Source organism: Streptomyces sp. NPDC005533, assembly GCF_042871845.1.
Classification (GTDB): domain Bacteria; phylum Actinomycetota; class Actinomycetes; order Streptomycetales; family Streptomycetaceae; genus Streptomyces.
Genome location: NZ_JBIAJH010000031.1, coordinates 1 through 55390 on the forward strand (window position 1 = coordinate 1; position 55390 = coordinate 55390).

Annotated in this window: 55 protein-coding genes (1 of these 55 cut by a window edge); 36 read left to right on the plus strand and 19 right to left on the minus strand. The window is 73.0% G+C overall.

Annotated features, from left to right (window positions below):
- Nucleotides 1-140: 140 nt before the first annotated feature.
- On the minus strand, nucleotides 141-1415 hold the full coding sequence (locus ACFYP3_RS26705) for a pyroglutamyl peptidase (protein ID WP_388837401.1): 1275 nt from the start codon (nucleotides 1413-1415) through the stop codon (nucleotides 141-143).
- A gap of 219 nt (nucleotides 1416-1634) precedes the next feature.
- Between ACFYP3_RS26705 and ACFYP3_RS26710 the strand changes: the two genes are divergently transcribed.
- Nucleotides 1635-2717: a P1 family peptidase gene (locus ACFYP3_RS26710; protein WP_388837404.1), complete on the plus strand. Its 1083-nt coding sequence runs from the start codon at nucleotides 1635-1637 to the stop codon at nucleotides 2715-2717.
- 173 nt (nucleotides 2718-2890) lie between these two features.
- Here the strand turns inward: ACFYP3_RS26710 and ACFYP3_RS26715 are convergent, their stop codons facing one another.
- Together ACFYP3_RS26715 and ACFYP3_RS26720 are read right to left on the minus strand one after the other, a co-directional pair.
- Nucleotides 2891-3619 (minus strand): hypothetical protein, encoded by a 729-nt coding sequence (locus ACFYP3_RS26715; protein WP_388837407.1) that lies wholly within the window; start codon nucleotides 3617-3619, stop codon nucleotides 2891-2893.
- Nucleotides 3620-3689: 70 nt separating this feature from the next.
- Nucleotides 3690-4394, minus strand: a complete 705-nt coding sequence (locus tag ACFYP3_RS26720; protein ID WP_388837410.1) for a hypothetical protein — start codon at nucleotides 4392-4394, stop codon at nucleotides 3690-3692.
- 218 nt (nucleotides 4395-4612) lie between these two features.
- On the opposite strand from ACFYP3_RS26720, the gene ACFYP3_RS26725 reads away from it, so the two are divergent.
- Nucleotides 4613-5044 (plus strand): DUF5958 family protein, encoded by a 432-nt coding sequence (locus ACFYP3_RS26725; protein ID WP_388837413.1) that lies wholly within the window; start codon nucleotides 4613-4615, stop codon nucleotides 5042-5044.
- A 118-nt stretch (nucleotides 5045-5162) separates the two neighbouring features.
- Complete coding sequence (locus ACFYP3_RS26730; protein ID WP_388837416.1) at nucleotides 5163-5924, plus strand: hypothetical protein; 762 nt, start codon at nucleotides 5163-5165, stop codon at nucleotides 5922-5924.
- Between the two features lie 37 nt (nucleotides 5925-5961).
- On the opposite strand, the gene ACFYP3_RS26735 is transcribed toward ACFYP3_RS26730, so the two are convergent.
- From ACFYP3_RS26735 to ACFYP3_RS26750, 4 genes are all read right to left on the minus strand, one after another.
- Nucleotides 5962-6606: a response regulator gene (locus ACFYP3_RS26735; RefSeq protein ID WP_388837419.1), complete on the minus strand. Its 645-nt coding sequence runs from the start codon at nucleotides 6604-6606 to the stop codon at nucleotides 5962-5964.
- Nucleotides 6558-7880, minus strand: coding sequence for a sensor domain-containing protein (locus ACFYP3_RS26740; RefSeq protein WP_388837422.1), 1323 nt, complete (start codon nucleotides 7878-7880; stop codon nucleotides 6558-6560). Before ACFYP3_RS26740 ends, ACFYP3_RS26735 begins: the two co-directional genes overlap by 49 nt.
- Before the next feature lies 1 nt (nucleotide 7881).
- Nucleotides 7882-8754, minus strand: coding sequence for a CPBP family intramembrane glutamic endopeptidase (locus ACFYP3_RS26745; protein ID WP_388837425.1), 873 nt, complete (start codon nucleotides 8752-8754; stop codon nucleotides 7882-7884).
- 380 nt (nucleotides 8755-9134) lie between these two features.
- Entirely contained in the window at nucleotides 9135-9884 is a 750-nt protein-coding gene (locus tag ACFYP3_RS26750) for an SDR family NAD(P)-dependent oxidoreductase (protein WP_388837428.1), read from the minus strand.
- A gap of 61 nt (nucleotides 9885-9945) precedes the next feature.
- On the opposite strand from ACFYP3_RS26750, the gene ACFYP3_RS26755 reads away from it, so the two are divergent.
- On the plus strand, nucleotides 9946-10884 hold the full coding sequence (locus ACFYP3_RS26755; protein ID WP_388837431.1) for an NAD-dependent epimerase/dehydratase family protein: 939 nt from the start codon (nucleotides 9946-9948) through the stop codon (nucleotides 10882-10884).
- Between the two features lie 75 nt (nucleotides 10885-10959).
- Here the strand turns inward: ACFYP3_RS26755 and ACFYP3_RS26760 are convergent, their stop codons facing one another.
- A complete protein-coding gene (locus ACFYP3_RS26760; protein ID WP_388837434.1) occupies nucleotides 10960-11946 on the minus strand; it encodes a ScbA/BarX family gamma-butyrolactone biosynthesis protein in 987 nt (328 codons plus the stop codon).
- A gap of 489 nt (nucleotides 11947-12435) precedes the next feature.
- On the opposite strand from ACFYP3_RS26760, the gene ACFYP3_RS26765 reads away from it, so the two are divergent.
- The 8 genes from ACFYP3_RS26765 to ACFYP3_RS26800 all read left to right on the plus strand — a co-directional run bounded on the left by ACFYP3_RS26765 (nucleotide 12436) and on the right by ACFYP3_RS26800 (nucleotide 20124).
- Nucleotides 12436-13695, plus strand: coding sequence for a cytochrome P450 (locus ACFYP3_RS26765; protein ID WP_388837437.1), 1260 nt, complete (start codon nucleotides 12436-12438; stop codon nucleotides 13693-13695).
- A 194-nt stretch (nucleotides 13696-13889) separates the two neighbouring features.
- Nucleotides 13890-14564, plus strand: a complete 675-nt coding sequence (locus ACFYP3_RS26770; RefSeq protein ID WP_388837440.1) for a ScbR family autoregulator-binding transcription factor — start codon at nucleotides 13890-13892, stop codon at nucleotides 14562-14564.
- Nucleotides 14565-14843: 279 nt separating this feature from the next.
- A complete protein-coding gene (locus tag ACFYP3_RS26775; protein WP_388837443.1) occupies nucleotides 14844-15515 on the plus strand; it encodes a TetR family transcriptional regulator in 672 nt (223 codons plus the stop codon).
- A gap of 259 nt (nucleotides 15516-15774) precedes the next feature.
- Nucleotides 15775-16650, plus strand: a complete 876-nt coding sequence (locus tag ACFYP3_RS26780; protein ID WP_388837446.1) for a BTAD domain-containing putative transcriptional regulator — start codon at nucleotides 15775-15777, stop codon at nucleotides 16648-16650.
- 49 nt (nucleotides 16651-16699) lie between these two features.
- Nucleotides 16700-17446, plus strand: a complete 747-nt coding sequence (locus ACFYP3_RS26785; protein ID WP_388837449.1) for a ScbR family autoregulator-binding transcription factor — start codon at nucleotides 16700-16702, stop codon at nucleotides 17444-17446.
- A complete protein-coding gene (locus ACFYP3_RS26790) occupies nucleotides 17436-17615 on the plus strand; it encodes a hypothetical protein (RefSeq protein WP_388837452.1) in 180 nt (59 codons plus the stop codon). Before ACFYP3_RS26785 ends, ACFYP3_RS26790 begins: the two co-directional genes overlap by 11 nt.
- Before the next feature lie 327 nt (nucleotides 17616-17942).
- Nucleotides 17943-18779 carry a BTAD domain-containing putative transcriptional regulator gene (locus tag ACFYP3_RS26795; protein ID WP_388837455.1) on the plus strand — a complete coding sequence of 279 codons (837 nt, stop codon included), beginning with the start codon at nucleotides 17943-17945 and terminating at the stop codon, nucleotides 18777-18779.
- A 214-nt stretch (nucleotides 18780-18993) separates the two neighbouring features.
- Entirely contained in the window at nucleotides 18994-20124 is a 1131-nt protein-coding gene (locus tag ACFYP3_RS26800; protein ID WP_388837458.1) for an FAD-dependent oxidoreductase, read from the plus strand.
- Nucleotides 20125-20173: 49 nt separating this feature from the next.
- Here the strand turns inward: ACFYP3_RS26800 and ACFYP3_RS26805 are convergent, their stop codons facing one another.
- Nucleotides 20174-20494 (minus strand): hypothetical protein, encoded by a 321-nt coding sequence (locus ACFYP3_RS26805; RefSeq protein WP_388837461.1) that lies wholly within the window; start codon nucleotides 20492-20494, stop codon nucleotides 20174-20176.
- Between the two features lie 647 nt (nucleotides 20495-21141).
- Here ACFYP3_RS26805 and ACFYP3_RS26810 point away from each other — a divergent pair.
- The 4 genes from ACFYP3_RS26810 to ACFYP3_RS26825 all read left to right on the plus strand — a co-directional run bounded on the left by ACFYP3_RS26810 (nucleotide 21142) and on the right by ACFYP3_RS26825 (nucleotide 26613).
- On the plus strand, nucleotides 21142-22395 hold the full coding sequence (locus tag ACFYP3_RS26810) for a helix-turn-helix domain-containing protein (protein ID WP_388837464.1): 1254 nt from the start codon (nucleotides 21142-21144) through the stop codon (nucleotides 22393-22395).
- Nucleotides 22396-22472: 77 nt separating this feature from the next.
- Entirely contained in the window at nucleotides 22473-23435 is a 963-nt protein-coding gene (locus ACFYP3_RS26815) for an SRPBCC family protein (protein WP_388837467.1), read from the plus strand.
- A gap of 58 nt (nucleotides 23436-23493) precedes the next feature.
- Nucleotides 23494-24405, plus strand: a complete 912-nt coding sequence (locus ACFYP3_RS26820) for a 4'-phosphopantetheinyl transferase family protein (RefSeq protein ID WP_388837605.1) — start codon at nucleotides 23494-23496, stop codon at nucleotides 24403-24405.
- Between the two features lie 141 nt (nucleotides 24406-24546).
- On the plus strand, nucleotides 24547-26613 hold the full coding sequence (locus ACFYP3_RS26825; RefSeq protein WP_388837470.1) for a condensation domain-containing protein: 2067 nt from the start codon (nucleotides 24547-24549) through the stop codon (nucleotides 26611-26613).
- Nucleotides 26614-26622: 9 nt separating this feature from the next.
- Here ACFYP3_RS26825 and ACFYP3_RS26830 read toward each other — a convergent pair whose 3' ends face one another.
- Together ACFYP3_RS26830 and ACFYP3_RS26835 are read right to left on the minus strand one after the other, a co-directional pair.
- Nucleotides 26623-27444: a BTAD domain-containing putative transcriptional regulator gene (locus ACFYP3_RS26830; protein WP_388837473.1), complete on the minus strand. Its 822-nt coding sequence runs from the start codon at nucleotides 27442-27444 to the stop codon at nucleotides 26623-26625.
- 129 nt (nucleotides 27445-27573) lie between these two features.
- Complete coding sequence (locus ACFYP3_RS26835) at nucleotides 27574-27747, minus strand: hypothetical protein (RefSeq protein WP_388837475.1); 174 nt, start codon at nucleotides 27745-27747, stop codon at nucleotides 27574-27576.
- 373 nt (nucleotides 27748-28120) lie between these two features.
- Here ACFYP3_RS26835 and ACFYP3_RS26840 point away from each other — a divergent pair, with 373 nt between their 5' ends.
- The 4 genes from ACFYP3_RS26840 (at nucleotide 28121) to ACFYP3_RS26855 (ending at nucleotide 32190) form a co-directional block, all read left to right on the plus strand.
- Nucleotides 28121-29341, plus strand: a complete 1221-nt coding sequence (locus tag ACFYP3_RS26840) for an aminotransferase class V-fold PLP-dependent enzyme (protein ID WP_388837478.1) — start codon at nucleotides 28121-28123, stop codon at nucleotides 29339-29341.
- A 184-nt stretch (nucleotides 29342-29525) separates the two neighbouring features.
- The gene (locus tag ACFYP3_RS26845; RefSeq protein ID WP_388837480.1) at nucleotides 29526-31100 is read left to right on the plus strand and encodes an acyl-CoA carboxylase subunit beta; all 1575 of its coding nucleotides are present in this window, start codon (nucleotides 29526-29528) and stop codon (nucleotides 31098-31100) included.
- Nucleotides 31097-31318 carry an acyl-CoA carboxylase subunit epsilon gene (locus ACFYP3_RS26850; protein ID WP_388837482.1) on the plus strand — a complete coding sequence of 74 codons (222 nt, stop codon included), beginning with the start codon at nucleotides 31097-31099 and terminating at the stop codon, nucleotides 31316-31318. Before ACFYP3_RS26845 ends, ACFYP3_RS26850 begins: the two co-directional genes overlap by 4 nt.
- A 71-nt stretch (nucleotides 31319-31389) precedes the next feature.
- Entirely contained in the window at nucleotides 31390-32190 is an 801-nt protein-coding gene (locus ACFYP3_RS26855) for an SDR family NAD(P)-dependent oxidoreductase (RefSeq protein ID WP_388837485.1), read from the plus strand.
- Between the two features lie 134 nt (nucleotides 32191-32324).
- On the opposite strand, the gene ACFYP3_RS26860 is transcribed toward ACFYP3_RS26855, so the two are convergent.
- Nucleotides 32325-33326, minus strand: coding sequence for an AMP-binding protein (locus ACFYP3_RS26860; RefSeq protein WP_388837488.1), 1002 nt, complete (start codon nucleotides 33324-33326; stop codon nucleotides 32325-32327).
- Nucleotides 33327-33660: 334 nt separating this feature from the next.
- Here ACFYP3_RS26860 and ACFYP3_RS26865 point away from each other — a divergent pair, with 334 nt between their 5' ends.
- From ACFYP3_RS26865 to ACFYP3_RS26880, 4 genes are all read left to right on the plus strand, one after another.
- Nucleotides 33661-34479 carry an NAD(P)H-binding protein gene (locus ACFYP3_RS26865; protein WP_388837490.1) on the plus strand — a complete coding sequence of 273 codons (819 nt, stop codon included), beginning with the start codon at nucleotides 33661-33663 and terminating at the stop codon, nucleotides 34477-34479.
- A gap of 197 nt (nucleotides 34480-34676) precedes the next feature.
- Nucleotides 34677-35312: a hemerythrin domain-containing protein gene (locus ACFYP3_RS26870; protein WP_388837492.1), complete on the plus strand. Its 636-nt coding sequence runs from the start codon at nucleotides 34677-34679 to the stop codon at nucleotides 35310-35312.
- The gene (locus ACFYP3_RS26875) at nucleotides 35309-35800 is read left to right on the plus strand and encodes a DUF1772 domain-containing protein (RefSeq protein WP_388837494.1); all 492 of its coding nucleotides are present in this window, start codon (nucleotides 35309-35311) and stop codon (nucleotides 35798-35800) included. Before ACFYP3_RS26870 ends, ACFYP3_RS26875 begins: the two co-directional genes overlap by 4 nt.
- Before the next feature lie 208 nt (nucleotides 35801-36008).
- On the plus strand, nucleotides 36009-37007 hold the full coding sequence (locus ACFYP3_RS26880) for an AraC family transcriptional regulator (RefSeq protein ID WP_388837497.1): 999 nt from the start codon (nucleotides 36009-36011) through the stop codon (nucleotides 37005-37007).
- Nucleotides 37008-37110: 103 nt separating this feature from the next.
- Here the strand turns inward: ACFYP3_RS26880 and ACFYP3_RS26885 are convergent, their stop codons facing one another.
- The 6 genes from ACFYP3_RS26885 to ACFYP3_RS26910 form a co-directional block, all read right to left on the minus strand.
- Entirely contained in the window at nucleotides 37111-37803 is a 693-nt protein-coding gene (locus tag ACFYP3_RS26885; RefSeq protein ID WP_388837500.1) for a 4'-phosphopantetheinyl transferase, read from the minus strand.
- Nucleotides 37800-38636 carry an alpha/beta fold hydrolase gene (locus ACFYP3_RS26890; protein ID WP_388837503.1) on the minus strand — a complete coding sequence of 279 codons (837 nt, stop codon included), beginning with the start codon at nucleotides 38634-38636 and terminating at the stop codon, nucleotides 37800-37802. The genes ACFYP3_RS26885 and ACFYP3_RS26890 overlap by 4 nt, the downstream gene beginning before the upstream one ends.
- Nucleotides 38633-39106, minus strand: a complete 474-nt coding sequence (locus tag ACFYP3_RS26895; protein WP_388837506.1) for an SRPBCC family protein — start codon at nucleotides 39104-39106, stop codon at nucleotides 38633-38635. The genes ACFYP3_RS26890 and ACFYP3_RS26895 overlap by 4 nt, the downstream gene beginning before the upstream one ends.
- 94 nt (nucleotides 39107-39200) lie before the next feature.
- Nucleotides 39201-40727: an FAD-binding protein gene (locus tag ACFYP3_RS26900; RefSeq protein WP_388837509.1), complete on the minus strand. Its 1527-nt coding sequence runs from the start codon at nucleotides 40725-40727 to the stop codon at nucleotides 39201-39203.
- Nucleotides 40728-40739: 12 nt separating this feature from the next.
- Nucleotides 40740-42302, minus strand: coding sequence for a flavin-containing monooxygenase (locus ACFYP3_RS26905; RefSeq protein WP_388837512.1), 1563 nt, complete (start codon nucleotides 42300-42302; stop codon nucleotides 40740-40742).
- A gap of 10 nt (nucleotides 42303-42312) precedes the next feature.
- Nucleotides 42313-43209 (minus strand): class I SAM-dependent methyltransferase, encoded by an 897-nt coding sequence (locus ACFYP3_RS26910; protein ID WP_388837515.1) that lies wholly within the window; start codon nucleotides 43207-43209, stop codon nucleotides 42313-42315.
- Nucleotides 43210-43415: 206 nt separating this feature from the next.
- On the opposite strand from ACFYP3_RS26910, the gene ACFYP3_RS26915 reads away from it, so the two are divergent.
- The 3 genes from ACFYP3_RS26915 to ACFYP3_RS26925 are packed head-to-tail and all read left to right on the plus strand — an operon-like array spanning nucleotide 43416 to nucleotide 45417.
- Entirely contained in the window at nucleotides 43416-43670 is a 255-nt protein-coding gene (locus ACFYP3_RS26915; protein WP_030390264.1) for a hypothetical protein, read from the plus strand.
- An 11-nt stretch (nucleotides 43671-43681) separates the two neighbouring features.
- Nucleotides 43682-44668: a ketoacyl-ACP synthase III gene (locus tag ACFYP3_RS26920; RefSeq protein WP_365478207.1), complete on the plus strand. Its 987-nt coding sequence runs from the start codon at nucleotides 43682-43684 to the stop codon at nucleotides 44666-44668.
- A complete protein-coding gene (locus ACFYP3_RS26925) occupies nucleotides 44665-45417 on the plus strand; it encodes an SDR family NAD(P)-dependent oxidoreductase (RefSeq protein WP_388837519.1) in 753 nt (250 codons plus the stop codon). The genes ACFYP3_RS26920 and ACFYP3_RS26925 overlap by 4 nt, the downstream gene beginning before the upstream one ends.
- Nucleotides 45418-45641: 224 nt before the next feature.
- On the opposite strand, the gene ACFYP3_RS26930 is transcribed toward ACFYP3_RS26925, so the two are convergent.
- Nucleotides 45642-46559 carry a BTAD domain-containing putative transcriptional regulator gene (locus ACFYP3_RS26930; protein ID WP_388837522.1) on the minus strand — a complete coding sequence of 306 codons (918 nt, stop codon included), beginning with the start codon at nucleotides 46557-46559 and terminating at the stop codon, nucleotides 45642-45644.
- A gap of 295 nt (nucleotides 46560-46854) precedes the next feature.
- Between ACFYP3_RS26930 and ACFYP3_RS26935 the strand changes: the two genes are divergently transcribed.
- The 9 genes from ACFYP3_RS26935 to ACFYP3_RS26975 form a co-directional block, all read left to right on the plus strand.
- Nucleotides 46855-48066: an aminotransferase class I/II-fold pyridoxal phosphate-dependent enzyme gene (locus ACFYP3_RS26935; RefSeq protein ID WP_351301108.1), complete on the plus strand. Its 1212-nt coding sequence runs from the start codon at nucleotides 46855-46857 to the stop codon at nucleotides 48064-48066.
- Nucleotides 48067-48107: 41 nt separating this feature from the next.
- Nucleotides 48108-49361: a beta-ketoacyl-[acyl-carrier-protein] synthase family protein gene (locus tag ACFYP3_RS26940; protein WP_388837525.1), complete on the plus strand. Its 1254-nt coding sequence runs from the start codon at nucleotides 48108-48110 to the stop codon at nucleotides 49359-49361.
- Nucleotides 49358-50215, plus strand: coding sequence for a MaoC/PaaZ C-terminal domain-containing protein (locus tag ACFYP3_RS26945; RefSeq protein WP_388837528.1), 858 nt, complete (start codon nucleotides 49358-49360; stop codon nucleotides 50213-50215). Before ACFYP3_RS26940 ends, ACFYP3_RS26945 begins: the two co-directional genes overlap by 4 nt.
- Nucleotides 50212-51819, plus strand: coding sequence for an AMP-binding protein (locus tag ACFYP3_RS26950; RefSeq protein WP_388837531.1), 1608 nt, complete (start codon nucleotides 50212-50214; stop codon nucleotides 51817-51819). The genes ACFYP3_RS26945 and ACFYP3_RS26950 overlap by 4 nt, the downstream gene beginning before the upstream one ends.
- Entirely contained in the window at nucleotides 51816-52073 is a 258-nt protein-coding gene (locus tag ACFYP3_RS26955; RefSeq protein ID WP_388837534.1) for a phosphopantetheine-binding protein, read from the plus strand. Before ACFYP3_RS26950 ends, ACFYP3_RS26955 begins: the two co-directional genes overlap by 4 nt.
- Nucleotides 52074-52117: 44 nt before the next feature.
- Nucleotides 52118-53161 (plus strand): hypothetical protein, encoded by a 1044-nt coding sequence (locus tag ACFYP3_RS26960; protein ID WP_388837537.1) that lies wholly within the window; start codon nucleotides 52118-52120, stop codon nucleotides 53159-53161.
- A complete protein-coding gene (trpA, locus tag ACFYP3_RS26965) occupies nucleotides 53154-54047 on the plus strand; it encodes a tryptophan synthase subunit alpha (protein WP_388837540.1) in 894 nt (297 codons plus the stop codon). Before ACFYP3_RS26960 ends, trpA begins: the two co-directional genes overlap by 8 nt.
- Before the next feature lie 75 nt (nucleotides 54048-54122).
- On the plus strand, nucleotides 54123-54497 hold the full coding sequence (locus ACFYP3_RS26970; RefSeq protein ID WP_030721055.1) for an ectoine synthase: 375 nt from the start codon (nucleotides 54123-54125) through the stop codon (nucleotides 54495-54497).
- Between the two features lie 57 nt (nucleotides 54498-54554).
- Nucleotides 54555-55390, plus strand: partial view of an acyl-CoA dehydrogenase family protein gene (locus tag ACFYP3_RS26975; protein WP_388837543.1) — the 5' portion only. It continues 310 nt past the right edge of the window; 836 of the gene's 1146 nt are visible here — the first part of the coding sequence; its start codon is at nucleotides 54555-54557; its stop codon lies beyond the right edge, outside the window.

Here is a 55390-nt window from a genome sequence, read left to right on the forward strand (position 1 = left end):
TGGGCCAAAGCCTGAGCCGTCGTGCGGCGGCGTAACCAGCCCTCCAGCACCGCCCGCTGGGCATCGGTGACCGACAACGGCGGAATCTTCGGGCCCGGACGACTCATGCCCGACTAACAGTGAATCTCTGACTCAGGTCACTAGCGTGGTGCGGCGGCGTGTTCGAGGATCGCGCGGATCTCGGCGGTGATCGCGCTCTCGTTGCGTTCGAACTCGGGGCCGGTCAGCTGTCGGGGGTTGGCCGGCAGGCCGGTGAGCACGGGGGTGTGGAGGTGGCCGCCGGGCAGGTGGGGGGCGAGTTCGGTGCGGAGCCGGTTGGAGCGGTAGGCGACCTCGTTGGACAGGTAGCCGCCTCCGCCGCCCGCGACGGCGCGCGAGCCGGGTGTGGGGCCGTCGGTCCGGTCCACGGGGGCCGTGGCGCCCTCCGGGATCTCGGTCACGTCGGGGTTGAGGAGGACGGGGTAGGGGCTCTGCACGGCGGCGGTCACGGCGTCGGCGGGGAGCGTGGTGCGGATGAACTCCGGGCCCGGGCCGAGGCCGGGGGCGGTCACGGGGCGTTCGCGGGTGCCGCCGGAGAGCGCGCCCGCATTGTCGGGGTAGGGGTCGGCGGACCGGGCCCGCCCGGCCCAGTCCTCCAGGGTGAAGATGCCGGGGTAGCCCTGGCTGACGGTGGTGATGATGTCGGCGGAGGCGGGGCCTGCGGCCAGGCGCGGGGCGAAGGCCCGCTCCACCAGGCCGGCGTCGAAGTCGGCGTAGCGCACGGGCAGGACGACGGCGCGGATCTCGGCGGGGCTGCCGTCGGCGAGTGTCACGCGGCGGCCGTTGAGCTGGAGGGCGGCCGATCCGGAGGGGTTGGCTCGGCGTATCTCCGCGTCGAGTCCGAAGGGGTCGAAGCCGCTGATGAAGACGCGGCGTACGCCGGGCGCGGTCTGGAAGGCGTTGTCGGTGAGGCCGCGGGAGGCGTCCTCGAAGCGGGCGCGGAGCGCCGTTCGGTCGACGGTGAACTTCGGCTGCCAGCGGGCGAGTTCGGCGGTCATGGCGAGCCGTGCCCAGTACAGGGGCCGGTCGTCCGCGGGGGCGAGGTCGCCGCCGGGCCGCTGTCCCTGGGCCCGGCGTACGGAGGCCTGCCACAGGGCCTCGCCCCAGGACCGCAGGAGGCGTTCGGCTTCGGCGGGGCTGCGCGTCGTGCACAGGGCGGCGGGCAGGCGCCGTACGAAGTCGGCGAGTCCGGCGCCTTCGACCAGGGCGGTGGTGCGGGTGTCGGCGAGGCGTGCCTGTTCGGCGTCGAGCGGTACGGGCGCCGGGGGGCGGCAGGCGGTGGCGCCGTCGGCCGCGTGGGCGGGTGCGGCGACCGCCACGGGCAGGACGGTGACGAGGAGGGCGGCGGCCGATGCCGCACGACGTAAGAACATCATGCGATGTGACATTACATAGCGGTGGTCGCGCCCACCAGGCGCACCGGGCGCAGCTGCGGGGACTGGCTCAACTCCGCCCTCCAGGAGTCCGGTTCGGCGCCCGGGGCGGGTGGTGGGGGCGGGTGGCGGCGGTGCGTGGTGGCAGTGGGATGAGAGGGTGACGGCGTGGACGGGCGGCGGCACGCAGGGCGGCCGTAGCGGTGCGATCGGGGGCGGAACGTGGATCGGGTCGATGCGATAACGGACGTGGCCGGGGTGCGCGTGGGGCATGCCGCGCTGACGGGTGTGGGGGCCCTGTCGGGAACGACGGTGGTCCTGGTTCCACCGGGTGGGGCGGTCGCCGCGGTGGACGTGCGCGGCGGGGGTCCGGGGACGCACGAGACGGACGCGCTGGATCCGCGGGCGCTGGTCGAGCGGGTGGACGCGGTCGTGCTGACCGGTGGCAGTGCGTACGGGCTCGCCGCGGTGCACGGCGTCATGGAATGGCTGGAGGAGCGGGGCCGGGGCGTGCCGGTGGGGCCTGGGGCGGGGCAGGTGGTACCCGTGGTGCCGGCGGCCGCGCTGCTGGACCTGGGGCGGGGCGGGGACTTCCGGCTGCGCCCCGGGCCGGCGTTGGGGCGGCGGGCGGTGGAGGCGGCCTCGGCCGCGGCGGTGGGTGCGACGGTGGCGCAGGGGTCGGTCGGGGCGGGGACGGGTGCGGTGGCGGGCGGTCTGCGCGGCGGGGTCGGGTCGGCCAGTGTGTCGCTGGAGGGCGGGGCGGTGGTGGGCGCCCTGGTGGTGGTGAACGCGGCCGGGTCGGTCGTCGATCCCGGGTCGGGCGCGTTGTACGGGGAGTTCTATGCGGGCCGGCGCGACGTGTGGCCGCGGCCGGAGGTGCACGCGCGGGCGTGGCGGGCCTTGGAGGAGGCCCGTGCCACGACGCGGTCGCGGCGCGGCGATCCCGGGGAGGGCGGGTCGGGGGCGGTGATGAACACCACCCTCGCCGTGGTGGCGACCAACGCCGACCTCACGCGGGCCCAGGTGCAGAAGATGGCCGGCACGGCTCATGACGGGCTGGCCCGGGCGATCCGTCCGGTGCACTTGATGAACGACGGGGACACCGTCTTCGGGCTGGCGTTGGGCGGGCACCCGTTGGCGGGGATGGCGGAATTCAACGAGGTGCTGGGTGCGGCGGCGGACGCCGTGTGCCGGGCGGTGGTCCACGCGGTGCGGGCCGCGGAGGGTTTCGACGGTCCGGGCGGCCTGTTCCCCTCCTGGCGGGACCTCTACGGTCCGCAGCCGAGGGTCCGGGACGGTGGATGACGGGGTGACGGTCGCTGCGGGGTGTGCCGGGCGGGTCCCGTACGCGGGTGCGCGCGGTCACGGGCGTACGGGACGCGGTGGTGTGCGGCCGGGGAGCACCGGGCGGCCGGGCCCGCCGGCGGCCGGGACGGCCTCCCGCGGTGCCTGAAGCCCGGTACGTCGTCCGGGCGGGGTCAGGGCCGTAGGCCCGCGCGCCTGAGTGCGATCCCGGACAGGGCCGCGACGGCTTGCTGGTCGCCGCGGCGCCAGGCGTCCGCGAGGCCGCCCGGCGGGGCGGGGATGGCCAGGAGGTCGCCGGGCGGGCCGGTGAGGGCGCGCAGGGCGAGCAGGTCGGCGCCGCCGGGTGCGTCGGCCAGGCGCCGGATGGAGGCGCTGTGACGGATCCAGCGCAGGCGCAGGGGGAGCCACAGCAGGAGGACGAACGCCACGGGGACGACGATGAGGACGACTGCGGCCAGGGTCGCCAACTGGTTGACGCTGTCCTGGAGCGACTGTCCGGCGTCGGCGATGCCGGTGCCGGCGTCGGCCGCGGACCGGAAGGGTTTCTTCAGGAGGTCGCCGACCAAGGGCACGTCCGAGGCCGTGTCGCCGGCGTCGCCGAGGGCGGTGGCGAGGCTCTTGCCGGAGCTCTCCACCTTCCGTCCCGGCTCGGCGAGCAGCATGATCGCGTCGTGGACGGCCAGGGCGAACCACACCGCGGCGGCGATCAGGACCATGGCGACCAGGTCCGCGAGGATCTGGCGGTTGCGCCGCGCTGGGGTCTGGGCGTAGAGAAGCATCGGCTGCTCCCGTTCCGGTCGTGGCGTCGAGGAGCCGACCCCGGCCAGGTGTGCGGTGCCGGCGGTCGGGTCCGGCCGGTTGCTCGACCGTACGTCGCAATCGGCCTCTCCACCGGTGTTCACGGGGACAGGTCCGCGAACCGTTGCCGGGTTGGCGCATCGCCGACGCCACCGCCGGGCGGCGGCGCGTCCCCTATCCGGCGGGCGTGTAGTGGTCGGCGTAGGACCGGAGGCGGGCGGGGAGCGGGCCGGCGGCGCCGGTGGAGTTCATCCGCATCCACAGCTCGTTCTCCACGACGAAGCGGTACGCGAACTCCTCGAAGCCGTCGGCGCACCGCACCAGCGAGGCGGCCACCGCGGCCCGGACCTCCTCGGCCGGTTCCCCGTCCGCCCACCAGCCGGCGGACTCCAGTTCCAGGTGCGAGAACACCACGAACGCCTCGCCGCAGGGGCGCAGGTACAGGTACCAGATGACGCAGTCCTGCTGGTCCCGCAGGAACCGTATGAGGCGGGCGCCTTCCTCCACCGGGCTGCGCAGGGGGCCGGAGAGGTGGCTCCAGCACGCCGTCACCGAGACCTCGTCGAAGGCGCGGTGGAGGTGCTCGCCGGCGTAGAAGGCGGCGAAGTCCTCGGGGAGGGTCAGGCCGGCCTCGGCCAGGTCGCGTGCCAGGGCCGCGAGGTGCTCCTCGTGTTCCGATCGCGGGCCGTCCGCCCCGCCGAGCCAGTGGAACCGGCCGTCGATGTGTGCGGCGTCCAGCGGGGGCAGGCTCTCCAGGGGGTACACGTCGTAGGTGGAGGCGCAGGGCCGCAAACGACCCAGGTCGGTGGCGCACCAGCCGGTGGGGAACGCGGTGGCGGCCGCGGTGTCGACTGCGGGCCGGGAAACGGAAGCGGACATGGAAAACCCCTCGGGCGGTGGCTGGTTCGGTGCTGTGCACGCATCTTCACGCCCGCCACTGACATCGGCGGTGAGCCCGGCAGGAGGCGGCGGCGAACTGCTCGCCGGGACCGCTGCCCTGGCGTGCGGGCGTCGGGGTTACTTCAGCAGGCGGCCCAGACCCCCGGCCCGTGCCCTCCTCCCCCACCGTCCCGGAGGCGGCGTGGCAGGATCGGCAGATGACCGCAACGAGCAGTGTGGGCGGCGCCGACCTGCGGCGCGAGGCCGACCGGGTCGTCAACGAAGTAGCGCAGGAGCTGCGCACGTTGGACGAGGGCGCCGCCTGGTTCTGCCGCCTCTCCCCCGCGGACCGGCGGGAGGTGTTGCGGCTGGTCGGCGGGTACGCGATGCAGGCGCACGTCACGGCCGCGGACAGCCGCGCCGGGGTGGCGCGGTCCGGGGTGAGGCCCACGGCCAATCCTGCGGTGATGATCTGCATGGACCCGCCCCGCAGCGGGTTCTGCGGCCTGCCGGCCGACGAGCACGTGACGGCGTTCCGGGTGCTCGTCGCCGTGTTCGGCGTCGCCGACACGCGCCGCAGGCGGACGTGCTGCAAGGGCGCCTGCGGACACGCCTGGCACCACCTTTCCGCGGCAGCCGGAGAGCCGTAGCGGCGGCTGTGGTCGCTGGGGCTGCCGGTGGAACCGTCGTGTCGCGTCCGCCGTCCGTATGGATCAGGGCGCGTTCCCGGCCGCGGCCGCGGGCGCGTGGCACGAGGGGGATGACGGCGTGGCGTTGGACATGGCGCAGGCGAGCGGCCGGGAGCGGGCCCGGAGCGAGTGGTGGGCGGGGGCCGGCTGGGCGCTGCTGGGGGTGGTGCTGTTGGCGCTCTGCGTCGCGGTGGGCAGCCTGATCCCGGGGCAGATCGCCTACGAGGAGTCGTTCCTGGGGGCGAGGCCGTGTACGGAGGCGCAGGCGAAACGGCTGACGGACCCCTGTCTGCGCACGACCCGGGCCACCGTGCTGTCGGCTGGGCCCGCCAAGAGCGGTCCGAAGAAGGCGACCGTCTTCCAGGTGCGGCTGCGGGGGCCCGTTCCGGTCCCCGCCGATCAGCCGTTCCGCCTCGATCCCGATGGCGAACTGTCGCGGCGCATCAGGCCCGGTGTGGAGGTGGAGGTCGTCACCTGGCGGGACGTCCAGGTCTCCGTCCGCCATGACGGGGTGAGCGAGACGCTGCCGGGGCTGCCGGACGAGGCCACCATGTACGTGGGGATCACGCTGGTCGGCGTGTGGCTGACGGGGGTGGCCTTCATCGCCGCGTTCGGCAGTGTCCGGCGGGCCCGCCGCCATGCCGGCGGCCGTCCCGTCGCGCCGCGGGTCGGTTTCGGCATGGCGAAGATCGTGTGCGTGGTGGTGGTTCCGCTCGCCGTGTCGTTCTTCTGCCTCACCATGTGGGACGCCTGGGTGGCAGCGGGCATGACGGTGGCCGTCTGGGCGCTCATCGCGTTCCCCGCCACGTTCGCGGCTCTGCGCTGGGACCGCGACAGCTGAGCCGGCAGGCCTGGCCGTCACGCTGTGGCGGCGCCGCTCAGCGTTTCAGGTAGGCCAGGACGGCCAGGACGCGGCGGTTGTCGTCCGCGGAGGGTTCGATGCGGAGCTTGGTGAAGATGGCGGCGGTGTGTTTGGCGACCGCGCTCTCGCTGATGAACAGGGTCTGCGCGATGGCGGTGTTGGAGCGGCCCTCGGCCATCAGGGCCAGTACGTCCAGTTCGCGCGGGGTGAGTTGCGCGGTGGTGCCGCGGGCGTCGCTGCGGGCCAGGAGGCGGGCGATGACCTGGGGGTCCATGACCGTGCCGCCGGTGGCGACGGTGCGTACCGCGTCGATGAACTGGGTGGTGTGGGTGATCCGGTCCTTGAGGAGGTAGCCGATCGCGCCGTGGCCTCCGGCGAGGAGTTCGTGTGCGTAGAGCTGGTCGACGTACTGGGACAGGACGAGGACCGGCAGGGCGGGCCGGGATCGGCGTGCTTCCAGGGCGGCTTGGAGGCCTTCGTCGGTGAAGGTGGGTGGCAGGCGGATGTCGACGACGGCCACGTCCGGTTCTTCGGCGAGGAGGGTGTGGAGCAGGGCGGGGCCGTTGTCGACCGCGGCGACCACGTCGAAGCCGTGTTCGCGCAGGGTGCGTGTCAGCCCGTCCCGGAGGAGGAAGAGGTCTTCGGCGAGGACGACGCGCACGGTATCTCCAAGGTCGCGGTGGTCGGGCCGCCCCGCGGGCTGTGCAGGACGAGGGTTCCGTCGAAGGGGTCCAGTCGGCGCCGTACGCCCCGCAGTCCGCTGCCGTCGGGGTCGGCGCCGCCGCGGCCGTCGTCGGTGACGGTGGCGTGCAGGACGCCGTCGGTGTGGTGCAGGCGGATGCGGACCGCCGGGGCGCCGGAGTGCTTGGCGGCGTTGGCGAGGAGTTCGGCGACGGCGAAGTAGCCCGCGGACTCCACGGGGGCGGGGAGCCGGCCGGGCAGGGTCGCCTCGACGTGCACGTCGAGGTGGCTGTCGAGGGCCAGGGAGCGCAGCGCGTCGCCGAGGCCGCGGTCGGCGAGGACGGGGGGCAGGACGCCGTGGACGAGTTCGCGGAGGTCCTGGAGTGCCCGCTCGGAGATGGCCCGTACGTCGCGCAGGAGGGCGCGGGCGGCTGTGGGGTCGCTGTCGAGGAGCCGGGTGGCTTCGTCCAGGGTCATGCCCAGGGCGACGAGGCGGGCCTGTGCCCCGTCGTGCAGGTCCCGTTCGATGCGCCGTAGTTCGGCGGCCTGGACGTCGAGGACGTCGGCGCGGGAGCCGGCGAGGTGTTCGATGCGGCGGGCGAGTTCGGTGGTGTGCGGGGCGGCCAGCAGGCGCGCGCTCCAGCGTGCGTGCAGCCGCAGGGTGGCCGGGGCCAGCCGGAGCCCGGCGACGGTGGATCCGAGGCCGAGCAGGAGAGCGGCGAGCATCGCCGGGGTGGAGTCGACCAGGATGAAGGCGTACCAGTTGCCGTCGCCCAACAGCCGCCACACGAAGGGCTGTACGGCCGCGCCGAAGAGGCCGTACTCGACGAGGGCCAGCGGCACCGCGACGAGCAGGGCGCCCGTCCACGGCTCCGCCCAGGCCCAGCGCAGGTCGTGCCAGAACCCGTCGTCGCCGAGGAGCGCGCGGGCCTGTCGGTGGCGGTCGGCGGTGCCGGCGGGTGCGGTCGGGCGGGGCGGGAGCGGCCGCGGGGGGCTGATCACGGTGCCCGTCCAGCGGGCGGCCCGGGCGCGGTGGCGGTCGGACATGCGGCGCAGGAGCGCCGCGGCGGGCGGGAGCAGGAGGAAGCCGATGCCGACGGGCAGGAGCAGCAGCGCGCCGACCACGAGGGTGCCGGCCCCGCATACGGCGAGCGCGGCGAGTGAGAGCAGCTGGCAGCGGCCGAGGGCGGTGAGCGCGCCCCGGATGCCGGGGCGGGTGTCTGCCTGCGCCATGTCCGCCTGTCGTCCCGTCATGTCAGCGCGTTCCGTGCGCTGTTGTGGTGGTGATCTTATCGGGCGCGGTCGCCGGGCGGCGGGCGGCGGCGAGCCACGGGAGGGCTGCGGCCAGGCAGGCGGCGCCGAGGGCCACCATCGGTGCGGCCGCCGGGGACGTCTCGTCCGTCACGAACAGCATGCCGAGGTTGACCAGGGTGTGGAAGCCGCCCGCGAGGAGCAGCCGGTTGTGCCGTACGCGTTCCAGGGCCAGGCCCAGGATGACGGACATCGCGATGGTGGCCGTCAGGAATCCGGCCGCGTAGGCCGGCTCCTGTGCGAGGACGGGGACGTGCCACAGGCCCCAGAGGGCGCCGACCAGGACGGAGGCGGTGACCGGGCCGAAGCGGGTGCGCAGCAGCGGCTGGAGGTGGCAGCGCCATCCGATCTCCTCGGCGCAGGCACCGAGGAGCTGGGCGGCCACGAGCAGGGCCAGGGGGTGTTCCAGGGCCCGGGGAGCGGTGACGGGGAGCGTGCCGGAGGTGAGCAGGAGGCCGGCTGCGGCGAGGGCGATGATCAGGCCGGGGGTGAGCAGGAGGGCCGAAACGAGCGGGAGGGCGGGGCGGCTGCCGCGGGCGGGCAGGGTTCCCGCGAGGAGGTCTTTGGTCCGGGCGGGCCACAGCAGTGCCACGGCCGCCACGGCGAGGGCGGGGCCGAGCTGGGTCAGTTGCACCACCTCGGGCGGTATCCCGGTCGCGGGCTGGAGGGCTGCGCAGGCTCCCGCCGCGAGGAAGGCGACGACGAGGAACACTCCTGCCTGCGCCGCCCATCCGCTGCGCCACACGCGCCGCTGCCCCTGGTTCTGGTTCTGGTTGTGCTGGTTCTGGTACTGGTGCTGGTGCTGGTGGTCCGGCATGCTGCCCGGCCTCCCCCGTCGGTCGCCGGGGCGCGGCTCTCACGCCCCACCTGCGACTTTGCCGCTGGGGAGTGCGGTCCGTCCTTGTACGTGGCTGCCGAGGGGGGTGTACCCAGGTACACCACTCCCCCGCGCTCCCCGTGCCGCCGAGCGGCGTGAACGGCGCCCGGCCGGCCGGCTCGACGGCCGTCGTCTCCTGGGGTGTGACCAGGCGGGCGTCGAGGACCTGGGCCATCGCCTGCGCCACGCGGCGGGCGGTGCCGTGGGACACGGACGTGCAGACGAGCAGAGTCTTCAGCGGTGTTCCCTTCGTCGCTCGGCCCCGTGGAGCGGGGACCGATGAGGGCCGCCGAAGGTGACGGGGTCCGCGCCGCGACGGGTCAGCGCGTCGTCCAGCCGCCGTCCACCGAGAGGGTCGTGCCGAGGACGAAGGAAGCGCGGTCGCTGCAGAGCCAGGCGGCCGCCTCGGCGATTTCCGTCGGGTCCGCGATGCGCGGCAGGGGGGCCGATCGCAGGAGGACCTCTTCCATCGCCGGGTTCTGCTGGAGCCAGTGGTCGATCATCTCGCTGCGGGTGGAGCCCGGGGCGATGGCGTTGATGCGGATGCCGTGGGTGGCGTACTCGCAGGCGGCGGCCTTGGTGAAGCCGAGGACGGCGTGTTTGGAGGCGATGTAGGTCGCCGTGACGGGGGTGGCGACGAGGCCGGCGGTGCTGCTGTTGTTCACGATGGAGCCGCCGCCGCCCGCCAGCATGGCGCGGATCTCGTGGCGCATGCAGTTCCAGACGCCGCGGACGTTGGTGTCCATCACGGTGTCGTAGGCGTCTTCGTCCAGCAGGTGCATGGGCTGCGGGGTCGCGCCGACGCCCGCGTTGTTGAAGGCGGCGTCGAGGCGGCCGTAGGCGGCGACGGCCGCGTCGACGGCGCGGGCCACGTCCTCGCTGCGGGAGACGTCGGCGACCACGTACTGGGCCTGGTGGCCGGCGGCGCGCAATTCCCGGGTGAGGGCGGCGAGTTGGGGTTCGCGGCGGGCCACCAGGGTCACCGAGGCGCCTTCGCGGCAGAAGACGCGTGCGGCGGCCGCGCCGATGCCCGCGCTCGCGCCCGTGATCAGCGCCGATCTGCCCGCCATCAGAGAATTGCTGGTCTCCCCCGTCACGGCGCGACCGTAACACGATGAGATGGGGGGTGTGATGAGAAGAAGCGTTGTGCTGGTGACCGGAGCGGCCGGGTTCGTCGGGTCCGCGGTGGTGGAGCGGCTCGTGAAGGAGGGTGTGGGGGTACGGGCGTTGGCGCACCGTTCTGATGTGCCGTCAGGGGTGGAGGGGGTGCGGGGGGACCTCGTGCGGTCCGGGTCGCTGCGCGGGCTGTGCGAGGGGGTGGACTGCGTGCTGCATCTCGCCGCACGGATCGGGGGCACGGCCGAGGAGTGCCGGGCCGTCAACGTGGCCGGTACGCGGGCGCTGTTGGCGGAGGCGGAGCGGGCCGGGGTGCGGCGGATCGTGCAGCTGGGGACGGCGGCGGTGTACCGGGAGGGGGCGCACCGGGGTGCGGTGGAGGGGGAGCTCGCCGAGGAGCCGGGGTCGGTGACCAGTGCGACCCGGCTCGCCGGTGAGCGGATGGTGCTGGCGGCGGGCGGGGCGGTGGTGCGGCCCCATCTGGTGTACGGGAGGGGGGACCGTTGGGTGGTGCCGTCGCTGGTGCGGTTGCTCGCGCGGTTGCCGCACTGGGTGGAGGGCGGGCGGGCCCGGATGTCCCTGGTGTCGGTGGACGCGCTGGCCGGTGCGATCGCCGAGTTGGCCGTACGGGAGGGGGGTGTCGCCGGGGTGCTGCACGCGGGTCATCCCGAGCCGGTGACGGCGCGGGAGCTCGTGGGGACGGTGGCGCGGGAGCTGGGGTTGCCGCTGCCGAGGGGGGAGGTGGACCTGTCCGGGGCGCTGGAGCTGGTCGGGGGCCCGGACGGTCCGGATGCGGTGGTGCGGCGGCAGGTGTCGCTGCTGGCGGTGGACCACTGGTACGACAGCGGGCGGCTGTGGGGGCAGTTGGCGGCCTCCCCCGGGGCGCGGTTCCGTGAGGCGTTCGGTCGCTACGCCGACTGGTACCGCGGTGAGGGCTTGGGGTCGCCGCGCTGAGGCGGAGGGTTGCGGCGCGGGGTGTCACCGCGAGGGGTCTGGGTCCGGCCGGTGGGGGGCCGGGGGCTGCGGCGGTCAGCGCAGGGGGAACATCGCGTGGCTCTCTTCGTGGCGGCCGGTGACCGTCGAGGTGAAGACGGTGCGGTCGTCCTGGTGGCCGGTGATCTCGACGCGGCCGGGTGCGACGACGGTGGCGTCCACCCAGCAGGGGGTGTCCAGTTCCGCGTACTGGTGGAACTCGGTGGACAGGCCGGTGGGGGTGAACGTACCGGGGAGGTGGAGTCCGCAGGCGGCCTGGCGGGCGGCTTCGACCAGGACCATGCCGGGGTGGTGGTCGTTGGCGTGCTCGAAGAGGATCGGGTGGTCGAGGTCGGGGTTCAGCAGCCAGCGGCCGGGCCGGTCGGCGGGCGCGAGGACCACGTCGAAGGGCACGAGCCGGCCGGCGGAGGCGGCGGGTACGGGGGTGCGGCGGGCGAGGGGGCGGGTTAAGCCGGCGTGCCCGCGCTCGCCGCGCAGGCGGCGGTAGGTGGTGGGGGCGACGCAGGTGAAGCGGGCGGTGCCGGAGGCGGCGAGTTCGCCGGCGCGGTGGATGTCGACCTGGAGGAAGCCGGAGAAGCGGCTGCCCTTCCAGGTGAAGTCCGTGCACCGGGCGGTCATGTCGAGTTCGCTGGGGCCGCGGCCTATGCGCAGTCGTTCGGGACGGGAGGTGAAGTCCAGGCTCCAGAGGAGGACGTTGTGGCCGAGGGGGACTCCGTAGACGGCGTGGCAGAGGTAGAGGCCCGCCTGTCTGATGGTCTCGCCGGCCTGTACGGGGTCGTGGCCGCGGCCGTCGGCGCTGGTGAAGAAGGTGTGGGCGCGGGGCCACTGTCCGGTGAGGGAGAAGGTGTCCTCGCCGATGCGGTCGCAGCCGGTGAGGAAGACCTCGGCGAGTGAGCTGCGGTGGACGTACTCCCTGGGCACCGTGGTGGTCAGTACCGGGGCCTCGTTGCAGCGCGTCCAGGGTTCTCCCGCTCCCCTGAGCGGGAGGACGGGCGCGTGGTTCCGGGTCGTCAGCATGGTCATGGGACCTCTCCCGCAGAGCCGTTTGACGGATGGGACGGGTTGCGTACGCGAAACGCAAGATACGTACTCTCCGGTTTGGTTTGCAAGGTGCGGAGGGAGAGTGGATGTCGCTCGTGCGCCATCGTCGGGGGTGGCCGATCAAGACAGCGCGGGGCTGCCGTGACGTCGACCAGCGAATATCAGGATGGCGGCCGCCGCTCGCGATATGAGGGATCACGGCCCAAGTGGGAGAAGGCCTTCCGGTCATATGCGCCGGTCCGGCAGGCCATCGTCACATGTTGTTCAACGGGCGACTTTCCGGCCGCCCTTGAGTGATCGCCACGTGGCGGAACCCGTTCGGCAAACCATTGGCAGGCAGGGTGGGGCAATGTCAGAATCAGGGCCGCCGCCGGTCACTAAAGAACCGGATGGATGGTTTCTGAACGCAGGGTGTCGGCAGTCCGCTGCCCCCTGTGACCATTGTTCGCCGCCATCCTGGAGAGCCGTCAGATGAACCGTCAGTGCCCGATAGCGATCGACCTCTCCGGAGCGGACGTGCACGCCGAGGCGGCGCGCATCCGGGAGCAGGCGCCGGCGACGCAGGTGCTGCTGCCCGGCGGGGTGAGGGGCTGGGCCGTCAACCGGCATGCCGACATCCGCAGGCTGCTGGTGGATCCGCGGGTGTCGAAGGACGCCTACCGGCACTGGCCGGCGTGGATCAGCGGAGAGGTCGGCGCCGAGTGGCCGCTGTCGATCTGGGTCTCCGTGCAGAACATGATCACCGCCTACGGGGAGGAGCACACGCGGCTGCGCAAGCCTGTCGCCGCCGCGTTCACCTCGCGGCGCGTGGCCGCCCTGCGGCCGAGGATCGAGGAGGTGGTGGACGGGCTGCTGGACGGTCTGGCCGCGCTGCCGCCGGACCGGACGGTCGATCTGCGGGCGGGGTTCGCGCACGAGCTGCCGACCCGGATGGTCTTCGAGCTGTTCGGGATCCCGGAGCGGTCCTGGGCCCCCCTGCACAAGATCATCAAGGGTTTCTTCGACACGACGATCACGGTCGAGGACGCGCAGCGCAACGCCGCGGACATGGACGTGACCATGGCCGACGTGGTCGCGTACCGGCGGGCGCACCCGGGGGACGACCTCACCAGCGTGCTGATCGCCGCCCGGGACTCGGACGGGGCGCAGGAGGGGGCGCGGCTCAGCGAGAAGGAGCTGGTCGACAACCTGATCCTGCTCTTCACGGCCGGGTACGAGACCACCGTCAACCTCATCTGCACCGCCCTGCACGAACTGCTGCGCCACCCGGAGCAGTTGAAGTCCGTGCGCGAGGGTCTCGCCTCCTGGGAGGACGTGGTCGAGGAGGCGCTGCGCATCGAACCGCCGGCCTCGTACGGGCTGTTGCGGTTCGCGGTGGAGGACATCGACATGGGCGAGGGGGTGGTGATCCCACAGGGGGACCCGATCCTGGTGTCCTTCGGGGCGGTCGGGCGGGATCCGCAGCTGCACGGGGCGGGGTCGGAGCGGTTCGACGTCACGCGCGAGAGCCGCGGTCAGCACCTGTCCTTCGGTTTCGGCACGCACTACTGCCTGGGCGCGACCCTGGCGCGGGCCGAGTGCGCGATCGCCGTGGAGCGCTTCTTCGCGAGGTTCCCGGAGGCGGAGCCGGCGCCGGCGCCGGGCGGGGAGCTGCCGCGGGTGGCGTCGTTCATCTCCAACGGACTGCGGGAGCTGCCGGTGGTGTTGGGGGCCGAAAAGCGGGGTGTGTGAGGCGCGTGGGAGGGAAGTGAGGGAAGGGGGTGTGGGGTTTTGGTGGAGAGGTGACGGATTGTGATGCCCGGCTGGGCAGAGGCGCTTGACTAAAATACGGACCTTCTGGTTGGTTTTGAGGAGGTGACGGATGATGGGGTGACGGGTCCCGTCAGGGGATCCGTCAGGCACGACCCTGGGACAACGGAGGCACCGTGGCACGGCAAGAGCGTGCGGTACGTACGCGTCGCGCGATCTTGGAAGCGGCGGCGGCGGTCTTCGACGAGCGCGGCTACGACGCGGCCACCATCGCGGACATCCTCGCGCGGGCGGGTGTGACCAAGGGCGCCCTCTACTTCCACTTCTCCTCCAAGCAGGAGCTGGCCCAGGGCGTGCTCGAGGAGCAGTTCGCCGAGGGCGGGGTGCCCCACCGGGAGAGCAAGCTCCAGGAACTCGCCGACGTCGCGATGGTGTTGGCGTACCGGATGAAGCACGAGCCGATGCTCAGCGCGGGGGCGCGGCTCTCGCTGGGCCCGGGCATGCGCGACATCTTCGGCGGAGGGTCCGTCCCGGGCTGGATCGAGTTCACGCGCGCCCTGCTCAGCGAGGCGAAGGAGCAGGGCGAACTCCTCCCCCACGTCGATCCCGCCGAGACGGCCTGGATCCTCTCCGCCTGCTGGACGGGCGCCCAGATCTTCTCGCAGACCCTCAACGACCGCACGGACCTCGAACAGCGGGTGGCCGCCGTCTACCAGCACATCTACCCGAGCATCTCCACGCCCGCGGTGCTCGCGCGGCTGGACCTGGGCCCCGACCGCGGGCGGCGGGTCACCGCGGAGATGGGGATCGGGACCGACCCGGCACACGAACCCGAGCCGGCGCTGTCCTGAGACCCGCCCGCCGCGAGGACCGCGGGGGGCGGCGGGACGGGACCGCGCACGGCGATGACGCGCGGGGTGACGGCGTGCAGGGTGATGCGTGCAGGGTCAAGGCGTGCGGGGCCGGGGTATACGACAGGAGGAGTGCGGCCGCGGGGCTGGTTGGCGTACGCCTCTTACGCACATCCGCTCCATCGGGAATCGAGCCGCGCTCCGGTGCGACCGCAGACGGTGGCCGACAAGATCTTGTACCCCCTTGGGCAAACCGCATTGACGGTTTGTGGAGACTCCATGGCCAAGCAGGAGCGTGCGGCCCGCACGCGAGAGACGCTGATCCGTGCTGCCGCGGAGGTGTTCGCCGAGCAGGGTTTCGTCACCGCGTCGATCGCGGCGATCAGCCGGCGGGCCGGCGTGAGCGCCGGCGGGCTGCACTTCCACTTCGAGAACAAGACCGTGCTCGCCCAGGCCGTCGAGGACCGGGCGGCGCAGACGCTGCGGCGGGCCACCACCGAGCGGTGGGGCGGCGTCGCGGCCTCGTCCGCGATGGTGGACGGCAACGCCCTGCAGGTGCTGGTGGATTCCTCCCACGCCCTGTTGGCGCTGCTCGCGGCGGACGTGGTGGTGCGGGCCGCCTTCCTGCTGTGCGCGGACGTCTCCCGCAGGAGCGCGATCGACCTGCGCCGTCAGTGGCGCCTGTGGGTGGAGGCCGTCACGCGGGCCGCGGCCCGGCAGGGCGTGCTGGCCGACGGGCTCTCCCCGCAGGACGCGGCGGGCGTGGTGGTGGCCGCCACCGTGGGGCTGGAGGCCCTGGGTGCCCGTGACCGGGACTGGCTCGCGCCCCACGCCCTGACCCGGTTCTGGGCGGTGACGCTCCCCCGGCTCGCGGCCGACGGGACCCTGGGCGGGCTCGTGGCGGAGGGCTCGGCCGATGACGCCGGCCCCGGGCGCCGTTTCACCCCGTAACGGGGCTTCGTAGCAGACTGTTTGGTCTGTTTGGAGCGGCGTGAGAGGCGATTCCCGGGGTCTCGCCGGGGGCGATCAAGAGGGGCGCCGACCGCTCCGACACCCACGGGATCAGATGAAACCCCAGCTCAGGGAAGGTTTTTGAGGGTTGATCAGGTCTCGCTGGTCGGTAAAACAGCGCAACCGGTTTGATATTGACAAACCGTCGGTCCTGTTTTCTACTTGCTGTGCGACTCATCCAAGGACAGGGGAGTACGGCGTGGACATCGATGTACTGGGCGCGTTGGCTGTGCGGGAGAACGGGATCTCCATCACGCCGACCGCCCCCAAGCCCCGGCAGGTCCTGGCGCTCCTGGCCCTCCATGCCGATCAGGTGGTGCCCGTATCGGCGCTGATCGAGGAGTTGTGGGCGGGCGAACCGCCGCGCAGCGCGCGCACGACGCTCCAGACGTACGTTCTGCAGTTACGTGCCCTCATCGCGACCGCTCTGGAGCGGGGCGCGGCCGACGGCGCGCGGGCGGGTGCGGATCCCGGGGATCCCCGTGATCCCGGCGATCCCGTGCGGACCGCGAAGGACATACTCGTCACCCTGCCGGGTGGCTATCTGCTGAGCAGCGGCGGCGGCGTCCTGGACGTGCGCGAGTTCGACCGGCTCGCCGGGACCGGCTACCGCGCCATGGACGCGGGCGACTTCCCCGCCGCCGCGCGCCTGCTGCGCGAGGCGCTGGCCCTGTGGAGCGGGCCCGCCTTCGCCGACGTGCAGGGCGGGGTCCAGCTGGACATGGAGGCCAGACGGCTGGAGGAGACGCGGCTGTGCGCCCTCGACCAGCGGATCGAGGCGGACCTGCGGCTGGGCCGGCACCGGGAGTTGCTGGCCGAACTGACCGTGCTGGCCAGCCGGTACCGCACGCACGAGAACCTGCACGGGCAGTTCATGCTCGCCCTGCACCGCTCGGGCCGGCGCGGCGAGGCGCTGGACGTCTACCAGCGGCTGCGCGGGACGCTGGTGCGCGAGCTGGGGCTGGAGCCGTCCGTGGCGCTGCGGCGGCTGCAGCGCTCGATCCTGATGGCGGGCCCCGAGGGCCTCGCCGAGCCGGGCGTGGAGCCCGGGGGCGAGCGGCTCGTTCGGGTCTGAGGTGCGCGGGGCCCTGCCGGTCGGCGGCGGGGCGAGAGGGGACGGCTCGGTGCAGGAGAGGTCGGAGCGAACCCGTAGGCGGCTGGTCCACGCCGCGGCCGAGATGTTCCACCGCAACGGTTACGCCAGCGCGACGCTGGGCGAGATCGCGGGCGCGGCCGGGGTGACGAAGGGGGCGTTGTACTTTCACTTCGCCTCCAAGGACGAGCTGGGGGAAGCCGTGCAGCAGCGGGGGTACACCCTGCTGCACGAGGAGGTACGGTCCCTGCGCGAGTCGGGGGCCCCGCCGTTGCAGGCACTGATCGACATCACGCACTGGCTGGCCGGGGCGCTGTACGAGGATCCGGCGATCCCCGCGAGCTTCCGGATCACCAAGGAGTGCGGGGCCGGGCCCCGGGGGCCCGTCGGGGCGCAGTCGGTGGTGGTGGACTTCCACGCGGCGTGGATCGCGGTGGTCTGTACGTTGCTCCGGCTGGCGAGGGACGCGGGTGAACTGCCGGCGGCGGAGCGCGAGTGGGAGGGCGCCGAGGCGCTGGTGGCGGCCGTGGCGTGCGGAATCGAGGTCATGTCCGGAGCCGGAACGCCGTACGGGGAGCTGCGGCGCAAGGTGGCGGCCCTGTGGGCCCGGCTGCTTCCGAGCCTCGTGGCGGCCGAGGACGTAGGGAAGTACCGGACGCGCCCGCCGGTCGGCGCGGCGGGCGGGCCGGGATCCGGCGGGGCCGCGGAGTTCCTCGGAGCGGGGCACAAGGAAGCGGGCGGCGGCGGAGCAGGCGGTGGAGCGGTCCGTGAGCGGTGAGACGGTGCTACCGCTGTGGGCGGCGCCGCTGGGAGGGACGGCCCGTGCCGGTGGTGGTGCGGCTGCCGTCGAGAGGAACGAGGGCGGGGTGACGCCGCCCGCGGGTGCCGTGCGGGCGCACGGGGTGCTGCCGGGCGACGCGGACCGGGCCGAGACGGCGGGCGCCTAACTCCCGCAGGCGGGCGCCGTGATCGCGTCGGGCGCGGTGGGCGCGGAACGGGCCCGGGCAGCGCGTACGGAGGCCGGACGGGTATCTGACGTCCGGCGTTCGCGTTGGTCGTCCGGCATGGCAGGCGCCCGGGTGGAGCGGTCCTTGCCCGGGCGGGGTCCGTGGGGTGTTTCGCCTGGGTGCGGGCCTGTTCCACGGCTGCGGGACGGGGGCGTGGAGAGGGGCTCGAAGGGGGCTCGAGAATCCGGTGGCGTCGCTCAAGTACCGCTACCGTGCCCGGAGTCGAAGGCCGAAAAACGAGGGAGTCGACGACTTGCGGAGGAGACCGTGAAGATTAAGGTGCTGGGTCCGTTGAGTGCCGAGGTCAACGGGGGTTCGATCGTTCCGACCGCACGCAAGCCGCGGCAGATCCTGACGCTCCTCGCCCTCTACCCGGGCCGGGTGGTGCCGGTGCCCACGCTCATGGAGGAGCTCTGGGGCGCCGACCTGCCGCAGAGCGCTCTCACCACCTTGCAGACGTACATACTCCAGCTGCGCCGGCAGCTGGGTACCGCCATGGGGCCGGGCGGCTCGGGTCCGGGCGGCGCCGGTGGCGCAAAAGAGGTCCTTGTCACGCGGCACGGCGGGTACCTGCTGCAGATCCCGCCGGACGCGGTGGACGTGCACGAGTACGAGAGCCTCGTGACCCGGGGCCACGCCGACTTCGAGCGGGGCGACGACGAGAGCGCGGCAGCGATGCTGCGCGCGGCGCTCACGCTGTGGCAGGGGCCCGCGCTGGTCGACGTACGGGTGGGCCCGATCCTGGAGATCGAGGTGATGCGGCTGGAGGAGAGCCGGCTGGTCACCGTGGAGCGGCGGATCGACGTGGACCTGCGGCTGGGCCGGCACACGGAGCTGCTGGCCGAGCTCACCGAGCTGATCGCCCGGCATCCGCAGCACGAGGGACTGCACTCCCAGGCGATGGTGGCGCTGTACCGCTCGGGGCGGCAGGCGACGGCCCTGGACGTGTACCGGCGGCTGCGCGGCCGGCTGATCGAGGACCTGGGAGTGGAGCCGTCGCCGCAGCTCCAGCGGCTGCACCAGGCGATGTTGACGGTCGATCCGGCGCTGGACGTGCAGGCGGGGCCGAAGCGGGGCTCGACCTTCGACCTGTACGCGGTCTGAGCCCCCGGGGGCCCGGCCGGCCGCCGCACGGCACCGCACGGCACCGCGTGGCGTGGCATGGCATCGGTGGACGGGGACGGTGTCGGTGTCGGTCGTCTGTCGGGGGGTGTCGGTGGCCGTCGGTGCGCTGTCGGTGGCCTGTTGGCGGGCCCTGACACCTTTCCGGAGACGGCCGGCCGGATCCACCGGGCGGCCCGGTCCCGAAGGAGTCACCATGCACACACCCGTCACGGTCATCGGCGCGGGACTCGGCGGACTCGCGCTGGCGCGCGTCCTGCACGTCCACGGAATCCCGGTCACGGTCTACGAGGCGGAGTCCTCCCCGCAGGCGCGGGCGCAGGGCGGGATGCTCGACATCCACGACTACAACGGGCAGCTCGCCCTCGAGGCGGCCGGGCTGATGGACGAGTTCCGCGCCATCGTCCTGGAGGGCCGCCAGGCGATGCGGGTCCTGGATCAGGACGGGAGCGTCCTGCTGGACAAGGCCGACGACGGCACGGGGGGCCGCCCCGAGGTGCAGCGCAGTGAACTGCGCCGGATCCTGCTCGACTCGCTCCCGGCCGGCACCGTCCGGTGGGGGCACAAGGTCGTGGGCACCCGGTCCCTGGGCCGGGGCCGCCACGAGGTGATGTTCGCCGACGGCCACACCCTCGTCACCGGCCTGCTGGTCGGCGCGGACGGCGCGTGGTCACGGGTGCGGCCGCTGCTCTCCCCCGCCACGCCCGCGTATACGGGCACGTCGTTCGTCGAGACGTACCTGTTCGACGCCGACACCCGCCATCGCGCCGCCGCGGAGGCGGTCGGCGGCGGGATGCTGATCGTGCCCGCGCCGGGCAGGGAGATCTTCGCCCACCGGGAGAGCGGCGACACCCTGCACACCTACGTGGCGCTGGCCAGGCCGCTGGACTGGTTCGCCGCCATCGACTTCACCGATCCCGCCGCGGCCACCGCGCGGATCGCGCGGGAGTTCGACGGCTGGGCGCCGGAGGTCACCGCGCTGATCACCGACGGGGACACCGCGCCGGTCCTGCGTCCCCACTACGCCCTGCCGCAGGGGCACCGCTGGGACCGGGTGCCGGGGGTGACGCTGCTCGGCGACGCCGCGCACCTCGCGGGTCCGAACGGCGAGGGCGCCAACCTGGCCCTGCTCGACGGAGCCGAACTCGGCAAGGCACTCGCCGCGCACCCCGACGACACGGAGGCCGCGCTCACCGCGTACGAGCAGGCCATGTTCGTGCGCAGTGCCGAGCCGGCGACGTTCGAGGGCGTCGAGCTCTCGGAGATCTTCTCGGCTGACCACGCCTCCCACGGCCTGATCGACATGCTCACCGAGAAGGGGCGCTGACTGCGGCCTCGGCCGGTGGCCGTACGGCCGCGGCGAGGAGGTCTGGTGGTCACAGGCCGAGGATGAGTCCCGCCGCGGCGGCGGAGCCGAGGTGGGCGGTGGTGAGCGAGAGCCATTCGATGGTTCCCATGCGCCAGCGATTGCGTGCCAGCACCCGCCACTCCAGGACGATGCCGGCGACGGCGGCGGCGAGCAGGGGGACCCACAGCAGGGCCCACCAGGACCAGACGCCGCCGAAGCGGAGCACGGCGCACGCCGCGCCGGTGAGCGGCACCATCAGCGACCAGGACGGCGTCGGGCGGGTGTCGTCGGAGTGCCGGGCGGCTGAGGGATCGTTCACGTCGTCGTTCACGTCGTTCTCGTCGTGCACGGCTGACGGCCTTTCGTGCTCGGTGGGACAACTCCCGGAGCGCTTCGCGGTGTCCGTGGCTGTGCCGGGAACGTAGCCCAGGTCGATGACGTCCCTCAAACGGTCTGCGCCCGGGGTGGGATCACGAGCGGATGCTTTCCGCCGTGTCGGGGGCCGTCGGCACCTCATGGAATCGGTTCAAAGGTTCCGCAATCGCCCGCGGCTCACCGGGTTCCGGCCGAACCGACGGGGCGGCTTCCGGCGTGTCGCGGCGTTCGCGGACGGCCCGGGGGTGGGCGGGGTGCGGTGGTTGGGCCAGCCGATGTCGTCGTCCGGGTGGGTCTTCTCGGCCGGGTCGGCGGGCCGGGGGGCGGGGGACGCGCGCCCGGTGTGTGCTGCGGGCGTCCCCGACGCGCGGGGTGCGCGCACCGATGGCCTCATGAGCGACTCCAAGGCGCCGAATGCGGGAAGGGCGGGGTGCCGGCCGGTGCCGGGGCCGGGTTCTGGAGAGTGTGCCTCGGTCGGTTCGAGGAACGCTTGAGGAGCGCATGACGTGCGCATGAGAGCCGTCGCGAACCCCTGGCAAAGGTTTGCCCGCGTGTTGCCGGGCGTCCTACGCTCGATGGCGGTTCCCGACAGATTTCTTGCCCGCGACCTCAGGGATGCTCATGCTGCGACAGCCCGCGTTCGGACACCGCCTGAGAAAGCTCCGGATGGCCCAGGGCCTGTCCCAGACGGCGCTGGCCGGCGAGGGCATGTCCACCGGCTACCTCTCCCGGCTGGAGTCGGGCGCCCGGCAGCCGACCGAGCGGGCCGTGGGGTACCTGGCCGGCCGCCTCGGCCTGGAACCGGCCGACTTCGAGGAGCCGGCGACCGGCTCGCTGGCGCATGCGCTCACCCTGGCGGCGTCCACCGGCTCCCCCGACGCCATCGAGGCCCTCCGCCAGGCCCTGGCCGCCGAGGGGCACGAGCCGCCGGTGCTGCGCTGGCAGGCGCTGTGGCTCCTCGCCGGGGCGGCCCGCGTCCAGGGCGACCACGCGCTGGAGCTGGACCGGCTCACCCGGCTGGTCGCGCTCGGCGAGGAAGTGGGGGTGTGCGAGCTGCGCGTGCGGGGCCTGACCCGCCTCGCGCGGTGTCTGCGGTCCGTCGGTGAGATCAACCCGGCCCTGGATGCCGCCGTCGAGGCCCACCGGATCGCGCTGGGTGAGGAGTTGGGGGTGGAGGACCGGGCCACCGCCCTGCTGGCGCTGGTGTCCGTACAGGCCGAGGCCGGCCGGGTCGGCGACGCCCGCGTGCACGCCGACGAGCTGACCGTCCTCGTGCAGGGGCGCTCCGACGCGCTGTGGGCGGAGGCCATGTGGACGGCCGCGGCCGTGCGGATGCGCCAGGGCGACTACCCGGGCGCGCAGGCCTGCCTGGACGATGCGCTGGAGCGGTTCGGCAGCCAGGAGGACCTGGTCCTGTGGATCCGGCTGCGGCTGGCCACGGCCCGGCTGCACCTGCAGAAGCTGCCGGCCGATCCGGAGCAGGCGCGTCGGCGGGCCGCCGAGGCGGAGGCCGCCCTGGCCTTCGTGGGCACGCCGGCGCTGCGGCAGGACCTGACCGCGCTCAAGGCGGACCTCGCGTTCGCCACCGGCCAGTACGACGACGCGCGCGCCCTGCTCGGCCAACTGGCCGCCGACCAGCCGAGGATGACCTATCGAGGCCGGGTACGGCTGGAGATCCTGCGCCATCAGCTGCTGATCCTCGGCGGCGACCCCTCGGGGATCCAGGGCCTGCGCGAGCTGGCACAGCAGGCGCAGGAGGACGCCAACATCGACCTGGCCGCCGAGATCTGGCGGGTGCTGGCCGACGCACTGACCCCAGCCGGTCAGGGTGTGGGGGCCGGGCGGTTCAGCGGGGCCTCGCCCGTCGGCGGTTGAGGAAGGCTCAAGTCCCCTGGTGCAGCCTGTGGTGCAGTCCGGAATGCATCGCGGGAACGATCAGGGGGGTGGGTCTCATGCCGTCGCAGCGCGTGCACGCGAGCGAGCGGACGGCTTGGGTGGCCGCTCCGGCCGGCGTGGTCTACGGACTGCTGGCCGATGCCGTGCGCTGGCCGCTGCTGCTGCCCTGGCACGTCCACGTCGAGCGGATGGACTTCGACGGGGTCCGGGAGCGGCTGCGGGTCTGGGACGTGCGCGAGGACCGGGTGCGCTCCTTGCACGTACGCCGGGTGCTGGACCCGCACGCCAGGACCGTCGGGTTCGAGGAGGAGGACACCGCCCGGCCGGGTGTGCCCACCTTGGGTGTGTGGACGGTCGAGGCGTGCGGCGAGACCGAATCACTGCTGACGCTACGTCAAGAGCGGACGTTGGAGGGGCTGCCGGCCGCCGAGAGCGAGCGCAGCCGGCGGGAGTGGCAGGCGGAGCCGGCCGAGCGGATCGCCCACGTCAAGGCGGTCGCCGAGCGGTGGGAGCGCCTGGACCAGCTGCTGTTCTCCTTCGAGGACGACGTGCGCGTCGACGGTCCCGCCGAGCTGGTCTACGACTTCCTCTACCGGATCGGGGACTGGCCCGAGCGCCTCCCGCACGTGGACTCGGTCGAGGTGATCGAGGACGTACCGGGTGTGCAGTTGGCGACGGTGGACACCTGCGCCGCCCCCGATGGGCGGACGCTCACCACCCGGTCGGTGCGGCTGTGCTTCCCCTCGGCCGCGCGGATCGTCGACAAGGAGCTGACGACGTCCCCGCTGATCGCCGCGCACAGCGGCGAGTGGTCCCTGGTCCCGGACGGGGGCGGCGTACGGGTCGTCCGTGCCCGGCAGGTGATGCTGCGGGAGGAGGCGGTCGAGGAGGTGCTGGGGGCGGGGACCGATCTCGTGGAGGCCCGCCGGTACGTACGGACGTGGCTGGGGCGGGCGGGTACGCAGACGCTGCGCCTGGCCGGGTGGCATGCGCAGAGCGCCGTGCGCCGGCTGCGATGAGCCGGCGGCCGCTGTGCGGCCACGCGTGGGCGATGAGCCCGGGAAGGAGGTCGTGAGCATGGTTGCCGACCGGTGGCGCCCGGAGCCGCTCGACGCGCCCCTGCACCTTGCCGGTCCCCAGGGGCCGTGGGACGAGGTGGGTGACCGGCTCGAGGACACCGGCCGGGCGGTCATCTGCACGACGTGGGGCCAGTGGCTGGCCGCCGTGCTCCTCGACCCCGCGCTGCGGCCGCTGCTCGGGCCCGACTGGCCGCGCTACCGGCAGACGGCGGCCGCGGCCGGCAGGATGCGCTTCGCCGTCTCGCGGTTCGTGGTGAGGCACTCCGCCGCGGCCGCGCTGGACGTTCCCGTGGACAGCCTGGAACTGGGCTACCAGCCGGACGGGCAGCCCCTGGTGCGGGGGGCGGGCGAGGACCTGGAGGTGAGTCTGGCGCACACCGGTGAGCTGATCGTGGTCGGTGTCAGCCGTAGCGGTCCGATCGGTGTGGACGCGCAGCCCGTGGAGCGTGACGTCGCCGCCGAGGTGCCGGCCGGGCGGTGGTGCACCGTGGCGGAACGCGCGGCACTGGCCGCGCTGCCCGAGGGTGAGCGGCGGGCCCGGCTGCTGTGGCTGTGGACCCTGAAACAGGCCCGTGCCAGGGCGCTCGGGCACGGGCCGGGCCGCGGCTTCGCCGCCTTCGGGTTCGACCGCGACGAGGGGGGCCGGGCCGTCGCGGTGGGCGCGCCGGACGAGGAGGGGGACGCGGCCGGGCCGTGGACGTTCACCACCCATCGCGTCCTGGAGCGTTATCTGGTCGGCGCCGCGCACCGGCGGCTGCCCGGCTGGGCGGCGGCCGGGAAGGCGCAGGTCGACACCGGTTCGCGAAGCGCTGCAGCACCACTTGAGGAAAGGGGAAGCGGGCGCGGGGACCACTTACCCTTTCTGCGACCGGTGACCTCCGGGTGGGGCGAGGGAAGGCGGACGCCGTGAACGCAGGGGAACTTTCCGCGGCGCCCTTCGCGTCGGTCCTTCGCGTCGGTCCTTCCGTGTCGTGTCCGTGTCGGTGACTGACGGGAGCGCGGCGGGCGTCGGGGCCACCCGCATCCGCCCCGGCCGCGTGCGGGCCGGCCGGTGAGCGGGGGCGACGCCGCGGACGGGCCGGGGCCGGTCCTCGCGGTGGTGCACGAGGCGGGCCGCGGTGCGGCCGGCTCCGCGCTCGTCCTCGGCGTGCGCGGGCTCCGCCACGACGCGGACGCCGAGATGTTCGCCGCCCGCATCGCCGAGCGCCACCGCCGCTTCCGGGTCACCCTGGAGGGCCACGGTCCGGGCCGGCACACCCTGCGCCTGCTCCCGGACGCCGGCACGCCCGGCCCCACCTCGCCGAGCGGCACGTCGCCGGGCGGTGAGCTGCTGAGCGGTGAGCTGCTGGCCGACCTGCTGGGCCCGTACCCGGGGGCCGCTGAGCCCCTGGCGCTGGCCGGGGACCGGCGCGAACTGCTCGTGGCGGCGCTCACCGGTGCCGACGGGCCGGACCGGTACCTGGAGCAGGTCCACTGGAACTGGTCGGGGCCGCTCGACAGGGCCCGCTTCGACGCGGCCTGGCAGTCGGTCTGCGGGCGCGAGTCGATCCTGCGGGCCGCCTTCGACTGGACGGCGGTGCCCCGGCTGCTGCTGCATCCGCACGCCGAGGTCGAGATCGTCCACCGCGCCCGCAGGGACACCACCTGGCGGGAACTCCTCGACGCGGACCGGGCAAGGGGGTTCGCCCTCAACCGTCCGCCGCTGCTGCGCCTGACCCTGCTGGAGGGGGCTCCGGGGGCGCCCACCCGGGTGCTGCTGACCTGCCACCGCGCCCTGCTCGACGAGCGGGGCGTCCACCTCCTGCTGCGCGCGTTCTACCGCGCCTACCTGGCCGCGGGCGCCCTGCCCGGCGGTGAGCGCCGCCCCGACCTGCGCGACCACGCGCGCTGGCTGGCCCGGCAGGGCGCCGAGGGCGCCCGGGAACTGTGGACGGTCGCGGCGCCCCCGCGCGGCGCCGCGACCGCGCCGGGCCGCCCCGGCCCGGACACCGGTCAAAGCGGCGAGGGACGGGTGCGCCGGCGGCTGGAGGAGCCGTACGGGCCGCGGCTGCGTGCGTGGGCCGCGGCGCGGGGGGTCGGCGAGAGCGGCGCCCTGCACATGGTGTGGGCGCTGGTGCTGTACCGGGCGGCGGCGGCCGGGGGTCCCCTGCCGGTGAGTTTCGGCGTCCGGGTCTGCGGCGGCGACATCGCGCTGCCCGGAGCGGGAGGCATCCCCGGGCTGCTCGGCGGTGCGCTGCCGATGACGGTGCGGGTGGATCCGGCGGCCCCGCTGGCCGACCTGTTGCGGCAGGTGCACGACGCCCGGCTGGACCTGGGCGCCTACCCGTGGGTGTCGGCCGACCTGGTCCGCGAGTGGAGCGGGCGGGGGCCGGGCGAACCCCTGACCGACAGCGTCCTGGTCTTCGACGCTCCGGCCGATCCGGGGGCCGACGTGCGGCGTGAGCTGGAGGCACAGGGCGTCGGCGTGGACGCGCCGCGGACGGTCGGCGCCGGCGCCGGCGTGCCCGTCACGGTGGTCGCCCGGCACGAGGGCGGCGGGGCGCTGGTCCTCGACGCCGTCCACGACCGGGCGCGTCTGGCCGACGCGGACGCCGCCGCTCTGCTGGGGCAGTGCGTCGGCCTGCTGCGGGCCCTGCCCGATCTGCCGGATCCCGATCCCACGGTCGGCGCGGTGCTGGGCCTGCTGGCGGACACCGAAGCCCCTTCGATGGCCGCCGCCCGGCCGCCCGCGGTGCGGCGTGGCGCGCTGCGCACGCTGCGCGGCGGGGCGGCTTCGGCGGAGGTGATCTGCCTGCTGGCGGTCCCGGGGGTGGTGGAAGGCTGCTACGAGTTGTTCGCCCGCGACCACCGGGGCCCGCAGACGATCGTGGTGCTGGAGCTGGACGGTCCGCCCGGCCCGGTGGTGCCCGCCGCCCTGGCCGGGCTGCCGGCGCACGGCAGGCGGCTGGTGCTGGGCGGGTGCGGGCCCGGCGCGGCGGCGGCGTACGCGCTGGCGCGGGTTCTCGCGGACGGGTTCGGATCGCCGGTGAGGGTCGTCATGACGGGCCTCGGCGGTCCCCGCGGCAGCGCGCAGGCGCTCGCCCGGGGGCTCGCGCAGGTGGCCGTGCGGCGCGACTGAACGGTCCCGCTAGGCGGCGTAGAGGTCGAAGGTCGAGGTGCGGCGCGGGCCGGCGAGGACGTCGAGCTGCGGGTCGACGGCGAGCATGGCCTGGTGCAGTCGCTGGAGTTGCGGCGACGGTTCCACGCCCAGGTCCTCGATCAGGCGGGCGCGCAGCCGGCGGTAGACGTCCAGGGCGGTGGCCTGCCGGCCCGAGCGGTACAGGGCCACCATGACCTGGGAGTGGAGTCCCTCGTGCTGGGGGTGGCGTGCGGTCAGCTCGGTCAGCTCGGCGATGAGTTCGGCGTGCCGGCCCAGTCTCAGGTCGGCGTCGATGCGCCGCTCCACGGTGACCAGGCGGCTCTCCTCCAGGCGCATCACCTCGATGTCGAGGATCGGCCCGACGCGTACGTCGACCAGGGCGGGGCCGCGCCACAGGTCCAGGGCGGCCCGGTAGCGGGCGGCGCAGACCCGGCTGTCGTCGGATTCGAAGGCCGACTGGCCCTCGCGGACGAGGCGTTCGTAGTCGTGCACGTCGACGCCGTCCTCGGGTATCTGCAGGAGGTAGCCGCCGTGGCGGGTGACGAGTACGTCCTTGGCGCCGCCGGGGGCGTCGGGGCCCATGGCGGTGCCCAGGCGTCTGCGCAGTTGGAGGATGTACGTCTGCAGGGTGGTCAGCGCGCTCTGCGGCGGCGCGGTTCCCCAGATCTCCTCCATGAGGGTGGGAACCGGTATGACGCGCCCCGGATAGAGCGCGAGGAGCGCCAGGAGCTGTCTTGGTTTGCCCGCGGTCGGCACGATGGATCCCCCGTTGACCTCTGCGCTCAGCGGACCCAGAACCTGAATTCTCACGGTCTCCTCCGTACTTCCTTGGCTCTTTTCCTCCGGTGGCCAAGGAGCTGCCCCCGTTCGAGGCACGCTAGCCGGGGTGGATGTGCTCCATCTCTTTCCTGTAGTGGCTTTCGAGCCGCCGCCGAGCGGTTACGGCCAGTCGATCAGGGCGGTGGCGGGGCCGGTGGTGGCCGGCGTGCCGGCGGAGGTCGGGGGAACCGGCCAGTCGATGGCGCCGCCGTCGGCGTGGGCGGCCGCGCCCGCGGTGAGGACGGCGGTGGCGACGAGGGCGGCGGTGGCGACGACGCGGGCGATGTTCTTCATGGTGGCTCCTCCGTGGCAACGTTTCGCATCTTTTTGGCAAGTCCTCTGCCAAGAAGATTGGCAACGTCTGCTCGGGATTTGCTCGTCAATCGCTGGAGAAATGCTGGAGGGGCGGGCGGATAACGCCGGCCGGCCGTTCTTCGGGCGCCCGTGGCGGCTTCGTGAACTGCTGTGACCTGCGCGGAAGTTGATGGGGCGCGGGCGGGGCGGGAATGTGCCAGGAGTTGCCAGGGAGCCGGAACTCGAGCATCGCCGGAGCGGGCATTGCCAAGACCGCCGGGCCATAGGCAATGTATTGCCAAGCGTTCTGGCAATACAGGGAACACAGGGTCGTGGACGTGCCGCGGCCCCGACAGCGGGGGGAGGCCCCTGAATGAATGCGCCGACGAATGCGCCGACGTACGACACGCAACGAACGGCCCACCTGGACACGGCGGGCGCGGGCCGGATGCCGGACGGGGTGCGCGCCGTGCTCGCCGCCTGCACGGCCCGCGACGACCGTTTCGGGAGCCGTGCGCTGCGGGAGCACCTGGGCGCCGTCCTGGACAGCGAGGTGCACGACCGTCTCGCCGGTCTGCTGGGCGTCCCGGCCGGCGACACGGTCCTCACCACCGGCGCGGCCGCGGCCTTCGACGCCTTCGTCCGCGCCGTGGAGCTCGGTCCGGGCGATCGGATCTGGACCACCCCGCACGAGGGCGTGGACCACCTGAGCACCCTCTACGCCCTGCGCGACCGCACCCGTTGCCGGTTGGAGGTGGTCCCGCTGCGCGCGGACGGCGATCTCGACCTGGACTGGATGGGGGCCCACATCGACGAGGACGTCGCCCTCGTCTCGGTGGTCCACGTCTCCTCGGCCTGCGGGACGGTCAATCCGGTCGAGCGGGTGGGCCGGCTGCTGGCCCCCCACCGGGCCCGGTACGCCCTCGACGCCTCCCACTCCGTCGGCCAGCTCCCCGTCGACGCCGCGCGCATCGGTGCGCAGCTGGTCACGGCGGACGGCTGGAGGTTCCTGCGCGGCCCGGACGCGGTGGGCTTCGCCTACGCCGCGCCCGGGGTGTGGGGCGGGTGCCCGCCGGCGCCCGCCCCGGCCGCCGTGGCCGCGCTGAACGCCGCCCTCGCCCACCACGGCGCCGCCCGCCGCCTGCCGGGCGAGGACCTGCTGGCGCGGCTGCGGGCCGTCGTCGAGCGGACGCCCGGGATCGAAGTGCTCGCGGCGGGCCGGGAGCGGGCGGGGATGCTGGCGTTCCGTCATCGTGAGGTCCCGGCCCCGCTCATCCGCCGCGGCCTGGCCCGGCGGGGGGTCGTCCTGCGCAAGAGCGTCGCGCAGGAGACTCCGCTGCACCCGGCCGCGCGGGACGGCGCGAGCGCCGTCCGGGCGTCCGTCCACCACGACAACGGCGCACAGGACGTCGACCGCTTCGAGCAGGCCCTGCGGGAGGTCCTGCGGGAGGAGCGGGAGAGGCGGGAGCACAGCGGCGCGGCAACGGCCGCGGCGCCGGCCGCGGTCGGCGCGGACCGCCCCGGCGGGCCGGCGTCGGCGTACCGGGCGAAACCGGCCGGCCGCCGCCACCTCACCCTGCACCGGGCGACCTGAGCGCCGCCGCCCCGGCGGGTCCCCACCCCGCCCTTCCGGCCGCCCCGCCGGCGGGCCGCCGAGCCCGCACGCCGCAACGGCGCCAGGACCACGTCTCGTACGGGGTTCGAGCGGACTTCCACGGCGTCTTGAGCCTGGCGCGCGACGGTGGCCGCAATCCGGTCTTCAGATCTGGAGGATCCACATGACCATCAGTGACGTGTCCACCCTGCCGGGCAGAGACCCTGCCGCGGAACTGGCCGGCATCAAGGCCCTGGCCCTGGCCGGCCCCGACGAGCGGGCCACCGAAGCACAGCACGCGAAGGGCAAACTCACCGCCCGCGAACGCATCGCCCTGCTGCTGGACGAGGGCTCGTTCCACGAGATCGAGGCGCTGCGCCGCCACCGTGCGAGCGGTTTCGGGCTGGAGCAGAAGCGGCCCTACACCGATGGTGTGGTCGCCGGCTGGGGCACGGTGGGCGGCCGTACCGTGTTCGTGTACGCGCATGATTTCCGCATCTTCGGCGGGGCGCTCGGCGAGGCCCACGCGGAGAAGATCCACAAGGTGATGGACCTGGCCGAGGCGGCCGGCGCGCCGCTGGTCTCGCTCAACGACGGGGCCGGTGCCCGGATCCAGGAGGGGGTGTCCGCGCTGGCCGGCTACGGCGGCATCTTCCAGCGCAACACCCGCTCCTCCGGGGTCATCCCGCAGATCAGCGTGATGATGGGGCCGTGCGCGGGCGGGGCGGCCTACTCCCCCGCGCTCACCGATTTCGTGTTCATGGTCCGCGGCACCTCGCAGATGTTCATCACCGGCCCCGACGTGGTCCGTGCCGTCACCGGTGAGGAGATCACCCAGAACGGTCTGGGCGGGGCCGACGTGCACGCCGCGGTCTCGGGGGTGGCCGCCTTCGCCTACGACGACGAGCAGAGCTGCCTGGAGGACGTACGGCACCTGCTCTCGTTGCTGCCGTCCAACAACCGCGAGACGCCGCCGCGCGAGGACGGCGACGACCCGCCGCAGCGGCGTACGGAGGCGCTCGCCGGGATCGTGCCGGCCAATCCGCAGCAGGCGTACGACATCCGCCGGGTCATCGAGGAAGTCGTCGACGACGGCGACCACTTCGAGGTCCAGCCCGGCTGGGCGGCCAACGTGGTGTGCACGCTGGCCCGGATGGACGGGCACGTCACGGGGTTCGTCGCCAACCAGCCCGCCCACCTCGCCGGGGTCCTCGACATCCACGCGAGCGAGAAGGCGGCCCGCTTCGTGCAGTTCTGCGACGCGTTCAACATCCCGCTGGTCACCCTGGTCGACGTGCCCGGTTTCCTGCCCGGTGTCGGCCAGGAGCACGGCGGCATCATCCGGCACGGCGCCAAGCTGCTGTACGCGTACTGCAACGCCACCGTCCCGCGGATCTCGCTGGTCCTGCGCAAGGCGTACGGCGGTGCCTACATCGTGATGGACTCGCGTTCCATCGGGGCGGACCTCGCGCTGGCGTGGCCCACCAACGAGATCGCCGTGATGGGCGCCGAGGGTGCGGCGAACGTCATCTTCCGCCGGGAGATCGCCGCTTCCGCCGATCCCGACGCGACGCGCGCGCAGAAGATCAAGGAGTACACGACGGAGCTCATGCACCCGTACTACGCGGCGGAGCGCGGTCTGGTCGACGACGTCGTCGACCCGGCCGAGACCCGCTCGGTGCTTGTCGGGGCCTTGGCCATGCTGCGTCCCAAGTACGCCGACCTGCCGTCGCGCAAGCACGGCAACCCGCCGGTATGACGGGCCAGGAGGCGGCGGCCGCCCCGGGGGCGGGGGCGCCGCCATGGCGGATCGTGCGCGGGAGCCCCGACGCGGCGGAGACGGCCGCCGTGCTGGCGGTGCTGAGCGCCCTGCTGGGCCGGCGGACGGCCGAGCGTCCCGATCCCCCGCGTACGCGGGCCGCCGGGTGGGACCGCGGGGGCGGGTTGCGGCGCGCGGGAACGTGGCGCGAGCGCTGATCCGTCGCGCCCCGAGTGCCCTGCGGCACGCTCTGGACGTCTGGTGAGCGACGGAGGGAACAAGAATGAGCGTGAAGACGAGAGAGAAGTCCCCCGAGCGGCCGGTGGCGCTGGTCACCGGGGCGACCAGCGGCATCGGGCTGGCCGTCGCCCGGGACCTGGGTGCCCGCGGCCACCGGGTGTTCGTCTGCGCGCGTACGGAGTCGGCGGTCAAGCAGACCGTCGCCGATCTGCAGGGCGAGGGGCTGAGCGTGGAGGGCGCGGCCGCCGACGTGCGCGACCGCGCGGCGGTGCGCTCGCTGGTCGCCTCCGCGGTGGCGGCGTACGGGGCACCGGTCAGCGTCCTGGTCAACAACGCCGGCCGCAGCGGGGGCGGGGTCACCGCGGAGATCACCGACGAGCTGTGGCACGACGTCATCGACACCAACCTCAACAGCGTGTTCCTGATGACGCGCGAGGTCCTCAACGGCGGGGGCCTCAGCGCGCAGCCCTGGGGCCGCATCGTCAACATCGCCTCCACCGCGGGCAAGCAGGGGGTGCTGCTCGGCGCCCCCTACTCCGCCTCCAAGCACGCCGTGGTCGGTTTCACCAAGGCGCTCGGCAAGGAACTCGCGCCCAGTGGCACCACCGTCAACGCGGTCTGCCCCGGGTACGTGGAGACGCCCCTGGCGGCGCGCGTGCGCAGCGGGTACGCGCAGGCGTGGGAGACCACCGAGGAGTACGTCCAGGAGCAGCTCGAGTCCAAGATCCCGCTCGGCCGGTACTCCACCCCCGAGGAGGTGGCCGCCCTGGTGGGGTACCTGACCACCGATCTGGCCGCCTCCATCACGGCCCAGGCGCTGAACGTGTGCGGGGGGATGGGGAACTACTGACGTCGGCCGATGCCGGCTGCCGCCCGGCACGCCGAAAAAAGGGGGGAGGGCCGCGGACGGTCGATCGTCCGCGGCCCTCCCCCGTCCCGTGGCCCCCCGTCGTGGCCGCTCCCGGGGCCGCTGCCCCGGGCCGGTCACAAGGCGGTCGGCGGCCCCGAGACGTCCCAGACGACGGCCTGCGGGGCGATGTGGGCGTCCCGCCAGTCGGCCAGGGCGGCGGTGTCCAGCGGCTCGCCGCAGAGCAGGACGTGCCGCAGGGCCGGCAGGCTGGTGCGGGTGACGCGGGCCGCCGCGGCCAGCCGGGCGAACGCGGACGGCAGTTGTGTCACCACGCTCACCTGCTCCTCGGCCAGCAGCCGGGCGAAGGCGCGGGCGTCCGAGGCGGTGTCGCGGTCCACGACGACGGCGCGGGCGCCGCAGAGCAGGGGTGCCCAGATCTCGCGCATGCCCAGGTCCAGGCTGAGGGAGTGGAAGTACGTCCACACCTCGTCCGGGCCCGACTCCAGCATCGGGACCACGGCGTCCACCCACGACAGGACGTCCCCGTGGGTGACGGTCCCCACGGTCAGGGCGCGGCCGGGGTCGCCGCCGGCGGGGGGCAGGGCCAGGAAGGCCGTGCCGGGCGGGATCTCGCGGCCGCTCGCCGTCTCGGGGCGCGCGGCGATGACGTAGCCGCCCGCCTTGGCCAGCGGGATCTCGTCCCGCAGCAGTCCGCTGTCCGAGACGACCATCTCGACGCCGGCGTCGCGCATCAGGTGTTCCTGGAGGCCCGCGTGGTGTCCGGGCTCCAGTGGCAGCACGGCGGCTCCGGTGCGCAGTGCGCCCACCACGGCGGCGGGGGCGGTGCGGGTGCGGCGGGCGCGGACGGCGACGGCCGATCCGGGGCCGGTCCGGCCGGACAGGCGCCGTGCGATGTCGTCGGCCAGCCAGTCCAGTTCGAGGTAGGTGCTCTGCTGCGCGGTGTCCCGGGTGCAGACCCGGGTGGGATGGCGGGCGGCGGCGGCCGCGAAGCGGATGTCGATGCGGTCGCGGCGCTCGGGCGGCCGGGCGGCCGGGTCGAGCCCGATCCGTCCGTGCAGAGCGGCCACGTCGGCGGTCAACTGGTCGAGCTCCGGATGATCCGGAGTGGCGTTCATGCGGCCTCCCAGCGGGCGGGTCGTTACTCCGGGGCCGATGCTGTCGCAGGAGACCGGAAAACGGCTCAAGTCCCGCCGCAGAGGCAGGCTCGGCGGTCGCTCGGAGATCGCCGGACGGGTGCCGGACGGGTGCTGGAGGGGCGCTCGGCGCGTGGTCGAGGGCCGCTCGGGACGCCTGGCCCGCCCGCTGGGGGCATGCCTACGCTGCTGGGACTCACGCCGAAGCCACACACTCTCTCCGTCGCGCTCCGAGGTGACCACTCGTAGACGCAGGCATATGGAACTGAGCTTTGTGGCTATGGCCCGTCTCGCGAGACTGGACTTGACTGTACTCATGACTCAGAACACGCAGATCACCCTCGTCATCGGCGGTCACGGCAAGACCGGCCGGCGCGTCGCCGAGAAGCTTTCCGCCCAGGGCCGTCAGGTCCGGATCGGTTCCCGCAGCGGCCGGCCCGCCTTCGACTGGCACGACAGCGCCACCTGGGGTCCGGCGCTGGAGGGCGTCGACCGGGTGTACGTGACCTACTACCCCGACCTCGCCTTCCCCGGCGCGGCCGAACAGGTCCGCGAATTCTCCAAGGTGGCCGTCGCGCACGGTGCGCGCCGTCTGGTGCTGCTGTCGGGGCGCGGCGAGGAGGCCGCGGAGGTGTCGGAGGAGAACCTGAAGGCCTCCGGCGCCGACTGGACCATCGTGCGCTCCAGCTGGTTCAACCAGAACTTCAACGAGAGCTTCTTCCTGGAGCCCGTACTGGCCGGCGAGATCGCCCTGCCGACCGGTGACGCGGTGGAGGCGTTCGTCGACGCCGACGACATCGCCGACGTCGTGGTGGCCGCGCTGACCGATGACAAGCACATCGGCAAGACGTACGAGCTGTCGGGCCCGCGCCTGCTCAGCTACAGCGATGTGGCCGCCGAACTGTCCAAGGCCACCGGGCGCGACATCAAGTACATCTCGGTCACCAACGAGGAGTACCGCGCGGTGCTGCGCGAGAACAACCTCCCCGAGGAGTTCGCGGACCTGTTCACCATGATCCTCGACGGGCGCAACGCGCACCTGGTGCACGGTGTCGAGGAGGCCCTGGGCCGCAAGCCCAAGGACTTCTCCGACTTCGCCCGCGAGGCCGCCGCGTCGGGGGTCTGGAACGTCTGACGGCGCGGGCTGCGCACCGCCGTTTGCTCCCTCATCGCTCCTTGACCGGGCGGCGACTCTGGTACGGCCGCCGCCCGGTACTCGGGGTGAGGGGGACGACGCACTGCGGCCCCACCGCACACCGTCCCACCGCACACCGCACACCGCTCCACCGCGCTTCGGCGCCACCGCGCACGACAGACCGGCAGGAGGCTCCCGTGCCAGCTCCCCCGTCGTATTCCAGCGAACACGGACTGGAACACCTTCCCCCGCACTTCCACGGCTTCGCCCTGATGCACATCGCGATGCGGCGCGACGCGGCCCGGCTGCGCGCGGCGGCCCCCGCGTGGAACGGCGCGGGCGCCGAGTGGTGGCAGCGGCTGCGCCAGGTCATCGAATGGCACCACACCAGCGAGGACGACGTGCTGTGGCCGGGACTGCGCCGCCGGGACGCCGACTTCGACGCGCAGGCACGCGAACTGCACGAGGACCACGAGGAACTGGACGCCGCGATGGCGGCCGTCGGGACGGCGATCGCCCACCGCGGCGACGGCCTGGTCCGGGCGGCGCAGACCTTCGAGGGCGTGCTGCGCGACCACCTGCGCGACGAGGAGCGGATCGTCTTCCCCGTCTTCGAGCGGCTCGGGGAGCGGGCCTACCTGGCCGAGGAGCGCAAGGTCGTCTCCAGCGCCCCGATGCGGGTGATGACCTACCTCCAGCCGTGGATGTTCGACGGCGCTTCGCGGCAGTCGGTCGCGCACGTCTCGGCCACCATCCCGCCGCCCGTCCGGCTGATCGGCGCCACGCTGCTGAACCGGCGCTACGAGCGCACGTTGAAGGGACTTTCGCAGTGAGCAGCACGACCACGCAATCGGTGACGCTGGTGGCGGCGACGGTGGGGACCGGGCTGATGGCCGGGCTCTACTTCGCCTTCGACATCTCGGTGATGCCGGGGCTGGGCCGCGGCGACGACCAGACGTACGTGACCGCGATGCGCAACATCAACGAGGCCATCGACAACGGTCTGTTCGGGCTGTTGTTCCTGGGCGCCTTCCTGGCCACCGGGGTGGCGGCCGCGCAGCAGCAGCGTGGCGGCCGCCTCGACGCGGCGCGCTGGGGCTGGCTGGCGTTCGCGTTGTACGGGCTGTCGCTGGCGGTCACCGCGATCGTGAACATCCCCCTCAACAACCAGCTGGCCCGGGCCGGCGCCGACGTGGCGGCGGCCCGTAGCCGTTTCGGCGGCCGGTGGGCCTCGGGCAACATCGTGCGTACGGTGGCCTGTACGGCGGCCCTGGCCGCGCTGGGACGGGCGCTGACGCTGCACGGCCGCGCGTCGGTGTAGCACCCCGGCCGCGGCGAGAGCAGCGGCGGCAGACGCCGTGGCGCTGCGCCGCTCCTCCCCCGCGAACGGCGCCCGCTCTCTTCTCCGTCCCCCGCGGGAGAGCGGGCGCTTCGCCGTGCGCGGGCCCGCGTCCGGCCTAACCGGATGCGGGATGTGGGATGTGCGGCGGGGGCTGGGGGCCGGAGGGGGGACGCGAGAGGATGGACGCATGGACACGCTGACCGGACTGTTGGAAGGCCCCAAGGCCCGGGGGGCCTTCCTGCTCAAGTCCGTCTTCAACCCGCCCTGGTCGCTGCGCGTGGAGGACCGTGCGCCGCTCTCCGTCGTCACGATGGTGCACGGCGACGCCTGGCTTCTTCCCGAGGACGGCACGCCGGTGATGATCCGGCCGGGCGACGTGGCCGTCGTACGCGGCCCCGAGCCGTACACGGTCGCGGACTGCCGGGACACACCGGTGCAGATCACGGTCGGCCCGGAGCAGCGGTGCAGCACGCAGGAGGGCGAGGACGTCACCGAGACGATGGCGCTCGGTGTGCGGACCTGGGGCGACGATGTCCAGGACGCCGGTTCGGCCGTGATGCTGAGCGGCACCTACCAGGCGCCCAGTGAGATCGGCCGGCGGCTGCTGAGCGCGCTGCCGACGATCCTGGTGCGGCCGGCCGAGGCCGCGGACACCACGCTGGTCACCTTGCTGGCGGCGGAGATCTCCAAGGACGAGCCGGGTCAGGAGATCGTCCTGGACCGGCTCCTGGACCTTTTGCTGATCGGGGTGTTGCGGACCTGGCTGGCGGCGCCGGGCAGCGGGGCGCCCTCCTGGTACCGGGCGCAGAGTGACCCGGTGGTCGGGCCCGCGCTGCGGCTGCTGCACGAGAATCCCGCCCACGGTTGGACGGTCGAGGAACTCGCCCTGAAGGTGGGGGTGTCGCGGGCTTCCATGGCGCGCCGGTTCACCGATGTCGTGGGCGAGCCGCCGGTGGCCTATCTGACCGGGTGGCGGCTGGCCCTGGCGGCGGACCTGCTGCGGGAGCCGGACGCCACCATCGCGACGGTGGCGCGGCGCGTGGGCTACGGCTCGGCCTTCGCGCTTTCGACGGCGTTCAAGCGGGTGCGGGGGATGAGTCCGCAGGAGTTCCGTTCGGGCGCCCACCCGGTGGCCGCGCCGCAGGCCCCGCAGCGGGCGCGCACGGTGGTGCTGCCCGGGCCCTGACGGCCGGTGGGTGGGGGCGGACGGCGGCCCGGGAGCCGTGGCTGCGGGTCCCGGGCCGCTGTCCGTATGCCGTGTGCGTGTGCGTGGGCGTGTTTGTCGTGTTCTAGGTGGCGGCGGGTAGGGGCGCGGCGGCCCGTTCGGCCGGCTGCCGGGCGCCTTCGCGGGTCACGGCGGTCAGGACGAGGTCCGGGCCGGCCAGCCAGCGGCCCCGGTAGTGCGGGTCCACGGGCACCGGCGGCGAGGGGTGCATGGTCGCCGTGAAGCCGCCGTCGGGGCACAGGGTGAGGGTGGCGTCGCGGAAGCCGAGCCAGATGCCGGTGGCCGGGTACCACGCCTTGTACGCCGCCTCCTTCGCGGAGAAGAAGACGCGGTCCCACGGGACGGTGGGGTCGCGCGAGGCGAGGGCGGCGAGGTGGGCGCGTTCGTCGTCGGAGGCGATCAGGGCGAGGACGCCGCGGGGCAGCGGGCCGGCCGGCTCCGCGTCGATGCCCACGGCGGCCATCACGGAGGCGGGGGCCGCCACGGCCGCCCGGTAGCCGTCGCAGTGGGTGATGCTGCCGACCACGCCGGACGGCCACTGGGGGGCGCCGCCCGGTCCGGGCAGGAGGGCGCCGGTGGGGCGGCCGAGGTCGGACAGGCAGCGGCGGGCGCAGGCGCGGGCGGTGGCGAACTGGGTGCGCCGGTGGGCCCGGCGGCCCTCCATGAGGGCCGCCTCGGCCGGGAAGAGAGGGGCGGGCGCCGCGTCGTCGAAGGCTTCCGATGACGTGACGCCCGGGGGCAGGAGTTCCTCGATCATCGTGCGGCGAGCTCGGTGACGGCGGCGACCGCGAGGAGCGGGCGTTCCAGTGCGAGCATGTGGCCCGCGCCGGGTACCGCTTCGAAGCGGGCGCCCGGCAGGACCTCGGCGAGGGTTTCGGCCAGCGCGATGTCGATCACCTTGTCTGCGTCGCCGTGCAGGACGACGGCGGGGGTGGTGACCGTTTTCAGGGCTTCGCGGACGTCCCAGCCGCGGGTGCAGCGGAAGAAGTCCGCGCGCACGCGGGGCGTGGTGGCGGCGAACATCTGCCGGTTGACGTCGCGCACGACGGGGTCCACGTCCTTGCCCGTGGTGGAGCCGAGCAGTCTGACTCCCAGCCAGGGCCGGCGCAGGGCCCGGGAGAAGAGCGCGCTGCCCATCATCTTGACCTCGCTGTCCGGGGTGTCCTGGCCGTGTGCCGCGGTGCCCAGGAGGACCAGGCCGCGCAGCCGGCCGGCGGAGGGTGAGGTGGTGGCGTAGGTGAGGGCGGTGAAGCCGCCGCCCGAGTGGCCGACGAGGACCGCCTCGCGGGCGTCGGTCTCGCCCAGGACGGCGGCCAGGTCCGCGCTGAGGCGTTCCACCGAGACCGGGGTGCGGCCCAGGGTGGACGCGCCGTGGCCGCGCTGGTCGTAGAGGACCACCCGGTGGCCGGCGCGGATCAGGCGGTCGGTGACGGTGCCCCAGGCGCGGCGGGTGTGGGCCCAGCCGTGCAGCAGGACCACGTCGGCGCCGCGGGGTGTCCCGTTCAGCGGGGCGAGGACGGTGACGGCCAGTTCCGCGCCGTCGTCGGTGCGGACCGTCAGTTCGCTGGTGGTGTCGGGGGCGGTGGTCATCGGGGTACCGCCGACAGCTGCCGCTGCAGTGAGGCGAAGGCGGCGAGGGTGGCCTTGGAGTGTTCCGCGCCGAGGTCGGCGACCTTGGCCAGGGCCTTGAGCCAGCCGTGCGGGCTGCCGGTGAAGTGCATCGAGAGGCGGGTGCGGCCGTCGGGCAGCGGTTCGAGCAGGAAGGTGCTCGGGCCGCGGAAGACGCCGTCCACGTACTCGATGTCGAGTCGGCGGCCGGGGTCCACGGCCACCGTGCGGGAGGTGAAGCGCAGCTTCAGTCCGCCCTTGTCGACGCCCTTGGTGTGCACGACCACGCCCACCGTGCCGCCGACCTCGTCGGGGGCGCCGGAGACGGCGGTGAACGTGTTGTGCGGGACCCACCATTTCCTGGCGCCGCGGAATTCGGCGACGAGGGCGTCCCAGACGGTATCCGCCGGGGCGTCGATCACCGCCTCGTCGATCAGGTCGTACGTCGTCATTGCGCAGCCTCCACTCGATATGGGAAAGGCGGTGGGGGCGGGGTCCCTCTCCCCTGCCCCCACCGCCGGGTCTTCACGGCCGGCCGGCCTGCCGTCAGGCGAAGAAGCCCTGGCCGGGCGTGAAGATGTTGTTGGGGTCGAACTTCCGCTTGGCGTTGACGAAGCCGCTCCAGCGGGTGCCGAAGTGCTTCTGCCAGTCGGCGCCCGTCATCGGGATCGAGCCCACCAGGTAGCGCTTGGCGCCGCTGGCGACCGCGATGTCGTACAGGCGGCGGTTCTGGTCGATCATGCCCTGGATGTTGGGTTCACCCGGGTTGGGGAAGCGCAGCAGGTCGAAGAGGTAGACCACGGACTCGTTGGGCATCATCGCCAGCGGCCGCTTGATCTTCGACGTGTAGAACGGGTAGAAGAGCAGGAACCCGCCGCCGAGGGAGGTGTCGTCCAGCTCCTGCTCGACGCGCTTCATGAACGCCTTGGTCTTCGAGGCGGGCAGGAACATGCTCAGCCAGGGCTTGGGCGTGTACCAGTGGCCGCCTTCCTTCAGGATGGCCTCGTAGGCGTCGAGGCGGAACATGTAGTCCCTGAAGGAGACGTCCTCGATGACCGCGTCCGCGCGGACGTCCTTGAGGTCGCACAGCAGCTTGCCGCGGTTGGGCGGCGTCGTGTTGTAGGTGGCGCCGACCTCCAGCTTGTAGCGCCAGCCGGAGTTGTCCGGGGTGCGCAGCATCTCGCCGGCGTGGACCTGGAAGCGGCCGTCGGCCAGGACCTTCTCCGAGTCGGCGAGGTACTGCTCGACGGTGCTGTAGAAGAGGCTGAAGATGACGGCCCGCTTGGGGGCCGGGATCAGCTTGACGGTGGCGCGGACGATGATGCCGACCTGGCCGCCGCCCGACAGGGCCGCGTTGAACAGCTCCGGGCGCTGGGTGGCGCTGGCGGTGACGAGCTTGCCGTCGCCGGTGACGATGTCGATGGAGTGCACGGTGTCGCACAGCAGGCCGTACCTCTGGACGGTGCCGCCGATGCCGCCGATGCTGATGGTGCCGCCGACGGAGATGTACAGGTAGTCGGGGAGCGCCGGCGGGGTCTTGCCGACCTTGAGGGTGGCGTCGGTGAGCTGGCCCCAGGTCACGCCGGCTTCGACGACCGCGGTGTCGTTGCCGATCGAGATGATCTTCGACATGCCCTTGGCGTCGATGGAGATGCCGCCGGGGACGCGTGCCTGGCCGTAGACCGAGTGGGACTCGATGTCGTTGCCGGTGCCGCCCTGGCCGTTGACGGCGACCTTGATGTTGTTGGTGCGGGCGTATTCGACGATCTTGACGATGTCGTCGGTGCCGCCGGGGCGCAGCACCGCCCACGGCTTGCTCGCGGCGCCGTCGAAGAGGTGCCCGAAGTCGTTGGCGAAGGCGTCGACGACGCCGGGGGTCGTCTCCAGGGTTCCGGTGAGTCCCGGCACGGGGACGACGTCGGAGCTGCCGGCGGCCTCGGCGGCCGTCGCCCAGGTCTGGGAGACGGTGTTCCAGCCGACGACCGCGACGGCGGTGGTCGCGATCCCGCCCAGGACCCGGCGGCGGGACGGCTGGGCGGGGGTGCCGGCGGCGGTTCTGTGGGTGCTGCTCATCTCGTGCGTCTCCTACTGGTGAGGTACCGGCTTGGTGCTGCGCACCCGGGAAGCGAGCTGGTACTCGCTCAGGTCGAGGCGCTTGGTCCCGCGACGGAAGCGCCAGGTGTAGGTGGGGAAGACCGTCGTGTTGCGGCCGGCGGCGTCGAGGTACCAGCTCTTGCAGCCGCCCGACATCCAGACGGTGCCCTCGAGGTGCTTGTCGAGTTTGCGGTTGTAGGCGTCCTGCGCCTCCCGGCGGACCTCGATGCTGGCCAGGCCGCGCTTGTCGGCCTGCTTGAGGGAGTCGACGACGTACTGGACCTGCGCCTCGATCATCACGGTCTGCGAGGAGTGCCCCAGGGCGGTGTTGGGGCCCAGGAGCATGAAGAGGTTGGGGAAGCCGGCGATGGTGGTGCCCCGGTGGGCGGCCATGCCGTCCTTCCAGGCCTCGCGCAGCTGGACGCCGTCCCTGCCCCAGATCCGGCGGGCGACCGGGCGGTCGGTGGCCTGGAATCCGGTGCCCAGGATGATGGTGTCGACCTCGCGCTCCACGCCGTCGGCGCCGACGATCGACTTGGGGCGGACCTCGGCGATCGGGTCGCTGACGATCTCGACGTTGGGCTGCTGGATCGCCGGGTACCAGGTGTTGGAGAACAGCAGGCGCTTGCACGCCACCAGGTAGTCGGGGGTGAGTTTGGCGCGCAGCGCCTCGTCCGGGACCGACTTGAGCAGGTGGTCGCTCGCCATCTTCTGGACCTTCTCGGCGAGCTTGGGGCGCTTCCAGAAGAAGGCGAGGATCTCGCGGCCCCACATGTTGAAGCCGCGCCGGAACTGCTGGTATCCGGGCAGCGAGCGGAGCATCTTGGTGTGGAGCTCGCTGTTGGCCTTGTCGGGCTTGGGGCCGACCCAGGGGGGCGTGCGCTGGTAGAGGTCCAGGTGTCCGACCTCGGGCTGGATCTTGGGTACGAACTGGATGGCGGAGGCGCCGGTGCCGATGACGGCGACGCGGCGGCCGGCCAGGTCGTGGTCGTGGTCCCAGTTCGAGGAGTGGAAGATCTTGCCCTCGAAGTCCGTCAGGCCCTTGATGTCGGGGACGGCGGCCTCGCTGAGGTAGCCGGTGCCGGTGACCAGGAACTGGGCGGTGTACCGGCCCTGCGAGGTCTCGATCTTCCAGTGCCGTTCGTCCTCGTCCCAGCGGGCGGCCTCCAGTTCGTGCCCGAACCGGATGTGCGGGCGTACGCCGAAGCGGTCGGCCGTGTCGCGCAGGTACGCGTACAGCTCGTCGCGGGAGGCGAACGTCGACTTCCAGTTCGGGTTGCGGGCGAAGGAGAACGAGTAGAGGTGGGACATGACGTCGCACGCACAACCCGGATAGCTGTTGTCGCGCCAGGTGCCGCCGACCTCGTCGGCCCGCTCGAACACCAGGAAGTCGTCGATGCCCGACTGCAGCAGTCGGATGGCGGTGCCCAGGCCCGAGAAGCCGGTGCCGATGACCGCGACCCGCAGGTGCCGGGTGGGGCCGCGGCCGCCGGGGGCCTTCTCGGTGCCCGTGCGTGCTCCGCCGTCCTTGGCCGGCTCAAGAATGCTCGTCACGTCGACCTCCTCAGCGGCGCGTGATGGTGACGCGGAAGTTGTTGAAGAACTTGTCCTCGAGCGTGTAGGCGAAGATGTCGAGGTAGCGCTCGAAGCGGGAGACGACCTCTTCGCCCTCCAGGGCCACGGCCTCGTCGCGGCGCTCGGCCAGCAGGACCAGCCAGGCGCGGCAGGCCATCGCGAAGGACTCGCGCTCGTTGACGATCTCGTCGATCTCGAAGAGGCCCTCGGCGGCGGCGGACAGCTCGCTCAGGTGGGGGATGTGGCAGCCTTCGAACTCGGAGCGCTGGAGGAACTTCAGGTCGTCCAGGAGCGCGCGGTTCATCGGCAGCGCCTCGGCGGTCATGGTGTGCAGCACGAACTTGGCGCCCGGGTTGAGGGCGCCCGCGACCTGCTGGAAGAAGTACCGGTAGCGCTTGGTGCGCTCCTTGGGCGGCAGGTTGGAGGACACGAAGTGCTCCAGCGCGTTGATGCAGAACGCGGCGTCGTACTTCTCGCTGTCGTCGGCGACCTTGTAGTCGGCCCAGCTCTGGACCAGCGTGGTGATCCGCGGGTTGCCGAGGCCGTCGATGAAGGCTTCCTGGGTGCGGGAGAGGGTCAGGCCGACGGCCTGTTCCGCGCCGTGCACGGTGGTGAGGCGGTTGAGCATGGTGCCCCAGCCGCAGCCGATGTCCAGGACGCGCTTGGTGGTGCCGGCGCTGACGTTCGCGAGTTCGGCGAACTTGTCGAGCTTGCGCTCCTGCGCCTCGTCCAGGGTGGCGACGAGGTCCTCGCCGTCCTCCCAGTAGCCGCCGGAGTACATCATCGTGGGGCCCAGCAGGAGTCGGTAGAAATCGTTGCTGACCTCGTAGTGGTGCCTGATCGCATCGACCTCGGGGTCCACCGACTTGGGGGCGACCGTTGTCATCCTGATCCTCTTTCCTGCGTGTCCGGCGGGCCGTGTTTTCCGAATTCGCGACCGAGAAAACCCGATGCCCCGCAAGGTGTGCGCAAGAGGGCCCGGATTCGGGATCCGGTGTGGTGTTGCGCGTTCCTTGCGGGGGCGGGGCTTTTATCGCTCTCGAAAACAAGACACGCACTGCCGAGTTGCATTGCCGAGAGAGGACCGACCCCATGTCGCTGCCCACCATCGAAGAACTGGCGAGCCAGCTCGAGGCCGTCTCGGGTGCCGCGGAGGTCAGCCCCGACGCCCCGCTCCAGCACATCGCGGACGTCGACTCGCTGGACCTGATGGAGTGGCTGTACGGATTCCAGAACCAGTACCCGCACATCCCGGCCGACGAGTCCCTTTTCGCGGACCTCGACGACACGACCACGCTGCGTGACGTCTACGCGAAGATCGTCGACCTCGTCCCGGCTCAGGCGTAGCGAGGGGTGACGTGACCGGCTTCGACATCACCGGGTGGGGCATGTCCGTACCCGAACGCATCGTCACCAGTGCGGAGCTCGCCGAGCGGTTCGGCGTGGACGAGCACTGGGTCGTCAGCCGCTGCGGCATCCGTGAGCGGCGGGCGGTCAACCCGGGGCAGACCACCGCCTCCCTGGCCGTCGAGGCCGGCCGGCGTGCGCTGGAGAAGGCGGGGCTGACCGGCGCCGACATCGCCCACCTCATCGTCGCGACCGCCACGCCCGAACAGCCTTCCCCGGCGACGTCCGCGTTCGTCCACCACGAACTGGGCATCTCGGGGAGTGCGCACGACGTCAACTCCGAGTGCGCGGGGTTCGTCTACGGGCTGGTGTCCGCGATGGCGCTGATCGCCATCGATCCCCGTCCGATCCTGCTGATCGGGTCCGACACGCACACGCTGACGGCCAATCCGGCCGACCGCGACCTGTCGATCCTCGTCGGTGACGGCGCGGGCGCGGTCGTCCTGCAGCCGGGCGCGGAGAACCGGGTCAAGGCGTGGAACCTGGGCGCCGACGGCGCCTGCACCGGCTCGCTGAAGGTCCTGGCCGGCGGCAGCCGGATGCCGACCACCCAGGAGACGCTGGACGCGGGCCTGCACTACGCGCAGATCAACGGCAACGAGATCTACCTCAACGCCGTCCGCTACACCGTCCGTACGGTGCGCGAGACGCTGGAGAACGCCAAGGTGGAGGCCGCCGACGTGGACCACGTGGTGCCGCACCAGGCCAACATCAGGATCATCAACTCGATCCTGTCGCACACCGGTCTGCGCCAGGAGGCGCTGATCACCAACCTCCAGAAGTACGGCAACACGGCTTCGGCGTCGATTCCGATCGCGCTGACCGAGGCGTTGGAGGAGGGCCGGATCAAGGCCGGTGACAAGGTCCTGCTGGCCGGCTTCGGAGCGGGCATGACCTGGGGTTCGATCCTGATGGAGTGGGGCGGTGTCGCGGCATGAGCAAGAACGGTGCGGGGCAGCGGCCCGAGTCCCCGGTCGCGTTGGTGACCGGTGCCTCGGGTGGTCTCGGCCAGGCGCTGGCGCTCGAACTCGACGCGCTGGGCTGCCGGGTCGCGGTCCACTACAACAGTGCCCGTGAGGCGGCCGAGGCCGTCCGGGAGAAGCTGGTGAACCCGTCGGTGCTGGTCACCGGGGACGTCGGGTCGTGGGAGGCCACGCAGGCCCTCCACGAGCGGATCTCCGCCGAGCTCGGCCCGGTGGACGTCCTCGTCAACAACGGGGCGATCCGCAAGGACAGTCTGATGGCGATGCAGAACCCGCAGGACTGGGCGCAGGTCATCCAGACCAACCTGATCGGGTCGTTCCACACGGCCCGCATCTCGGTGCCGCACATGCTGCGGCAGCGGTGGGGCCGGGTGATCAACATCGTGTCGCCGTCGGGCATCATCGCGACGGCCGGGCAGACGGCGTACTCGGCTTCCAAGGCGGGTCTGATCGGCTTCACCCGGACGCTCGCGGCGGAGTGCGGCCGGCGCGGGGTGACGGTGAACGCGCTGTCTCCCGGGTTCATGATCACGGGTATGACGAACACCCTTCCGGAGCGGGTCGTCGAGGGCATGGAGGGCAAGGCTCCCGTCCCCCGTTTCGTCACGGTCGAGGAGGTCGCCCGCAGCGCCCGTCTCTTCCTGGAGCAGGACTGCATGACGGGCCAGGTCATCAGCATCGACAGCGGTGTGTCCATCACCTGACCCCCGGGCCTTCCCTCCCCCGGCCCCGGCCTCCCACCCCCAGGGGAGGCCGGGGCCGCCCGTCGTGCCCGCCCGCAGGCCGGCGGTACGGGCGCTGCGGGGGCCCGGCGGTACGAGCGGCCCCGGCGCTGCGGGCGCTGCGCGTGCGGGTGCGGGGCCGGCCGGGGGGGGCAGGGCGAAGGCCGCCGCGGGGGTCCGCGGCGGCCTTCGGTGTGCGAGCGGGGTCAGGCCGCGGGGAACGAGGTGACGGGGTGGGTGACGGGGTGGGTGACGCAGCCGTGGTCGGCCAGGGAGCAGGGGCGGGGGGCCGAGGTGCGGTGGTCCATCTCGAAGACCCCCATGAGCACCGGGTCCAGGCCGGCCGCGGAGCGCGGGGCGAAGGAGCGGGGTTCGGGGGTGCGCAGCAGCTCCAGGTAGGCCGCTTCCGTCTCCGGTGCCGGATCGATGCCCAGTTCCTCCGCCAGTACCTCGCGCAGCTGCTGGTAGCTGCGTAGTGCCTCGGCCCGGTTGCCGGCCCGGGTGTGGGCGGCCATCCGGCAGCGGTAGGCGCTCTCGCGGAAGGGGGCCCGGCGCACGGCCTCCTCCGCGTAGCGCAGGGCGTGGTGTTCGTCGCCCAGGGCGGAGGAGGACAGGCTCGCGGTCTCCAGTGCCTTCAGGCGGACCTCTTCGAGCTGCTCGCGCATGGCGTTGACCCATTCGCCCTCGTGGGAGGGCAGGAACGAGCCGCGCAGGTTCGACACCGCGCCGGCCGCGAGCTGTTGCGCGACCGCGTAGGCGCCCTCCGCGTACGCCTCCGCGGCCTCGGTGACGGCGGTTTCCGCGCATTCCACGTCGACGGCCGCGTCCTGCGGTATCCGCAGGAGGTAGCGGCCGCCCTGGGCGACCAGCGGGGTCACTCCCGGCTGATCCTGCGGTGTGGTGACGAAGGTGCGGACGCGGCTGACGAGGCTGCGCAGCGCGGAGGCCCAGGTGTCCGGCAGGCCCTCGGGCCATATGGTCTCGGCCAGTTGGTCACGGTCGGTGCCGCCCCTGCGTTCGAGGATGAGTCGGGCGAAGGCCACTTGCGCCTGGGCGCTCGACAGGTGTTGCGGCGCTGCTCCGTCCGGCTCGATCGTGACAAGACCTATGAGTCTGATCAGCACTATGCACTCTCCGAAACGGTCGGCTTCCGGCCGTGTCCCCCCTAGCTCGTGCGATTCAGAGGATACCGGCGGGCCGTCTCGGCATGTCAACAGCGACCGGCAAAACATTCCTTCGCGAATGAAAGCCGAGGTCCGGGGATTGTCTTTCGTTTTTCGAGTGCGGCCGTGGTCTTCCTCTTGCGCCGCTATTGCGCCCCCCGAGTCCTAATGGAATTCCACTAGAGCCCCGCCGGAACAACGGCGGAGCATCGATGGAGTTCCGGGTCCGCCGGACGATCGCGATGAGGAGAAGCACGTGAACGCATCCGCCGCCTGGAGCCGACTCGAGCCGAAGCTGGCCTACTTCCGCGACCGTGTCCGGTCCTTGGAGTACGAGCCCAACCGCAAGAACAGCTTCGTCGCCTACACGGTCGAGCGGGATTCGGCGTACGCGGACCAGGACGGCCGGCGCCTGTTGATGATGTCCGGGTACAGCTACCTGGGCCTGGCCGGTGACGAGCGGGTGGTCTCCGCGGCCAAGGCCGCCGTCGACCGGTACGGCACGGGTAACCACGGGGTGCGGGCGCTGGCGGGTTCCACGCCGCTGCACGAGGAACTGGAGGCCGAGGTCGCCAAGTTCGCGGGCCGTGAGCAGGCGCTGGTGTTCGGTTCGGGCTATGCGGCGAACGTGGGCACCGTGGGGGCCATCGTCGGTCCCGGCGACACCGTCTTCATCGACAAGTACGACCACGCGAGCATCGTCGACGGCTGCAAGCTCTCCGGTGCGACCGTCACCCGTTTCCGGCACAACGACGTCGCCCACCTGGAGCGTCGGCTCGCCGCCGCCCCCGACACCGGTGTGCGGCTGGTCATCGTCGACAGCGTCTACTCGATGGACGGGGACATCGCGCCCCTGGTCGAGCTGCGCAAGGTGTGCGATGCCCACAACGCGCTGCTGATGGTCGACGAGGCGCACGCGCTGGGTGTCATCGGCGCCACCGGCAAGGGCATCGAGGAGCACTTCGACTACGAGGTGAAGGTCGACGTCAAGCTCGGCACCCTCTCCAAGGCCATCCCGTCCATGGGTGGGTGGGTCGCCGGTTCCGCCGAGCTGATCCACCACCTGAAGTACGCGGCCCGCCCGTTCCTGTTCTCGGCCGCGCTGGGCCCGGCGCAGAGCGCCGCGGCGCTGGAGTCCCTGCGGATCCTGCAGCGCGAGCCGGAGCGGGTGGAGTTCATCCAGCGCGAGTCGGAGCGGTTCCGCACCACCTTGCACGAGGCCGGCATCAGCACCGTCGACAGTGAGACCGCGGTCGTGCCGGTCATCGCCGGATCGGACACCGCCGCCTACGACTACGCCACCGTGTGCCGCAAGAACGGCGTGATCGGGCTGCCCGTGGTCACCCCGGCGGTCCCCAACGACCTGGCCCGGCTGCGCATCGCGATCACCGCGGCGCACACCAAGGCCGACCTCGACTTCGCGGCCGAGGCCTTCATCAAGTCGGCGCGCGAGTGCCGCATCATCTGACCCCCCTCACGACGACCGTCCTCACGCCTTAGGGAGCAGACATGCCTGGACCGTCCAGGGGCAGTTCGGCGCTTGTGCCCGTCGCCATCACCGGCATGGGCGTGGTCACCCCCGGCGGGTGCACCCCGGACGAGCTGTGGGACACGCTGCGGGCCGGCCGGTCCACCGCCGCCGAGCTCACCCACTTCGACCTCGGCCGCCACCGGGTGCGGATCGGCTGCCGGGTCCGGGGCCTGGAGGGCCTCGCCGGGCTGGTCCCGGCCAAGGACGCCCGCCGGATGGACCCCTTCGCCCACTACGGCACGGCCGCCGCCCTCGCCGCGCACCGCGACGCGGGATCCCCCACGGCCGAGGCCGGCCGCACCGCCATCGTGGTGGGCAACGCGGTCGGCGGCCGGGCCACCAGCGATCTGGAGTCCGCCCACTACACCGAGGGCGGTCCGGCCCGGGTCAATCCGCTGATGCCGCTGATGACCATGCCCAACGCGGCCGCCGCCCACATCGCGATCCGGCTCGGCTGGACCGGTCCCGCGCTGACCGTCGCCAACACCTGTGCCAGCGGCGCCGACGCGATCGGGCACGCCCTGATGCTGCTCCAGACCGGCCGTGTCGATCTCGTCATCGCGGGCGGTGCGGAGCACACCCTCACCCCGGTCACCCTGGCCGGCTTCGGCAACCTCAACGCGGTCTCCCTGCGCAACGACGACCCGGAGCACGCCTCGCGCCCCTTCGACAAGGACCGCGACGGCTTCGTGATGGGTGAGGGCGCGGGATTCGTCGTCATGGAACGGCTGCAGGACGCGCGGGCGCGCGGGGCTCGCACCTACGGCCTGGTCGCCGGGTACGCCGCCACCGCCGACGCCCACCACCTGGCGATGCCGCTGCCCGACGGTGCGGGCGCCGCGGCCGCGATGGCCTCGGCCATCGCCGACGCCGGCCTCGATCCGTCCGACATCGTCCACGTCAACGCCCACGGCACCTCGACCCCGCACAACGACCGCTCCGAGGCCGCCGCCCTCACCAAGGTGTTCGGCACCGCGCAGCCGCCGGTCACCGCACCCAAGTCGGTCATCGGCCACCTGATCGGCGCCGCCGGGGCCGTGGAACTGATCGCCACCGTGCAGGCCATGCGGCACTGCGAGGTGCCGCCCACCGCCAACCACGAACAGCTGGAGCCAGGAATGGACATCGACGTCGTCCACGGCGCACCCCGCGCGGTGCGCCCGGGACCCGCCCTCACGAACTCCTTCGGGTTCGGCGGCCACAACTCCTCCGTGGTGGTGACGCCGGTATGACGCTGCTGACCCTGCCCTCCCCCGTGCGTACGCTCACCGTCAGCGAACCGGAGATCACCGACTACCGCGGTGCGGCCCGGTGGGGGCTGCCCGCCGCCCGGCCCGGTCAGGCCTCCCCCGTCCACACCTTCGTCCTCGCCCACACGGTGGCCGAGCAGACCGTCGCCGCGCTGACCGCGGCCGAGCCCGGACCGGTCTCGGTGGTCCACCTCGGCCAGGACATCCGCACGGTGCGTCCGGTGCGGCCGGGCGAGACGGTGCGGGTGTCCCTGGAGGTGGCGGGCGTGCGCAAGGAGCCGCGCGGCGCCCGGATCGCCCTGCGGGTCCGCCTGGTCGGCGAGGACGGCCCGGAGCCGTTCGCGGAACTGACCATCTCCGCCCTGCTGGTCGGGGCGACGCTGCTGGAGTCCTTCGGTGACATCGGCGTCGGCCCGGCGGCCCCCGTGCCGGCCGGCGCGGGCGAGCCGCAGAGCGCGGTGCACGTGCTGAGCACCGACTGGATCACCGCCTACGCCCACGCCTCCGGTGACCTCAACCCCATCCACCTCGACGCGGACGCGGCCCGCGGGGCCGGTTTCGACACCGTCATCGCGCACGGCATGAGCGTGGTCGCCCTGGCCGTGGAGGAGGCCGTGGACCGGTTCGCGGCCGGTGACTGCGCCCGGGTGCGCGGCCTGGGCTGCCGCTTCTCGGCGCCGGTGCCCCCCGGCGTCCCGCTGGAGATCGTGTTGCAGCCCGACGCCGGGGCCCGCCTGGTCCGCTTCACGTGCAAGACGCCGCGGGGCGCGGCCGTGAAGTCGGGCTGGATCGAGCTGGCGCAGCCGAGCTCGCGGGACGCAGAGGAGCGGCCATGACGACGAGCGTCCCGGCCGTCCCGGCCGTCGAACTCGGTCTCCTGGGAGGGTTCCTGACCCAGGTCCGTGACCGTCCCCACGCCACCGCGCTCCTCTTCAACGGTGAGGAGACCAGCTACCGCGAGCTGTACGAGCTGGCCGGCCGCGAACGCGAGCGTCTGGCGGGCCTGGAGCTCGCCCCGGCGGTGCCGGTCGGTGTCCTGGCCGACAAGTCCCCCGCCGCCGTGGCCCTGGTGCTGGGCTGTCTGCTGGCCCGCCGGCCGCTGCTGCTGCCGTCGCCGGCCCTCGCCGACACCCTCCTCGCCGATCTCTTCGCCCAGGCCGGCTGCGCCCGGGTGCTGGCTCCCGGCGGACTGCCGGCCAGGGTCTCGCCCAATCCGGCCGTGCGGGCCCAGCCGCTGCCGGCCGACGAGGCCGCGGACGTGGCGTTCATGCTCACCACCTCCGGCTCCACCAGCCTGCCGAAGATCGTCCCGCTGGGCCTGGACGCCGTGGACCGCTTCACCCGCTGGGCCGGGAACGCGTTCGGGATCGGCCCCGGGCGCACCGTCTTGAACTACGCCCCCCTCAACTTCGACCTCTGCCTCCTGGACGTGTGGACCACGTTGGCCCGCGGCGGGCGCGTGGTCCTGGTCGACCCGGCGCTGGCCGCCCACGGTCGGCACCTGCGCGACCTGGTCCTGCGCCACGACGTCGACGTCGTGCAGGCGGTCCCGATGGCCTTCGGACTGCTCCAGGACGCGGCCGACAAGACCGGCGACACCTTCCCCGGCGTCGAGCACGTCATGTTCACCGGCGACGCCATCCCCGACCGCACCCTGGGCGCGCTGCCCGCCCTCTTCCCCAAGGCCCGCATCCACAACATCTACGGCTGTACGGAGACCAACGACAGCTTCGTCCACGAGGTGGAGCCCGGCGCCGCGGCCGGGGTGCTCACGCCGGTCCCCATCGGCCGCCCGCTGCCGGGCGTGCGGGCGCTGATCCTGGACCCCGACACCGGGGCGCTGGTGGAGGGGCCCGGCCGTGGGGAGCTGTACGTCAGCACGCCCTTCCAGGCCCGCGGCTACCTCGACCGGACCCGGCACGCCGACAAGTTCACCGCCCACCCGCTGGGCTCGGACGAGCGGCGCTGGTTTCGCACCGGCGACCTCGTACGGCGTGACGCGGCCGGCACCCTGCACCTGAGCGGCCGTACCGACTTCCAGGTCAAGGTCCGCGGGGTCGCCGTCAACACGGCCGAGATCGAACGGGTCCTGCAGGACCACCCCGACGTGCTGGAGGCGGGCGTCGCGGCGCTGCCCGACCCGATCGCCGGCAAGCGGCTCGTCGCGGCCGTGCGGCGCGCCCCCGGAGCCACCCTGACCGGCCTGCAGCTGCGTACGCACTGCGCCCGGCACCTGCCCAGGGCGGCGGTCCCCCACCAGCTGACGCTGACCGACGCCCCGCTGCCCAAGACCGCCACCGGAAAGGTCGACCGCAAGGCACTCGACCAGCTCAACCAGCTCCCCCAGCTCGACCAGCCGCACCCTCCCACGCCCGCGTCCGCGCCGGCATCCCTGACGACACCCGTCGCCCCACCTCTCGCCGAAGGAATCCCGTCATGAGCAACATCGACACCATCAAGAACTTCGTCATCACCGAGTTCCTGCCGGGCACTGCGGCCTCCGAACTCGCCGTCGACCACGACCTCCTCAACGACGGGGTCATCGACAGCCTGGGCGTCCTCAAGCTGATCGCCTGGGTCGAGGACCGCTTCGAGCTCGCCGTCGGCGACGCCGACCTGGACCCCAACAACTTCCGCAGCGTCGAGGCGATCGACACGTTCATCGCGGAGGCCCGCCGCACGGCGGCCGCCTAGAACCACCCACCACCACCCCGACCCAGACGAGACGGAGACCGACCGTGCACGACGCACTCACCGGCCTGCTGGAGCAGCGGGCCCCGGTCGGCCGGGAGACCTGGCGGTCCTGGTGGGACCGGCTCGGCGACGGCCAGCTCGACCCGAGCGAGGTCCTCGCCCTGCTGGCCTCCCTGACCAGCCGGCTCCCGGACCACCAGACCCTGCGCCACCTGCTGGACTCGCTCGCCGAGCGCCGGCCGGCGGCGACGGTGACCACCTCCTGGGAGGGCACCGTGAACGTCGTCGGCACCGGCGGCGGCCCCAGGACCTTCAACATCTCCACCGCTTCGGCGTTCGTCGCCGCGGCCGCGGGCGTCAAGGTCGTCAAGACCGGGTCGCGGGCCTACACCAGCTCGCTGGGCTCCGTCGACCTGCTGGAACGGCTCGGTGTCCGGCTCACCTCCTCCTACGCCCAGACCGAGGACACCCTCGCCGCCCACGGGATCGCCTTCGCCGGGCCGTTCGTCTACCCGGCGCAGCTGACCCGGCTGGCGCGGACGGTGGCCCCCCACTCCCTGAAGCCCTTCGGCCGGTTCCTGAACGCGCTGGGGCCCTTCCTCGCCGACCTGCCGGTGACCGCGCAGGTCACCGGGGTCTCGGCGGCCGCCCCCCTGGACACCCTGCGCCGGCTCGCCGCGAGCACGCCGGGCCGCCGGATCTGGCTGACCACGAACGACACCGGCGCGGACGAGCTGCTGCCCTTCGCCACCAACACCGTCCACGGGCACCAGGGCCTGACCCGGATCATCCGGCCGGGCGAACTCATCCCGGGCGACGGCTCCTTCGGGGACCTGCGGCCGGCCGCGGAGCCCGCCGCGGCCGTCGACCACTTCCTGGCCGTCCTGGCCGGCACGGCGGGCCGGGTGGCCACCCACACGGTGTGCCTGGGCGCGGCCGCCCTGGTGGTGGCCTCCGGCGTCCGCCGGGACTGGCCCTCCGCGGTCGCCCTCGCCGAGGGCGCGGTCCGCTCCGGCGCGGCCCACGACCTCGCGCGGCGCCTGGCGGCGGCGTCTTCGACCCGCACCCCGGCGGTGGCCCATGCCTAGCCCTGCGGCGGCGGCCGCCGACCGGGCGGGGACCCCAACGGCCCCGACCCCGACCCCGACCCCGGCGCCTGCAGGGGGCCCGGGCTCCTTCTTCCCGACCCGGCGGCCCGGCGGCACCCCCGGCCTGGCCCTGTTCCTCAACGCGGGCGACCCGCCGCTGCCGGTCCTGCGGGATCTGGTCCTGATGCTCGACGAGGAGGGCGTGGACTGCCTGGAGTTGGCCGTCCCGTTCCCCGACTCGGTCACCGACGGCCCCGTGGTGCGGCGCTCCGCCCGCCGGGCGCTGGAGGCCGGCGGCGCCGACCTGGACGACGTCCTGGCCTTCATCGCCGACGTGCGGCCGCACCTGGCGCACCTGCGGATCGCCCTCCTCGCCGACTGGAGCCACTCCCTGGCGCACCGCGATCTGGCGGCCACCACGGGCGAGATCGCCGCGGCGGGCGCGGACGGACTCCTCCTGCACGCGCTGCCCCCGCGGCTGCGCGAGGCGCACCTGGAATCGGCGCGGGCGGCCGGGCTGGCGGTGGTGACCACCTGCTATGCCAGCAGCCCGGCCGAGGTCCGGGCCCGGGCCGCCGCCCAGGCCCGCGCCTACCTCTATCTCGTCGCCCACTACGGACGCAGCGGGACCGCACCGGCCGCCGGCCATGCCGCGCTGGCGCAGACCGTCACGGACCTGCGGGCGCACACGACGTCCCCGATCGCCGTCGGCTTCGGGGTCAGCACACGGCAGGACGTGGAAGCGGTCGGGGCCTCCGGCGCCGACGCCGCGATCATCGGCTCCGCCGCGGTGGCCGCGGTGGAGCGGGCGCGGGCGGACGGCGTCGATGTGACCGGCGCCTTCCGCGGCTTCGTCCGCTCGGTCCTGCCCGACGGACCGCACTGACCTTCCCTACCAGCGGAAGCAGGCTCCACCCCTCACCAGCACCATCCGTGCACCACCTCACACCGGGAGATTGCCATGATCGTTCGCGACATCGAGTCCGTGAAGACCGTCGAGTGGGGCAACGGCCTCAGCCGCCGCTTCCTCCTCGCCGAGGACGGCCTGGGCTACTCGCTCACCGACACCACGGTGCTCGCCGGCACCAAGTCGCGTCTGGAGTACGTCAACCACCTGGAGGCCTGCTACTGCATCGAGGGCTCCGGCGAGGTCATCGAGCTCGACGGCACCTCGCACGAGATCGTCCCGGGCCGGATGTACGCCCTCGACCAGCACGACGCCCACTTCCTGGTCGCCAGCCCGCACGAGGACCTGCGGCTGGTGTGCGTGTTCTCGCCGGCGCTGCGCGGCGACGAGGTCCACAGCCTCGACGCGCACAGCTCCTCCGCCTACTGAGGCGCGCCCGGCGCGCCCCGCCCGTCCGAACCGTCAGCCGAATCAAAGGGGTCCCTCGTGATCCGTTGGAACGCCGACCAGGCAGATCTGCGCGAAGGCCTGGAGCGGTGGGGAGACGCACTGAGCGCAGACCACATCGAACTCGACGAGCAGTCCGCGTTCTCGCAGGACAAGTGGAAGCTCGTGCAGAAGACCGGGATCCTGTCCCTGCCCTTCGACGAGGACCACGGAGGCCTCGGGCAGTCCCTGCTGACCACCATGTACGTGCTGGAAGGCCTCGGCGAGTACAACCGGGACTCGGGCCTGAGCTTCTCGGTCACCACGTCCATCTGCTCCACCGGTATCCCGATCCAGCAGTTCGGCACCGTGGATCAAAAGGAGCGCTATCTGCCCGGGATCTGCTCGGGCGAGCTGATCGGCGCGCACGCCATCACGGAGGCCGAGGGCGGTTCCGACGCGATGGCGATGGCCACCAGGGCCGTGCGTGACGGGGACGACTTCGTCCTCAACGGCAGCAAGGTCTTCGTCAGCAACGGGCCGATCGCGGACGTGGTCGTGGTCTATGCCCGGACCCATCCGGACGGCGGCCCGCTGGGAACGACGGCGTTCCTGGTGGACCGCAACACCCCCGGGGTCAGTGCCGGCAAGCCCATCAAGAAGATGGGGCTGCGGACCTCTCCGCTGAGCGAACTGTTCTTCGACGACGTACGGGTGCCCAGGACCGCGGTCCTGGGCCGGGTCGGAGGCGGCTTCCTCGTCCTGGACCACGTGATGAAACGGGAGATCCTCTTCTCCTTCATCGTCAACGTGGGCGAGATGCAGCACCGGCTGCAGCGGTGTGTCGACTACGCGAAGACGCGCAAGTCCTTCGGAAAGGCGATCGGTTCGTACCA

Excerpts from the sequence above, each read along its gene's own strand:
- ACFYP3_RS26850 (WP_388837482.1), top strand. The coding sequence starts at position 31,097 with ATGACGGGCCAGGAGGCGGCGGCCGCCCCGGGGGCGGGGGCGCCGCCA.
- ACFYP3_RS26865 (WP_388837490.1), top strand. The coding sequence starts at position 33,661 with ATGACTCAGAACACGCAGATCACCCTCGTCATCGGCGGTCACGGCAAG.
- ACFYP3_RS26815 (WP_388837467.1), top strand. The coding sequence starts at position 22,473 with ATGCCGTCGCAGCGCGTGCACGCGAGCGAGCGGACGGCTTGGGTGGCC.
- ACFYP3_RS26845 (WP_388837480.1), top strand. The coding sequence starts at position 29,526 with ATGACCATCAGTGACGTGTCCACCCTGCCGGGCAGAGACCCTGCCGCG.
- ACFYP3_RS26885 (WP_388837500.1), bottom strand. The coding sequence starts at position 37,803 with ATGATCGAGGAACTCCTGCCCCCGGGCGTCACGTCATCGGAAGCCTTC.
- ACFYP3_RS26970 (WP_030721055.1), top strand. The coding sequence starts at position 54,123 with ATGATCGTTCGCGACATCGAGTCCGTGAAGACCGTCGAGTGGGGCAAC.
- ACFYP3_RS26945 (WP_388837528.1), top strand. The coding sequence starts at position 49,358 with ATGACGCTGCTGACCCTGCCCTCCCCCGTGCGTACGCTCACCGTCAGC.
- ACFYP3_RS26725 (WP_388837413.1), top strand. The coding sequence starts at position 4,613 with ATGACCGCAACGAGCAGTGTGGGCGGCGCCGACCTGCGGCGCGAGGCC.
- ACFYP3_RS26835 (WP_388837475.1), bottom strand. The coding sequence starts at position 27,747 with ATGAAGAACATCGCCCGCGTCGTCGCCACCGCCGCCCTCGTCGCCACC.
- ACFYP3_RS26705 (WP_388837401.1), bottom strand. The coding sequence starts at position 1,415 with ATGATGTTCTTACGTCGTGCGGCATCGGCCGCCGCCCTCCTCGTCACC.
- ACFYP3_RS26910 (WP_388837515.1), bottom strand. The coding sequence starts at position 43,209 with ATGACAACGGTCGCCCCCAAGTCGGTGGACCCCGAGGTCGATGCGATC.
- ACFYP3_RS26950 (WP_388837531.1), top strand. The coding sequence starts at position 50,212 with ATGACGACGAGCGTCCCGGCCGTCCCGGCCGTCGAACTCGGTCTCCTG.
- ACFYP3_RS26880 (WP_388837497.1), top strand. The coding sequence starts at position 36,009 with ATGGACACGCTGACCGGACTGTTGGAAGGCCCCAAGGCCCGGGGGGCC.
- ACFYP3_RS26810 (WP_388837464.1), top strand. The coding sequence starts at position 21,142 with ATGCTGCGACAGCCCGCGTTCGGACACCGCCTGAGAAAGCTCCGGATG.
- ACFYP3_RS26955 (WP_388837534.1), top strand. The coding sequence starts at position 51,816 with ATGAGCAACATCGACACCATCAAGAACTTCGTCATCACCGAGTTCCTG.
- ACFYP3_RS26760 (WP_388837434.1), bottom strand. The coding sequence starts at position 11,946 with ATGACCATGCTGACGACCCGGAACCACGCGCCCGTCCTCCCGCTCAGG.
- ACFYP3_RS26800 (WP_388837458.1), top strand. The coding sequence starts at position 18,994 with ATGCACACACCCGTCACGGTCATCGGCGCGGGACTCGGCGGACTCGCG.
- ACFYP3_RS26890 (WP_388837503.1), bottom strand. The coding sequence starts at position 38,636 with ATGACCACCGCCCCCGACACCACCAGCGAACTGACGGTCCGCACCGAC.
- ACFYP3_RS26755 (WP_388837431.1), top strand. The coding sequence starts at position 9,946 with ATGAGAAGAAGCGTTGTGCTGGTGACCGGAGCGGCCGGGTTCGTCGGG.
- ACFYP3_RS26860 (WP_388837488.1), bottom strand. The coding sequence starts at position 33,326 with ATGAACGCCACTCCGGATCATCCGGAGCTCGACCAGTTGACCGCCGAC.
- ACFYP3_RS26745 (WP_388837425.1), bottom strand. The coding sequence starts at position 8,754 with ATGCCGGACCACCAGCACCAGCACCAGTACCAGAACCAGCACAACCAG.
- ACFYP3_RS26765 (WP_388837437.1), top strand. The coding sequence starts at position 12,436 with ATGAACCGTCAGTGCCCGATAGCGATCGACCTCTCCGGAGCGGACGTG.
- trpA (WP_388837540.1), top strand. The coding sequence starts at position 53,154 with ATGCCTAGCCCTGCGGCGGCGGCCGCCGACCGGGCGGGGACCCCAACG.
- ACFYP3_RS26740 (WP_388837422.1), bottom strand. The coding sequence starts at position 7,880 with ATGACGGGACGACAGGCGGACATGGCGCAGGCAGACACCCGCCCCGGC.
- ACFYP3_RS26720 (WP_388837410.1), bottom strand. The coding sequence starts at position 4,394 with ATGTCCGCTTCCGTTTCCCGGCCCGCAGTCGACACCGCGGCCGCCACC.
- ACFYP3_RS26895 (WP_388837506.1), bottom strand. The coding sequence starts at position 39,106 with ATGACGACGTACGACCTGATCGACGAGGCGGTGATCGACGCCCCGGCG.
- ACFYP3_RS26775 (WP_388837443.1), top strand. The coding sequence starts at position 14,844 with ATGGCCAAGCAGGAGCGTGCGGCCCGCACGCGAGAGACGCTGATCCGT.
- ACFYP3_RS26915 (WP_030390264.1), top strand. The coding sequence starts at position 43,416 with ATGTCGCTGCCCACCATCGAAGAACTGGCGAGCCAGCTCGAGGCCGTC.
- ACFYP3_RS26820 (WP_388837605.1), top strand. The coding sequence starts at position 23,494 with ATGGTTGCCGACCGGTGGCGCCCGGAGCCGCTCGACGCGCCCCTGCAC.
- ACFYP3_RS26900 (WP_388837509.1), bottom strand. The coding sequence starts at position 40,727 with ATGAGCAGCACCCACAGAACCGCCGCCGGCACCCCCGCCCAGCCGTCC.
- ACFYP3_RS26925 (WP_388837519.1), top strand. The coding sequence starts at position 44,665 with ATGAGCAAGAACGGTGCGGGGCAGCGGCCCGAGTCCCCGGTCGCGTTG.
- ACFYP3_RS26750 (WP_388837428.1), bottom strand. The coding sequence starts at position 9,884 with ATGGCGGGCAGATCGGCGCTGATCACGGGCGCGAGCGCGGGCATCGGC.
- ACFYP3_RS26940 (WP_388837525.1), top strand. The coding sequence starts at position 48,108 with ATGCCTGGACCGTCCAGGGGCAGTTCGGCGCTTGTGCCCGTCGCCATC.
- ACFYP3_RS26840 (WP_388837478.1), top strand. The coding sequence starts at position 28,121 with ATGAATGCGCCGACGAATGCGCCGACGTACGACACGCAACGAACGGCC.